Source organism: Alteromonas salexigens, assembly GCF_025628895.1.
Classification (GTDB): domain Bacteria; phylum Pseudomonadota; class Gammaproteobacteria; order Enterobacterales; family Alteromonadaceae; genus Alteromonas; species Alteromonas salexigens.
Genome location: NZ_JAOTJC010000013.1, coordinates 186,542 through 233,609 on the forward strand (window position 1 = coordinate 186,542; position 47,068 = coordinate 233,609).

The 47,068-nt window shown below is 51.3% G+C and carries 50 protein-coding genes and 1 other annotated feature (1 of these 51 only partly in view); of the genes, 18 read left to right on the plus strand and 32 right to left on the minus strand.

Annotated elements, in window-relative coordinates:
• A protein-coding gene (locus OCL06_RS15335) for a hypothetical protein (protein WP_262996143.1) crosses the window boundary here: on the plus strand, window positions 1-834 show its 3' portion. The gene continues 597 nt to the left of window position 1, outside the view; 834 of the gene's 1,431 nt are visible here — the last part of the coding sequence; the start codon falls outside the window, past its left edge; the stop codon is at window positions 832-834.
• 56 nt (window positions 835-890) lie between these two features.
• On the opposite strand, the gene OCL06_RS15340 is transcribed toward OCL06_RS15335, so the two are convergent.
• The 5 genes from OCL06_RS15340 to OCL06_RS15360 all read right to left on the minus strand — a co-directional run bounded on the left by OCL06_RS15340 (window position 891) and on the right by OCL06_RS15360 (window position 6,036).
• Window positions 891-1,502 (minus strand): hypothetical protein, encoded by a 612-nt coding sequence (locus OCL06_RS15340; RefSeq protein WP_262996145.1) that lies wholly within the window; start codon window positions 1,500-1,502, stop codon window positions 891-893.
• Between the two features lie 85 nt (window positions 1,503-1,587).
• Window positions 1,588-1,947, minus strand: a complete 360-nt coding sequence (locus OCL06_RS15345; RefSeq protein ID WP_262996147.1) for a phasin-related domain-containing protein — start codon at window positions 1,945-1,947, stop codon at window positions 1,588-1,590.
• 291 nt (window positions 1,948-2,238) lie between these two features.
• On the minus strand, window positions 2,239-2,949 hold the full coding sequence (gene fadR, locus OCL06_RS15350; protein ID WP_262996149.1) for a fatty acid metabolism transcriptional regulator FadR: 711 nt from the start codon (window positions 2,947-2,949) through the stop codon (window positions 2,239-2,241).
• Between the two features lie 318 nt (window positions 2,950-3,267).
• Window positions 3,268-4,380 carry a serine hydrolase domain-containing protein gene (locus OCL06_RS15355; protein WP_262996152.1) on the minus strand — a complete coding sequence of 371 codons (1,113 nt, stop codon included), beginning with the start codon at window positions 4,378-4,380 and terminating at the stop codon, window positions 3,268-3,270.
• 549 nt (window positions 4,381-4,929) lie between these two features.
• Complete coding sequence (locus tag OCL06_RS15360; protein WP_262996154.1) at window positions 4,930-6,036, minus strand: App1 family protein phosphatidate phosphatase; 1,107 nt, start codon at window positions 6,034-6,036, stop codon at window positions 4,930-4,932.
• A gap of 521 nt (window positions 6,037-6,557) precedes the next feature.
• Between OCL06_RS15360 and OCL06_RS15365 the strand changes: the two genes are divergently transcribed.
• Window positions 6,558-6,995 carry a hypothetical protein gene (locus OCL06_RS15365; protein ID WP_262996156.1) on the plus strand — a complete coding sequence of 146 codons (438 nt, stop codon included), beginning with the start codon at window positions 6,558-6,560 and terminating at the stop codon, window positions 6,993-6,995.
• Between the two features lie 94 nt (window positions 6,996-7,089).
• Here the strand turns inward: OCL06_RS15365 and OCL06_RS15370 are convergent, their stop codons facing one another.
• Window positions 7,090-7,572 carry a LabA-like NYN domain-containing protein gene (locus OCL06_RS15370; RefSeq protein WP_262996241.1) on the minus strand — a complete coding sequence of 161 codons (483 nt, stop codon included), beginning with the start codon at window positions 7,570-7,572 and terminating at the stop codon, window positions 7,090-7,092.
• Between the two features lie 413 nt (window positions 7,573-7,985).
• Between OCL06_RS15370 and nhaB the strand changes: the two genes are divergently transcribed.
• From nhaB to OCL06_RS15385, 3 genes are read left to right on the plus strand one after another with little or no spacing between them, the layout of a single operon-like run.
• Window positions 7,986-9,569 (plus strand): sodium/proton antiporter NhaB, encoded by a 1,584-nt coding sequence (gene nhaB / locus OCL06_RS15375; RefSeq protein WP_262996158.1) that lies wholly within the window; start codon window positions 7,986-7,988, stop codon window positions 9,567-9,569.
• Between the two features lie 9 nt (window positions 9,570-9,578).
• Window positions 9,579-10,103: a disulfide bond formation protein DsbB gene (gene dsbB / locus OCL06_RS15380; protein ID WP_262996160.1), complete on the plus strand. Its 525-nt coding sequence runs from the start codon at window positions 9,579-9,581 to the stop codon at window positions 10,101-10,103.
• Between the two features lie 35 nt (window positions 10,104-10,138).
• The gene (locus OCL06_RS15385) at window positions 10,139-10,651 is read left to right on the plus strand and encodes a GNAT family N-acetyltransferase (RefSeq protein WP_262996162.1); all 513 of its coding nucleotides are present in this window, start codon (window positions 10,139-10,141) and stop codon (window positions 10,649-10,651) included.
• Between the two features lies 1 nt (window position 10,652).
• On the opposite strand, the gene OCL06_RS15390 is transcribed toward OCL06_RS15385, so the two are convergent.
• From OCL06_RS15390 to OCL06_RS15450, 13 genes are all read right to left on the minus strand, one after another.
• The gene (locus tag OCL06_RS15390; protein ID WP_262996164.1) at window positions 10,653-11,147 is read right to left on the minus strand and encodes a YcgN family cysteine cluster protein; all 495 of its coding nucleotides are present in this window, start codon (window positions 11,145-11,147) and stop codon (window positions 10,653-10,655) included.
• Window positions 11,147-11,809, minus strand: a complete 663-nt coding sequence (locus OCL06_RS15395) for a fumarylacetoacetate hydrolase family protein (RefSeq protein ID WP_262996166.1) — start codon at window positions 11,807-11,809, stop codon at window positions 11,147-11,149. The genes OCL06_RS15390 and OCL06_RS15395 overlap by 1 nt, the downstream gene beginning before the upstream one ends.
• A 1-nt stretch (window position 11,810) precedes the next feature.
• Window positions 11,811-12,806, minus strand: a complete 996-nt coding sequence (locus OCL06_RS15400; RefSeq protein WP_373318501.1) for a lytic murein transglycosylase — start codon at window positions 12,804-12,806, stop codon at window positions 11,811-11,813.
• Window positions 12,806-13,099: a YcgL domain-containing protein gene (locus OCL06_RS15405; protein WP_262996168.1), complete on the minus strand. Its 294-nt coding sequence runs from the start codon at window positions 13,097-13,099 to the stop codon at window positions 12,806-12,808. The genes OCL06_RS15400 and OCL06_RS15405 overlap by 1 nt, the downstream gene beginning before the upstream one ends.
• Window positions 13,100-13,116: 17 nt before the next feature.
• Window positions 13,117-14,274, minus strand: coding sequence for a ribonuclease D (rnd, locus tag OCL06_RS15410; protein WP_262996170.1), 1,158 nt, complete (start codon window positions 14,272-14,274; stop codon window positions 13,117-13,119).
• Window positions 14,275-14,334: 60 nt separating this feature from the next.
• Window positions 14,335-15,987: a long-chain-fatty-acid--CoA ligase FadD gene (gene fadD / locus OCL06_RS15415; protein WP_262996172.1), complete on the minus strand. Its 1,653-nt coding sequence runs from the start codon at window positions 15,985-15,987 to the stop codon at window positions 14,335-14,337.
• 129 nt (window positions 15,988-16,116) lie between these two features.
• The gene (locus OCL06_RS15420; RefSeq protein WP_262996174.1) at window positions 16,117-16,956 is read right to left on the minus strand and encodes an alpha/beta fold hydrolase; all 840 of its coding nucleotides are present in this window, start codon (window positions 16,954-16,956) and stop codon (window positions 16,117-16,119) included.
• A 62-nt stretch (window positions 16,957-17,018) separates the two neighbouring features.
• Window positions 17,019-17,696 carry a Slp family lipoprotein gene (locus OCL06_RS15425; protein ID WP_262996176.1) on the minus strand — a complete coding sequence of 226 codons (678 nt, stop codon included), beginning with the start codon at window positions 17,694-17,696 and terminating at the stop codon, window positions 17,019-17,021.
• Between the two features lie 179 nt (window positions 17,697-17,875).
• Window positions 17,876-18,181 (minus strand): hypothetical protein, encoded by a 306-nt coding sequence (locus OCL06_RS15430; protein ID WP_262996178.1) that lies wholly within the window; start codon window positions 18,179-18,181, stop codon window positions 17,876-17,878.
• A gap of 71 nt (window positions 18,182-18,252) precedes the next feature.
• Window positions 18,253-18,942 (minus strand): tRNA (adenosine(37)-N6)-threonylcarbamoyltransferase complex dimerization subunit type 1 TsaB, encoded by a 690-nt coding sequence (tsaB, locus tag OCL06_RS15435; RefSeq protein WP_262996181.1) that lies wholly within the window; start codon window positions 18,940-18,942, stop codon window positions 18,253-18,255.
• Window positions 18,943-18,945: 3 nt separating this feature from the next.
• Window positions 18,946-20,868 carry a DNA repair helicase YoaA gene (gene yoaA, locus OCL06_RS15440; protein ID WP_262996182.1) on the minus strand — a complete coding sequence of 641 codons (1,923 nt, stop codon included), beginning with the start codon at window positions 20,866-20,868 and terminating at the stop codon, window positions 18,946-18,948.
• 85 nt (window positions 20,869-20,953) lie between these two features.
• Window positions 20,954-22,270 (minus strand): alpha-amylase family glycosyl hydrolase, encoded by a 1,317-nt coding sequence (locus OCL06_RS15445; RefSeq protein WP_262996184.1) that lies wholly within the window; start codon window positions 22,268-22,270, stop codon window positions 20,954-20,956.
• A gap of 66 nt (window positions 22,271-22,336) precedes the next feature.
• Window positions 22,337-23,194, minus strand: coding sequence for a sulfite exporter TauE/SafE family protein (locus tag OCL06_RS15450; protein WP_262996187.1), 858 nt, complete (start codon window positions 23,192-23,194; stop codon window positions 22,337-22,339).
• A gap of 162 nt (window positions 23,195-23,356) precedes the next feature.
• On the opposite strand from OCL06_RS15450, the gene OCL06_RS15455 reads away from it, so the two are divergent.
• The 4 genes from OCL06_RS15455 (at window position 23,357) to OCL06_RS15470 (ending at window position 26,352) form a co-directional block, all read left to right on the plus strand.
• Entirely contained in the window at window positions 23,357-23,851 is a 495-nt protein-coding gene (locus OCL06_RS15455; protein WP_262996189.1) for a DUF2244 domain-containing protein, read from the plus strand.
• Window positions 23,844-25,088: a saccharopine dehydrogenase family protein gene (locus tag OCL06_RS15460; protein ID WP_262996190.1), complete on the plus strand. Its 1,245-nt coding sequence runs from the start codon at window positions 23,844-23,846 to the stop codon at window positions 25,086-25,088. Before OCL06_RS15455 ends, OCL06_RS15460 begins: the two co-directional genes overlap by 8 nt.
• Before the next feature lie 65 nt (window positions 25,089-25,153).
• On the plus strand, window positions 25,154-25,399 hold the full coding sequence (locus OCL06_RS15465; RefSeq protein ID WP_262996191.1) for a DUF6482 family protein: 246 nt from the start codon (window positions 25,154-25,156) through the stop codon (window positions 25,397-25,399).
• 101 nt (window positions 25,400-25,500) lie between these two features.
• Window positions 25,501-26,352 (plus strand): TraB/GumN family protein, encoded by an 852-nt coding sequence (locus tag OCL06_RS15470; RefSeq protein ID WP_262996192.1) that lies wholly within the window; start codon window positions 25,501-25,503, stop codon window positions 26,350-26,352.
• A gap of 360 nt (window positions 26,353-26,712) precedes the next feature.
• On the opposite strand, the gene OCL06_RS15475 is transcribed toward OCL06_RS15470, so the two are convergent.
• Window positions 26,713-26,937 carry a hypothetical protein gene (locus OCL06_RS15475; RefSeq protein ID WP_262996194.1) on the minus strand — a complete coding sequence of 75 codons (225 nt, stop codon included), beginning with the start codon at window positions 26,935-26,937 and terminating at the stop codon, window positions 26,713-26,715.
• A gap of 202 nt (window positions 26,938-27,139) precedes the next feature.
• Window positions 27,140-27,448 (minus strand): hypothetical protein, encoded by a 309-nt coding sequence (locus OCL06_RS15480; RefSeq protein ID WP_262996196.1) that lies wholly within the window; start codon window positions 27,446-27,448, stop codon window positions 27,140-27,142.
• A 150-nt stretch (window positions 27,449-27,598) separates the two neighbouring features.
• Window positions 27,599-27,719 (plus strand) — a sequence feature (His leader region).
• A 37-nt stretch (window positions 27,720-27,756) separates the two neighbouring features.
• On the opposite strand from OCL06_RS15480, the gene hisG reads away from it, so the two are divergent.
• The 9 genes from hisG (at window position 27,757) to lepB (ending at window position 35,650) form a co-directional block, all read left to right on the plus strand.
• Window positions 27,757-28,659: an ATP phosphoribosyltransferase gene (hisG, locus tag OCL06_RS15485; protein WP_262996198.1), complete on the plus strand. Its 903-nt coding sequence runs from the start codon at window positions 27,757-27,759 to the stop codon at window positions 28,657-28,659.
• 6 nt (window positions 28,660-28,665) lie between these two features.
• A complete protein-coding gene (gene hisD / locus OCL06_RS15490) occupies window positions 28,666-29,973 on the plus strand; it encodes a histidinol dehydrogenase (RefSeq protein ID WP_262996200.1) in 1,308 nt (435 codons plus the stop codon).
• The gene (gene hisC, locus OCL06_RS15495) at window positions 29,966-31,048 is read left to right on the plus strand and encodes a histidinol-phosphate transaminase (RefSeq protein WP_262996202.1); all 1,083 of its coding nucleotides are present in this window, start codon (window positions 29,966-29,968) and stop codon (window positions 31,046-31,048) included. Before hisD ends, hisC begins: the two co-directional genes overlap by 8 nt.
• A complete protein-coding gene (gene hisB / locus OCL06_RS15500) occupies window positions 31,045-32,115 on the plus strand; it encodes a bifunctional histidinol-phosphatase/imidazoleglycerol-phosphate dehydratase HisB (protein ID WP_262996204.1) in 1,071 nt (356 codons plus the stop codon). The genes hisC and hisB overlap by 4 nt, the downstream gene beginning before the upstream one ends.
• A complete protein-coding gene (gene hisH / locus OCL06_RS15505; protein ID WP_262996205.1) occupies window positions 32,115-32,717 on the plus strand; it encodes an imidazole glycerol phosphate synthase subunit HisH in 603 nt (200 codons plus the stop codon). Before hisB ends, hisH begins: the two co-directional genes overlap by 1 nt.
• A complete protein-coding gene (gene hisA / locus OCL06_RS15510) occupies window positions 32,717-33,454 on the plus strand; it encodes a 1-(5-phosphoribosyl)-5-[(5-phosphoribosylamino)methylideneamino]imidazole-4-carboxamide isomerase (protein ID WP_262996207.1) in 738 nt (245 codons plus the stop codon). Before hisH ends, hisA begins: the two co-directional genes overlap by 1 nt.
• On the plus strand, window positions 33,436-34,236 hold the full coding sequence (gene hisF / locus OCL06_RS15515; protein WP_262996209.1) for an imidazole glycerol phosphate synthase subunit HisF: 801 nt from the start codon (window positions 33,436-33,438) through the stop codon (window positions 34,234-34,236). The genes hisA and hisF overlap by 19 nt, the downstream gene beginning before the upstream one ends.
• On the plus strand, window positions 34,233-34,850 hold the full coding sequence (gene hisIE / locus OCL06_RS15520) for a bifunctional phosphoribosyl-AMP cyclohydrolase/phosphoribosyl-ATP diphosphatase HisIE (RefSeq protein WP_262996211.1): 618 nt from the start codon (window positions 34,233-34,235) through the stop codon (window positions 34,848-34,850). The genes hisF and hisIE overlap by 4 nt, the downstream gene beginning before the upstream one ends.
• A 158-nt stretch (window positions 34,851-35,008) precedes the next feature.
• Complete coding sequence (gene lepB, locus OCL06_RS15525) at window positions 35,009-35,650, plus strand: signal peptidase I (RefSeq protein ID WP_262996213.1); 642 nt, start codon at window positions 35,009-35,011, stop codon at window positions 35,648-35,650.
• Between the two features lie 94 nt (window positions 35,651-35,744).
• Here lepB and OCL06_RS15530 read toward each other — a convergent pair whose 3' ends face one another.
• The 11 genes from OCL06_RS15530 to OCL06_RS15580 form a co-directional block, all read right to left on the minus strand.
• The gene (locus tag OCL06_RS15530) at window positions 35,745-36,872 is read right to left on the minus strand and encodes an alanine racemase (RefSeq protein WP_262996215.1); all 1,128 of its coding nucleotides are present in this window, start codon (window positions 36,870-36,872) and stop codon (window positions 35,745-35,747) included.
• A gap of 3 nt (window positions 36,873-36,875) precedes the next feature.
• Window positions 36,876-37,271 (minus strand): MAPEG family protein, encoded by a 396-nt coding sequence (locus OCL06_RS15535; RefSeq protein ID WP_262996217.1) that lies wholly within the window; start codon window positions 37,269-37,271, stop codon window positions 36,876-36,878.
• Window positions 37,272-37,418: 147 nt separating this feature from the next.
• Window positions 37,419-38,063: an adenylate kinase gene (gene adk, locus OCL06_RS15540; RefSeq protein WP_262996219.1), complete on the minus strand. Its 645-nt coding sequence runs from the start codon at window positions 38,061-38,063 to the stop codon at window positions 37,419-37,421.
• 209 nt (window positions 38,064-38,272) lie between these two features.
• Window positions 38,273-40,195 (minus strand): molecular chaperone HtpG, encoded by a 1,923-nt coding sequence (gene htpG, locus OCL06_RS15545; protein WP_262996221.1) that lies wholly within the window; start codon window positions 40,193-40,195, stop codon window positions 38,273-38,275.
• A gap of 98 nt (window positions 40,196-40,293) precedes the next feature.
• Entirely contained in the window at window positions 40,294-40,893 is a 600-nt protein-coding gene (recR, locus tag OCL06_RS15550) for a recombination mediator RecR (RefSeq protein ID WP_262996223.1), read from the minus strand.
• Window positions 40,894-40,901: 8 nt separating this feature from the next.
• Window positions 40,902-41,228: a YbaB/EbfC family nucleoid-associated protein gene (locus tag OCL06_RS15555; protein WP_262996225.1), complete on the minus strand. Its 327-nt coding sequence runs from the start codon at window positions 41,226-41,228 to the stop codon at window positions 40,902-40,904.
• A 37-nt stretch (window positions 41,229-41,265) separates the two neighbouring features.
• Window positions 41,266-43,701 (minus strand): DNA polymerase III subunit gamma/tau, encoded by a 2,436-nt coding sequence (dnaX, locus tag OCL06_RS15560; protein ID WP_262996227.1) that lies wholly within the window; start codon window positions 43,699-43,701, stop codon window positions 41,266-41,268.
• 10 nt (window positions 43,702-43,711) lie between these two features.
• On the minus strand, window positions 43,712-44,248 hold the full coding sequence (apt, locus tag OCL06_RS15565; protein WP_262996229.1) for an adenine phosphoribosyltransferase: 537 nt from the start codon (window positions 44,246-44,248) through the stop codon (window positions 43,712-43,714).
• 261 nt (window positions 44,249-44,509) lie between these two features.
• Window positions 44,510-45,262, minus strand: coding sequence for an HvfC family RiPP maturation protein (locus tag OCL06_RS15570; protein ID WP_262996231.1), 753 nt, complete (start codon window positions 45,260-45,262; stop codon window positions 44,510-44,512).
• Entirely contained in the window at window positions 45,262-46,104 is an 843-nt protein-coding gene (locus tag OCL06_RS15575; RefSeq protein WP_262996233.1) for an HvfB family MNIO-type RiPP peptide maturase, read from the minus strand. Before OCL06_RS15575 ends, OCL06_RS15570 begins: the two co-directional genes overlap by 1 nt.
• A 110-nt stretch (window positions 46,105-46,214) precedes the next feature.
• Entirely contained in the window at window positions 46,215-46,721 is a 507-nt protein-coding gene (locus OCL06_RS15580; protein WP_262996235.1) for an HvfA family oxazolone/thioamide-modified RiPP metallophore, read from the minus strand.
• Window positions 46,722-47,068: the final 347 nt, after the last annotated feature.

A 47,068-nucleotide genomic window follows, 5' to 3' on the forward strand; every position in this document is an offset into this window, starting at 1 on the left:
TGGTGTGCGTTACTGCAGGATATTGGCCTGCAGTCTTATGAGGCGCGGGCTATCTTGCACGGGCCGGACAACAATCTCGATGAATTTCGGGTACTGGAAAACGATCAGCGCAAACAGCTGCTTAAAATTAACTTTTCCAGCACACTGAATTATTTAAAAAATGGGTTGGGGCTGCCTGCCTACGTGGGTAACGATAAAGCCGAGCGCGATGCGTTTATTGCCAGCCACACTGCCACCATGGAATTCATGCAGGCATTAATGAAAGACGCCTTTATCAGTAAGTCAGGACTTGGGGAGATACTTAAAATACCGCAAATTTACGTTTCGGTAGTATTGTCCACCAAACCGGATTACAGCCGCAAAAGCCTGCCCAAGGGCTATTTACTCATCGAGCAGCTGGCCAAAAAAGGGGCACTGCACAATAAGCTGGCTGAAGCTTTTATTGGCATTGTGGGTTATTTCCCGCTCGGCTTTGGAATTACCTATATCCCGCAGACTGAACGTGGTTTTGACCGTGAAGGCTATGAGTGTGCGATTGTAACCCGGTTGAACCCGGAGCACCCTGCCGAGCCGATTTGCCGACCGGTGACCCGCAACCTCACGTATATTCGCTCAGGCAGTGATGAAACTGTAGGTCGTAATGTAAACCTGTTCTTTCCTGCCAACCGCAAGAAACTGATGAAGATGGGTGAAGACCGGCTGAAAGAGATCATGAGTCAGCTGTCCGGCAACTTCACGCCTGATGCGATTGATGATCTTATCCCGAGTTTTTGGGAGCCGGCTGATTATTTCGCTTATAAGAACAACCAGAACTTGTGGAACCGGGGGCGCTAACCCCCTGCCACCTTCCTGCTGGAAGAGTGCTTAGCGCGTAGTGCCGGCAACCGGGTTCAGCTGTTTTTACTCTCAGATTTTGTGCTACTGGCTGACTTTGCTTTTGTCGATGTTTCCGCTGAAGAACTGGCCGACGTTTTCTTCGTAGCGGCTTTCTTAGTGCCAGAGGTGCTGGAAGCAGACGATTTCTTCGCAGTTGAGGCTGATCCTCGTCCGGAACCCGAGTCAGTTGTGCTCTTTTTGGTAGTCTGTTTGGCTGCTGCTGTGGCAGGTTTTTTAGCTGCGGGTTTCTCTGCCGCTTTTTTCTCCGCGGCTTCTTTTGCTGCCAGCAACGCCACTTGCTCAATTAACAGATCGACCTTGGTCGATAACGCCTGCAGTTGTTGTTCACGCTTTTCAGCTTTACTGCCCTGACCAAACATCGAGAAAATCGGGTTTGCCATAATCAGCTCCTGAAACGAGGTAAATACCTGCGAGGGTGCAAGTTGCGCCTTAATTTGTTTGTCCATAACCGCGCCGCGTGCCTGTAGCTCTTCAAACAGTGCGTGTGTCTCATCCAGACGTTTATTCACGGTTTCGGTTACGTCTGACAGCTGTGCTGCCATTAAATCACTGCCGGCTTCCAGCCAGCCAAACAGTGGTGATGCTGAACTTTTACTTGTTGCCACTTCAAACCTCCCGGTCGGGCTGTTGTAACACCTGCACAGTGTTAATAAATAAGCAAAGGGCCGGCATTAGCCGACCCTTATGGATTTACTTGTTTGCCGCCAGCTTGGCTACGGCTTCAGTCAGTGCGTCGACTTTGGCCGACAACTCTTCAATCTTCTGGTCTGAATGATCCACATCCAGGCCCAGCTTCTTGCGCACGTCAGCAACACGGTTCTCAACGTCATTGGTAGTTGACTGGAACTTACTGCGCGCGTCGTCTTCAAGAGTTTCCCCTTTCGTCACCAGCTCATCAAACATCTTGCTGGCTTCGGCGCTCAGTTTGTCATAACGACCCTGTGCTTCTTCTACACTTTTACCGTAGGCACCCAGACCGGCTAACCAGACTTTACGGGCAAAATCTTCAGCTTCGTTAATTTTAGACTTCACAGTATCTTTGTTACTCATAGCAATTTCCTCTCGGGATTTGATTCGATGCGCAAACAATAGCGCCGTCAATTAGAAACCGCATACTAAAACTGCATTTATTTTATCGAGGGTGAATAAAAAGCTCGCCTTCCTTGTTCCAGACCGAAAATTAGGTGATATAGATGCGTATTACCAGAGCAGGTAAACAAACAATGCTGATACGAACAGTAAGTAGCTTGTAAAGGGTATAGCACATTATTGAGTGAATGCTTCGGGAGGGATCAAAAAAGCCTCCGCTAAGGAGGCTTTTGTAGGTCTGACTGGTGGTTGTTAGTCCACCAAATCTTTCGGCATGTTTTCACGCACCTGCTGCCAGACCTTGCCACTTTCAATACCGTACTTACGTACAACTTGTGGTACTGCATCGTAATTACCTTGCTCGGCAATTTTGTGCAGCTCCTCATAAAAGTCTCTGGCTACCTGGCGGGCACTTTCATGGGAGAAGAAATACCCTCCAATCCGTGAATATAAGCCACGGAAACCGTTCATCATCAGCACGAATACGTTGTTATTCGACGCCAGTGCCAGATCATGGTTCATTTGATAATCGAACTGCGCAAATGCCAGCCCATCGGCTTCCACGTCTTTATACCGTGCAATGATGTCAGCCGACTCCTGGGGATTATTACGAATCGCACCACGAATAAATACTGCACTCAGATTGGTTCTGGCTGCCAGCAGGTTGTCTACCAGTTCAGGAATACCTTCCTGATCCAGCCGTGCCAGTGTTTCCAGAATATTCAGACCGCAGGTTTCCCAGAAGTTGTTCACTTTAGTGGGTTTGCCATGCTGAATAGTCAGCCAGCCATCACGGGCGAGGCGTTGCAGCACTTCCCGCAATGTGGTGCGGGTGACACCAATTAATTCAGATAACTCGCGCTCAGCGGGCAATATCGTGCCTGGAGGAAAACGACCACTCCAAATGGATTCAACGATGTATTCTTCTGCGAATCCTGCCGGACTCTGCGCCTTGTAAATCATAACCTGCTCGCCTGAACGTTCTTGTTATTTTGTTAACTGATTGTACCAGATGCCATTTCGATAGCACAATGAATAAATCAGTTTCGGGATTTGGCTACTGCCACTTAAACTGGGATTTCGAGGCAAGATGAGAATGGTTTCGTGCGAGACTCTGTTTGTCTAGGGTTCAGGGGAAGCATTGCCTGCGATTGTCATTTCAGGGCGAGGTAGATTCTAAAGGACTGCGTTGAGAGATGAATGAGCTGTTGATTAACTCATTCGGCAAAGTCAGCTTCAGACAATGAGCGGACATATATTCGTGCTTCCTCACCAGATTATCTACCAGCGCATAACAATGCGTGAAAACAAATCAGGCATCACCAAATATTGTACAGAATCAACCAAATTACGAGACCACACACCATCTTTATTGCCATTCGTTAGGTACACTATTACATAGTGGTCATCTAAATTTTCTTGAAATAATATTCTCACTCTCACGAGGCCCCCGCCATCGTGCCCTAGCTCTTGCCAGTTCCCAGCCTTGTTATAATCCCAACCAGATGCAAAGTATCCCTCATCACCATTGGATAACCGGTATGGTTGCCAGTAACCCATCAACGATTGCTTAGATATTAAATGTCCTTGGGCTATCGCTGACAAAAACTTACTCAGATCACCTAATGTTGAATACGCATCTGCATGTGAAATCGAATAATCTGGAAAGGTGGCTTCATTTTCTTGAAGCGTGCTACCACTATTGGAATGATAAGCGGTAACGAGCCTTTGCTTAGGGACACTTTCTAACCCAAGCCACGTATTTTGAAGGTTTAGAGGCTTGAAAATTCGGCTATACACTAACTTACGATATGAAGTTTCAGTAACGCTCTCTATAACAGACTTAAGTAAGAGATAGTTAGTCTGGTTATACTGCATTTGCGCATCAGGCTCAAACAACATGGGAGCATTTCTTATGCGACTAATAGCAGTTTCAAACGAAACAGGAAATTTACACTCCTTGTTTTTACAGTTGTAGTACTCTGGTAAACCGGAGGTATGGTTTAACAATTGTTGGACTCGTATCTTCTGCCAATTAATAGGTAGATTATCAACATATTTGGATACGTAATCGGATAATTCTAATCTTCCTTCTTCGTGGAGTTGCATAACTATCGTGCTAGCAAAAAGCTTAGTTATTGAGTAGATGGGAAAAACTGCTTCGTTGCTAATGGGCTTTGCGCTATTTACATCGTTGATACCGAGGTTGTTACGAAACATAACTGCTTGATTGTGCATTATCATTAACGCTTGCGCAGGAATTCCATGCTTTTCTGAGTTTACTTTGAGCTGTTCGTTTATTGTTTCACTTAACTCGGTTGTACTCGTGCTGCATCCAGCTAAAAAGATACTAATTAGAATAATAACAACTGTTCTTGCTCCAGTAGATTGCATTGGTCAATTCCTTTGTACTAGTAGTAGTTTATTTTTCAGTCAGAGTAGTTTAACGAAAATTACATCAACCATACACGCTACTAGGAACGCCACCTATTCAGAGTCCGTTGTTCGCACTTTGTTGCCGGAAAATTGTCAATGTGCAAAGGTCCGGTATACGTACAAAGCTTCCTGTGCACTCAAGCTATGGCTATGGTGTCTCTAGCACAACAATGAAAATTCACTGTCCCCTAGTAAAAAACTTTCTCGATTTAAGTGACAACATCTATTAGTAATCTCAATTTGAGAGGCACAGCGTATTTTTTTGTATTTCATAGAGTATTGGATTTAATAGCGGCGGCTTGCCTGAGACTCTCAGTTTGAGTGGCAACAGCCAAGTATGGGCTTTCACACTGCGTTTAAATAGCGTGCCTGCCTTTTAAAACGAGGCAACGCTCAATAATAGGGTTTGCGTACGCATAGTCTATTTTCAGTCATGACAGTGGCAGAAGCGCTACTGTATCACCCGGTAAAGCCGGCTTTCGCCCGGAAACGCAACATAGTTACCCATTACGTCTTTTTGGCCACATTACTTTTTACTGTTTGAACCGCCTCCTCTGTCACCAGGTCCAGTGTTCGTGCGTGACCAGCGGCTTCTGCAGCGTCTTTAATAAATTTAAACGGCACGTTACAGGTCGCATATTCGTCCGCCGCACGGGTAATTTTTGCAGAGCGGGAGGTGGGATTGAGGTCGCGAATATACACAGCCGCAATTCTTTTGGGGTGCGCTTTGGCTATTTTTAAATAGGCATAAACATCATGTTGCCCAGAATCGCCTATTAATATTAACTTCAGGTGAGGATAAGTTTTTAAGATAGTTTCTATACGCTCGGTTTTATAGTTCTCATGGCCACTCTTAAACCAGCGATCCTCTCTTAATCCAAAGTCCTTTAGTAATACGGGCCCTTTGGGTAAGCCATTAATTTCAATAAACTCGGCTATGAGGTCATAAATATTCCAGGGGCTGCTTGATACATAGAAAAAAGGGTTACCGGCATCTCCTGAGGCCCCTTGGTGTAAGGCGTTGTAAAATTCACAGGTTCCCGGGAACAGTTCACGGCTGTGGGCGTTATTCAGTAATACGGTTTTCGTGTGTCGGAAAAAATTGGTGGCCCCTGTACGCATGATAGTGTCATCAACATCACTGACAACGGCAAACTCCGCACTTTCGGGTGGCACGGATACCTCTGCAACACTGTGTGACTCGGCTTTTGGGAGCGCCGGATCAGCGGCGTGTAGTGTGAGGTTAGTCCAGGGCTGCTGCACACAATCGTCCGCAGGGTTTTGCCAGTGATAGTGAAAATACCCGTCCGCATCCGTCGTCACAGTTCGCTCGTCAGTGCCCAATGAGATGCTAATGTCCGTAAAGGGGATTTCATCGCTTCGATAACGGCGCATCATATGCACCAGGTTTTTCCAGCGACTGTCGTCAATGCTCCCCGCTACGCCTTTAGCTTCTAACAACCTGCCGGCAACCCATAATTCATCCGTCGTGCCATACGTGATATACGGTTGTACAATGACCGGTGAGTAGCCATACCATCGTTTAAAGCGATGTCTTAATTTATCCAGACGCCTTTCAAGGCGGTGCACCCAGTAGCGCGCGTGTTTTTGCATACAAATCTCTATCAGCAGGAGAGGTTCAGGTGAAAATAGTGAACTGATGTTTCAAACTCTGACCGAAGCTCGACCACCGTCTGTGCTCAGGGCTTGAAACAAGATGTGATCAAACCGTCCCTCCTGCCATCTCAGTGACGATGAAAAGTCAGTTCATTTTCGTAAGTCTGCAGGAACGCTCCTAACAGGAGCTCGCATTCAACTTCCCACTACCTGATTGTTGTACTACGGAATGAACGAAAGGGGTCAGAGTTTGTATTAATAAATATGATTGAATGCTTAAGTTCTACATCACAGCACTAGTGGAGTCCGAATTCGTCTCTCCGTTTCGTTGGCTATTGCGATATCTGTGAGTACCAAAAACGAGAATTCGGTCAACAAATAAAGTACGTTGTGGTTATTTTTCACGATGTTCAGATTGTTGGGGGTTTGCCTGTAGCGCTATACTTAGCGCGCAATGCAGTTAACACCCTCGTCGATTTGCCGCAACAATGACCCGAGGCTGGTTATGCGAGAGAATTATGAAGCTATTTGATAACCCTTCTGCCACTGTTAAAAGCCGATATGGTCAATACCGCATCGCGGTAACAGGTAACATCGTTGCGGTTTGCGCCGGTGGGATGGCGGGAGAGAGCGCCATCGCCTCATACAGCCGCGATATGGAGGCTACAACGGCACTCCTTGACGGTCAACGATGGGCGTTTTTAGGGTTACTCCATGGGTCTGCTGTGCTGACTGGCGATGGCGAAGTTGCGTTGCAGAAATCGGTCGAGTGGCGCGCGGCGAGAGGCATGGCGGTTGGTGCTTTGGTAGTGGGTGACACCACTGTTGCGGCGCTGGTAACATCGCAGTTTGCTCGTATTTACGAAAATGCGGGTGTACCGTTAGGCGTATTCAGCGACGAAGATAGCGCGCTCGACTGGTTAGCGAGCCAGGGTTTTCACACTGCCCTCTCATAATTAACGCCTGAAAGTTTTTATCTTCATCGCCTGTACCTGCACCGCATTCGGTACCAGAACATCTGACTATATACCAACTGGCAACGGCGTTTTGTCAGCGCGTCTCCAATAGCAGCGGTGTATCTATAGCGAAAAACTGGCTGGCAGCCTGGATTAACGACTGTGCGGTGAGTGCCTCTACCCCATACACTTCCACCCGCTTACCGTGATCTTCACGCAGTGTTTTGGCCAGTAAATCAAAGTCCCCGTCCCCTGAGACCAGCACAATTACATCGGCGTCACGGGCGGCGGCGAGTGCATCTATAGTAATGCCCACATCCCAGTCTCCTTTGGCAGATCCATCCTGCCGCTGAATATACGGTTTCAGCCTGATTGAAAAGCCAATGCCACGCAGCACATTCTGAAACTGGCGTTGTTTGGGGTCATTGCGGTCGATGGCGTATGCATTGGCCAGCGTAACTTCCCGGTCGGCAGTAGCATGTCGCCAAAAGGTGTTGTAATCAAAATGCCGTTTATAACGTTCACGGGTGGTGTAATACACGTTTTGTACATCTACCAGTAAGGCAACTTTTTCCAAGGTCTGCTCCATCATTAATTCGGGGGAAGTGGCTTCGCCCGTAAACGCAGCCAATGCGCCTGACGCTGTCGGCTCATTAAGAATATTCGCTGTAGTGAAGCACACTCTGTTGGCCGACGACCAGCATTGTTTGACCATAAATCGTTGTTTTGGTGACTCAAGGGAAGTCACGAACGCGAGTCTCTGTCTGCCGCCAGGTCATCTTACGAGCGATTTGCGGCTAAATGCCCGCCATACTGGTGATGCTGCTTTCTCACTATTGAAAATTCATGTAGTCTTGATGGCGAGGTACCGCCAGGCAAAGAAAACCGCTATAAAACGATAACTTGGCGCTTTCACTTGCTATTGTAAGTGACTATAACTACAACAATACGCAACACTTGCCTACTTTTTAGTAGAAGGAACACAAACCTATGCAGACCACTTTCTCCGCGGCTGTTTACCAGAACTTTCTCGGTCATGCGCCCGACTGGTATAAAAAAACCATCATTGCCTTTTTACTTGTTAACCCACTGATCTTCATGGCCGACCCCTATGTGGCGGGTTGGGCTCTGGTGATCCAGTTCATCTTCACCCTGGCAATGGCGCTAAAGTGCTACCCTTTGCAACCTGGTGGTCTGTTGCTCATTGAGGCCATGTTCATTGGCATGACCTCCCCCGGTCACATGATGCATGAAATTGAAGTGAACCTGGAAGTTATCCTGTTGCTGGTCTTTATGGTGGCCGGTATCTACTTCATGAAAGACCTGCTGCTGTACCTGTTCACCAAACTGGTGATTAAAGTCAAAAATAAGCTCGTGCTGTCACTGGCATTTATTTTTGCGTCAGCGTTTTTGTCTGCATTTCTGGATGCACTGACTGTCGTAGCGGTTATCATCGCGGTGGGCCTGGGCTTTTACTCTATTTATCATAAGGTGGCGTCTGGCAAAGAGTTTCACCATGACCATGATCACACCAGCGACGATGCCGTTCAGGATCTTGGCCGTCACGATTTAGAGAATTTCCGCGCCTTTCTGCGCAACCTGATGATGCACTCAGCGGTGGGAACTGCACTGGGCGGCGTTATGACGATGGTGGGAGAACCCCAGAACCTGATCATTGCCGACAAGGCAGGCTGGGATTTTGTGGAGTTTTTCATTCGCATGTCCCCTGTCACCCTACCGGTATTCATTGCCGGCTTAGCCACCACCTTATTCCTCGAAAAAACCAAAGTATTCAGTTATGGCGCCCAGTTGCCTAAAAATGTGCGCGCCATTTTGGTGGACTACAGCGAGCATACTGACCGTAGCCGCACGCACAGGGATAAGGCCAAACTGGTGGTTCAGGCCATTATCGGCCTGTGGCTGGTGGTTGGCCTGGCTACCCACATGGCTTCAGTGGGCTTAATCGGCTTATCAGTTATTGTATTAGCAACCTCTATGAGTGGCGTGATTGAAGAGCATGCGCTGGGTAAAGCCTTTGAAGAGGCGCTGCCCTTCACCGCTTTGCTATGCGTATTCTTCGGCGTGGTTGCGGTAATCATTGATCAGGGTCTGTTCCAGCCGGTTATCCAGTGGGTACTGAGCTACGAAGGTGAAACACAGATGATCATGTTCTACCTGGCCAATGGGGTGCTCTCGATGGTCAGTGACAACGTATTTGTCGGCTCCGTTTATATCACCGAAGTCACCGCAGCACTTGAAAACGGACAGATCACCCGTGACCAGTACGACATGCTGGCAGTGGCGATTAACACCGGCACCAACCTGCCAAGCGTAGCCACGCCGAATGGTCAGGCTGCATTCCTGTTCCTGCTGACGTCTGCAATCGCCCCTCTGCTACGCTTATCGTATGGCCGCATGGTGTATATGGCTCTGCCTTATACCATTGTGCTGACTATTGTGGGCCTGCTGGCCACCTACATCGGTCTGACCGACGCTACCCAGTGGCTGTACGACATGCACTTTATCGAGCATCACAGCGCCACAGCGGTGAGCGCTGGCGACGATGGGCATTAGGAGAGCAGCATGAGCGTGGTTCACTCTATTAGCCGCTGGGCAGAGCATAAGTCGTCGTGGCTGTTGTTATTTGCCTCAGCGCTGGCTTTACAGATCACTGCCTTGTACTTTCAGTACGGCATGGATCTGAAGCCCTGTATTATGTGCATCTATCAGCGCACTGCCGTGTATGGCATTTTGCTGGCAGGCTTGCTGGTACTGATAGTCAATCACGGCCTCACCCGCTTGCTCGGCTTCGCGGGGTGGATTGTCTCTGCCGTCTGGGGTTACCTGTTGGCCACCGAGCATCTGGAAATCATTAACGCCAGCAATCCGTTTTTCGCCAGTTGCGGCATAGAGCCAAACTTCCCCTCATGGGCCCCCTTGCACGAGTGGCTGCCAGCGATATTTGCGGCAGAAGGATTATGTGACGAAAACAGCTGGCAGTTTATGTCCATGGGCATGGCAGGCTGGATGCAGATTATCTTCGGCATTTACATTGCGGCCTTTGTCGTGGTGTTTGGGTGTCGGTTGTTAGATAAGAAGCCCTTTTGATCGACCTCAGTATTTTACCTTCGCGGCTGCCGCCTTTGAAAACAGACGACAGCCCGGTCGCCATTGAGCGAATTGGAATGAAGCACGCTGAGGTGTTGTGCCGCGCTGGGCAGGCGTCGGCCCATCATGTAAAACCCTGGCTGGGCACCAGTCTGTGCCCTGTTACGCCCGCCGCGACTAAGCACTGCATTGAGTCTCTTGATGCCAGTCGTCATCAGAATTACGGCATCACCTACTTACTGGTACAAGAAGACACCTGCCTGGGTATGGGGATCATCAATTATATTCATCCACTTCACCTTACCGGCAATCTGGGTTACTGGATCCGACCTGACGCCTGCGGCCAGGGCCTCGCTGTTGCCTTATGCAAAGCGCTGCTTAAACTGGCATTTACGCAAATGGGGCTGAACCGGTTGGAATGTTTTATTGAGCCCGCCAATAAAGCAAGCCTGCGGGTAGCGGAGAAACTCGGCGCGGAGCGAGAAGGTCTGTGCCGTAAGCGTATTTTCGGGCGCGACGCCTTGCTTTACAGCTTAACGTCAGCCTGAACTAGCTTACATCTTCCAGCGGCCAAATCGCGATATAATCTTCAAAGTGCTCTAAATCCACATCGGTTTCAGACACGGTTTTATTGCGCACCGACATGCCTTTCTGATGCATCACATGCTTTTTGCCTTTATTCAGCAACGGATGCCAGGACGGTAAGCCTCGTCCCTCGTGGAGGCGCCGATACGCACAGCTCGGGGGCATGAAAAAGATGTCTTTTAAATTGTCTTTAGTCAGTTTAACGCAGTCCGGCACCAGCTCGGTGCGGCGTTCGTACTGAGAACATGCACAACTTTTGGTGTTTAGTAACGAACACACAATGTTGGTGTAATGTACCTGCTCTTCAGGGAATATTTCATCGGTGGATGCCGCTTCGTCTGCGTCATCGTCTTCGATAAATTTGTGCAGACAGCATTTAGCACAGCCATCACACAGTGACTCCCACTCTGCTTGCGACATTTCTGACAGTGACTTGGTTTCCCAGAATGGTGCGGACATTAGCCAATTACCTTGGTTGAAACGTGAAAATGGTCGGCCAACTCTGCCCGGACAACATCATTATTGTTAAGGGCGGCGACGCCCTTCGGCGTGCCGGTGAGAATAACATCACCAGCGTCCAGCGTGAACACGCCCGACATATGCGCAATAAGTTCGGGGATGGCATGCAGCATCATGGCAGTGTTTCCGCTCTGACGTTGCTGGTCATTTACTGTCAGCGAAAAGTGAATATCATCCAGGCGGGTGAATTGAGAAACCGGCACAAAGCCGGACAACGGGCAGCTAAAGTCGAATGCCTTACTGCGTTCCCACGGCAGTCCTTTCTGCTTGAGCGTCTGTTGCACATCACGCAGCGTCAGATCCAGTCCCAGCCCGATGCCCCAAATTGCGGCGAGCACCTCCCCCACTGAGGCATTGCACAGCGGTTGCTTTAATAATACCGCCACTTCCAATTCATTATGGCACTCGCCCTTTCCTTCCGGGATGCGCAGCGGGTTTTGCATGTGACAGAACGCGGCTTTCGGTTTCATAAACAGCAGAGGTTCTGCAGGGACTTCAGAGCGCATTTCATCAATGTGGTCATGGTAATTACGCCCCACACAGATAGCCTTCCCCACCGGTAAAGCGATGGGATTACCCAGATTGTCCTGGTGCATGTACATGTCAGTAGCCTCGTTTTATCCGATCAGAAAGATAACCCACCGATACACCGAAGTATGAAGAGCGGTTCCACTTCATCAGGGTATGGAAGTTATTATAAACCAGATAAATGCGTCCGTCGGGACCATCAGGCATTATTAACGAGGCACGTATGTCCACGTCAGGCAGCGCGCTGCCATCGTAGCGACGCACACCCAGCTGTTGCCATGCTGCCAGTGGCTGGTAATGCTGCTTATCCAGCCCCCGTTTACTCAGCGCCTCATCGCTTGTCAGCGTGACCTGACGTCCCCACGTATAATCACCCTGCCAGCCTTCGGAAGACAAGAAGTTGGCAATCGACGCGAACACATCGGCCGGCGTACCCCAGATATCTTTTTTACCGTCCTTATTGTAGTCCACCGCGTAGGTCAGAAAAGAAGTCGGCATAAACTGGCTCTGGCCCATCGCTCCTGCCCACGATCCCTTGAAGTCGGCCAGTTCAATGTGGCCTTCATTCAAAATAGTCAGTGCGGCGAAAAACTGTTTTCTGAACAGGGTTTCCCGGCGTCCTTCATAGGCCAGCGAAGACAACGCGGACAATACATCAAACTTGCCCTGAATTCGTCCGAAGTTAGACTCATTTCCCCACAATGCCACGATAAATCTGGGCTGCACCTGATAGACATCGGCAATTTCTTCCAGCACTCCGCGGTGTGCAGACAGCTTTTCGACCGCCTGATTCACTTTCCAGTCGGGGACCCGGGTAGCCAGGTAATCATCCAGGGTAATTTTGCGTTCGGGCTGATTTTTGTCCGATTTGACCACCGTTGGCCGAAACTCGATGGTGGCGAAAGCCTTATCTAACAACGCCGGATCAATGCCACGCGTCACGGCTTCCTGTTGTAACTCAGAGAGGTACGCCTGAAAACCCGCCGCTGTTTTGTCTTTTGCTGTCACCGGCATAACTGCCAGACTGCTGGCCACCAGCGCCAGCTTTAATATCGAACTTGCTACTTTCATCATTTAGTTTCTGGTCTTTTCGGCAACCCCTGCTCAACACGGTGCGCTTCCAGCAGGTTGTCTTCCTTAGGGGGCAGTTGCAGATAAAAGCCTTTTTCTTCCATTGCTTCGCGGACGTTGTTCACCGCCACACCGGCCAGGGTTTTACGTTTGTCCAGCGCCACCACCATAACCAGTTCGGGCTTTCCAAACTGCTCCATGAGCGCTTCAGGAATATCGTCAAACTGCTCTTGTTTAGGCACATACAGAAACATGCCCGGCTTTTTTTTACTTCGGTATACTGCACACAACATAATCAAAACTCTTAAAATTAGTCGTTTTCTGACTCACCCAGAATGCGGATAACAGCAGGCGCGAACAATGGCGCTCGCCACCCCACCAGTAAGTCTGGTTTCAGCCCCTGGGCCCGGGTTTCACACATATCAAACCATCGCCACTTTAACAGTTGGTTCAGTTGCTTCTTTGAAGCCAGGACTTCGGGTGACACGCCCTGTTCTATCGCTATTTGGTTAGTGGCATGCTTGAGCTCGGCCAGCGTTTTTTTGTATGCCGGCACGTCGATCAGGCGTTTGATAACGGCCGGTTTAGCTGCATCATCAAGCGCAGCGTACTCTGCTCTGGCAGTACGCACTATCTCGGTTATAACCTCGCTGTAGCGACGAAAAGCCGGTGGGCTAATGCCCTCCACTTTCGACAGCGCGCTGCGCGACTCGGGCAGCTTCTGAGCTACCTCAAACAAATGTATTTCTTTAAACACAAAGTTGAGCGCCAGATCCTTTTCCCGCGCCTTTGCCAGTCGCCAGCCAGCCAGTGCTTTCAGTACGTACAGTTGTTCACTGTTCAGCCGCCAGTTATTTTTAATGCCGATATAGGCATATTCCACCGGCATGCTAGCCTGCTTTTTAACCCCCAGCTGCGCCACTTCATCGACCACCCACTGGCGCTTTCCGCGGTCAATAATCATATTGTTCAGCTGCTCATAAGCAGGCAACAGGTACAGTACGTCGTTGGCGGCATAGACCAGCTGACTTTCACGCAGCGGGCGTGCCAGCCAGTCGGTACGGGACTCCCCTTTATCAAGAGATTCACCACATAGCTCTTCAACCAGTTTGGCATAACCAAGGGTGGCCCCCAGTCCCAGGATACTGGCTGCAAACTGCGTATCGAAGACCGGCGCAGGCAACACGCCAAAAAAACTGAGAAAGGTTTCCAGGTCTTCCGAGCAGGAATGCAGAACCTTGGTCACTTCCGGGTTTTCCAGGAGATGCACAAATGGTCTGAAATCGGAAATAGTAAGCGGGTCGATGAGCACCAGCTGGTGTCCGTCATAGAGCTGGATGAGGCCCAATTTTGGGGTCAGTGTGCGGGTGCGCACAAACTCAGTGTCCAGCGCCACAGCCTGGTATCGCTGTGCGCGAGCACACACTTCTGCCAGGTCGTTATTAGTGGTGATTAATACATAGTCCATAGTACGAAAACAGCCGGCAATAAGCCGGCTGATATCTTTCTCCCGGGTTAGCGCCAGCCCTTAATCACGGAGCTCGCGACGTAAAATTTTTCCAACATTGGTTTTCGGCAGATCATCTTTAAAGACCACCTGTTTAGGTACTTTGTACCCGGTAAGATGGGCTCGGCAATGGGTAATCACTGCTTCTTCAGTGAGTGCCTCGTTTTTCCGAACAATGAACAGTTTAACTACTTCACCACTACTTGCGTGGGGAACACCTACTGCGGCCGCTTCAATGACATCGTCATGCATGGCTGCCACTTCTTCAATTTCATTCGGAAACACATTGAAACCAGATACCAGGATCATATCTTTTTTACGGTCAACAATATAGAAATAACCTTCATCGTCCACTGTGGCAATGTCACCGGTCGCCAGCCAGCCGTCTTTGAGTATTTCATCAGTAGACTCTGTGCGGTTCAGATACCCTTTCATCACCTGTGGGCCTTTAACCCACATCTCACCTGGCTCACCTTTGCCAACTTCTTTGCCATCTTCATCTAACAGCATAATGTCTGTAGATGGAACCGGCATGCCGATTGCGCCTTTGTAAGCTTCAATTTGTGGTGGGTTCACCGTCACCACCGGTGAGCATTCGGTCAGTCCATAGCCTTCCAGTAACACGGTACCGGTGACTTTCTGCCATTTTTCGGCCACTGGTCGCTGCACGGCCATGCCGCCACCCAAACCGAATTTGAAGTTAGAAAAGTCCAGCTCACTGAATCCTGGGGTGTTCAGCAATCCGTTAAACAGGGTATTCACACCAGGCAGAATGGTAAACGGGTACTTACTGAGTTCATCTACGAAGGCCGGCATGTCACGGGGATTCGTAATAAGCAGGTTGCGACAACCATATTTTACGAATAACAGGCAGTTCGCCAGCAGCGCGAAGATATGGTAAAGCGGCAGTGCCGTGACTACGAAGTCTTTGCCGGGCTCAATGACGGTTTCCAGAATACCGGAGACCTGCTCCAGGTTGGCTATCATATTACGGTGAGTTAGCATCGCCCCTTTCGATACGCCCGTGGTCCCCCCGGTGTACTGCAGAAATGCCAGCTCATCGTTTTGAATATCCGGTCGGGTGTATTGGAGATCCTTGCCGCTCTTGATTGCCGCCATCAAAGGTGTCGCGTCGGATAAGGAATAAGCCGGCACCATCTTCTTCACGCGTTTTACTACGAAATTGACAATCCAGCGTTTCGGCGCTGGCAGCATATCGCCCAGCGAAGTAAGCAGTACGTGCTCCAGGTTCGTATCACCCAGCACTTTTTCCAGCGTACAGGCGAAATTTTCGACAATAACAATTGCCTTGGCATTGGAATCTACCAACTGATGTTTTAATTCCCGGGCGGTATACAGCGGATTTACATTTACTACCACCATACCGGCGCGCAAAATTCCAAACATGGCCACCGGGTACTGCAGTAAATTCGGCATCATGATGGCCACGGCATCACCGCGCTTGAGACCCGAGTTTTGAAGATAGGCGGCGAATTGCGCAGACTGCTCGTCCAGCTCACCAAATGTCATCGACTGACCCATATTAATATAGGCCACCTTATCACGATAGGTTTTCACCGATTGCTCAAAAATATCCACAATTGAGCTGTACCGATCGGGGTCTATCTCAGCGGAAACGCGAGGGTCATAATGCTTGAGCCAGGTTTTATCCACCAAAGCCTCCTTCCGTTATTATTATAATGCCCGAAGACGCGCTCCGGCCTTTTACAGGCACATCTTCGCAAACTGGTCTGATATCTTGCGAATAGTATAGGATGCAGCAATAAAAATAAACGGCGCAGTTTACAACTGCTCAACAAAATCGCGGATGACAGGGCCGATCAAGTCAGGTTTTTCCATATGCACATGATGGCCACCCTCAAAATATTCACACCGGCTGTTGGCAAACCAGTCACGGCGTCCGGCGTAAACCTCTGACACTTTTTTGAAGCTCTGACTGGCGCTGGTAAATAGTACCGGACAGGTAATGTGTTGCATGATATCTCTGGCCTGGGGCTCCGTCAGCCGAACAGTGGAACGGGTACGCAGCCGCGGATCGCTGGCCCAAAAGCCATGCCCGCCCGCATCCTGAGTGAGATTACGGCTGAGAATCGCCCGCGCGTGCTCTTCAGGAATATCAGAAACTCTGCACCGTGCTTTTACTGCGCTGTCCAAGTCCACCGTGCGTAACCGGTTACGACTCTTTTCATAGCGACTTAGCACGGACTCCCGCATTTGCTGCGCGGTGGTATCTTCTGACTGGGTAAGCGGTCCACAGGCATCCAGACTGATCACCCCTTTCACCTTCTCCGGAAAGAGGCCGGCATACAGCGTAGCCAGAATACCGCCCATTGAATGCCCCAACAGCACCACCTGCTGCCAGCTTTGTTGCTCAATGAGGGCAAAGAGGTCCTGGATGTAGTCTATTTGATTGTAATGGGCGCCCTGGGGACGATGAGAGGCGTGGCCGTGACCTGCCAGATCCAGCGCGATAAAATGTTGCTCTTGTAGGTAGGGGGCCAGCGGGCGCAGGCTCTCGGCATTATCTAAATACCCATGCAGTCCCAACACCACCGTGCCTGTTCCCTGGTTATCCAGCCCGGTAAGAATGACGGGCCCGGCATGAAATTCGGTTTCCAGCATACCTGTTACTTCCTTTTGCTAAAGCGGCAATGCATTGCCGCCTGCCGGGCATGCGATTGCCGTTAAAATTCCAAATCTTTCCGGTTATTCCGTCTCGAAGACGAAGAAGGATCACTATAATCTTTTGGGGGAAGCGACTTTCTACCAGAGCTTCTTATCGTCGACTTCGGCGGCGCATTCCCCCGTTCAATCACCCGCACCCTTGAGCGATGATACCGCCAGCTGGGATGGAAATAAGGGGAGATATAGGGCGAGTACCAACCGGTGTGATAGTTAAAGTAGATACCAGAGACATCATACTCCACTTCTTTGCGCCACAGATGATAGTCCCGCGCTTTCAGAGTTGGGTACATGTAGGGTTGTTCACCCACCATACCCGCTGTCGGGCTGCCCACACTACCCACGAAAGTTACCGTTCTGCCTTCTTCGAAGGAAATAGGATCGACAAACCCTTCAATAAGCACTTTAAACCGGCCCACAGTTTCAGCTGAGGTATTGGGTTTACCGTAATGATTGAGGGGGAAGTGAACCACTTCAATGAAAGTTTTTTGCGGCTTGTTTTCAACGCCGACGACTACCCCACCCCAGCGAGCAGGCTCGCCCAGCTGTGCGTTACCACTGGTCACCGCCCTGGTGTAGCTAACCAATGAAGTATCATCTTTCACATCTATGGCAGCTGGCACGATGGCACATCCGGCCATTGTCAGTACCGCCAGAAGAGTCATAATTCTGATTAACATGCAGTTATCCTAACTTAATTACACGACTATACACTGAGTATTACACGTCAGCCTGAACACTAGCTGAATTCCGTTGCAGCAAGGCTTTGGCAGGCTAGCCCGGGACGGCTTTGGGGCTAATGACTTCCCTGCCCTGTGCAGCTGAGATCAGGCCTTAGCCAGACTAGCAGCCCTGCGTGTCAGGCGTAAAGATCTACGCCAAACATTTCGCGAATGTTTTCGCGCTGTCTGGCTTTTTCCAGGGCGGTATATGACGCAATCGCTGTGCGGCTCTGGGCATTGTTATCTTCGCGTATAAACTGTTGGTACTGGCGGGCCTGCTCAAAATCCTGAGCACTCTGGGGGGCTTTTAGGACGAACTGCCCCGGGTTAACCGGCTGGGGTTTATCGGTGGCGGACTCAACCGCAGGGGCAGCCCCACCACGAGGGTTACGACTTTGCGGTTGATCTGCAGGTGATACCGAAAACGAAGTATTTATAATCATGCGCGGTAAACGGGGCTAATTAATTCTTTACTGACAAATATTCAAACGAGCAATTTTCGTGCCCTTTAACATTACTCTCTGCCCGGCAGCTTTTTCCAGGTGACTTTATCGCGCAGATAAACCGGCTCCACGTTACCGGCCGTGACGGCCCCACCTTGCTGATAGAGACGTTCAGCCAGCGGGAGCATGGCCTCTGCGTTCGGATACAACACCACTACTTCAGCGGCATGCTGCTCTTTGTACTCATTCAGGACCGCGTAAGCGTCCCAGCCGGTTCCGGCCAGCACAGCGTTTGGCTGTTCAAGCTGGGTTGCCGCCGCTTCCGGAGCACAAACCTGTTCGTCTGTCAGGCTTTCAGCCAATCCATCGTTAAGTGTGAAGGCGGCAAAGTATACCTCTCCCATTCTTGCATCAATAGCCACGTACGCAGTCGTTTTACCTGACTCCTGCATTGCCTGCTGTGCCATAGCCGCCAGCGTGCTCACGCCGGCCACCGGCCGTTCACTGCCAAACGCGAGACCTTGTATCATGCCGGTGGCAATGCGAACCCCGGTAAAACTACCCGGGCCACGGCCATAGGCCAGGCAATCAATATCAGTCAGCGTTAGCCCGGCTTCAGAAAGCACCGCGTCTACCATTGGCAGTAACTTCTGGCTGTGCTGTTGCGGGCAGACTTCAAACTGGCTGTATACTTTGTTGCCATCCTTTACGGCAACAGAGCAGGCTTCAGTGGCGGTATCTATAGCAAGAATTCGGCTCATGGGTTATTGCTCGTCATTAATATTGGAAAGAAAACTGTCAACTTCATCTAAGCTTCGGGTGCGATGCATATCCGGCAAACTGGCCAGAAACGTTTTAGCGTAGTGCCGGGTTACCAGACGATTATCGCAAATGACCAGTACGCCTTTGTCGTTAGGATCACGAATGAGTCGGCCAGCTCCCTGCTTGAGCGTAATTACCGCCTGGGGGATCTGAATAGCCGCAAACGGGTTGCCGCCACGCTTTTTCACGTCTTCAATGCGTGCTTGCAGTAAAGGATCATCCGGTGAGGCAAACGGCAGCTTATCTATCATGACACACACCAGATCGTTGCCGCGTACGTCGACCCCTTCCCAAAAGGCGCCGGTGCCCAGCAGTACTGCATTTTTCTTGGTCAGATACTCATCCAGCAGGGCTTGCTTGGTGGTGGTCCCCTGCACCAGTAGCGGGTTGTCTACTTCGTCTTCCAGACGCCCGGCAATTTCCCGCAGCATGGCATGACTGGTAAACAGCAGGAAGCACCGCCCGTTACTGGCTTTAATCAGACGCTTCGCGGTCTCCAGCAAGGTCTCGCGCATGGCGAAGCTATTTGGTTCCGGGAGGTGTCTGGGCACGCACAGCACCGCCTGTTCCTGATAGTTAAACGGACTGTCTAAGCCCAGGGTTCTGGCGTCCTCTAATCCCATTCGTCGCTGGAAATGCTCAAACCCGCCATTCACCATTAGTGTTGCGGAAGTAAACACCCAGCCCCTCGGCGGGGAAGACACAAACCGTCTGAATTTTGCCGCGATAGACAAGGGGGTTAGATGCATGATCAGGTGACGAGGCGTAGTTTCGTACCACAAGCTCACACCGTCCTGCTTATTATCGCTTAATGCCGCGAGTTTTTCTCTGGCCTGCACTATGCGTTCGTAAAGGTTATCGAGGTCCTTATCACGCCCGATATGCAGCTTGCAGACTTCGTGCAAAACCCCCAGAGCTTCTGCCAGCTTACCCACCTCCGCACGCACTTCATCGCGGTCCAGCGCTTCAGCCCAGTTACCGCGTTGTGGCGTATCGGGGAACAACAGGCGTAAATCAGAGGCCAGCATGCGACATTTGTCGGCCGTTTTGTCCAGCTGCTCCACGTCTTTCAGCACGGTGCGGTAAATGAGTGTGATATCTTTGGCCAGATCGTGTATTTGCCGGGTAGACATGGACTCACCGAAATAATCGGAGGCAATATCCGGGATCTGGTGCGCTTCGTCGAAAATAATGGCATCCGCTTCGGGAATAAGTTCGCCGAACCCGGTGTCTTTTAACGCCATATCGGCAAAGAAAAGATGGTGATTCACCACAATAACATCGGCATCCAGAGCTTTACGGCGCGCTTTTACCAGGTAACACTCTTCATAATCGGGGCAGTCCCGCCCTAGGCAGTTGTCTACGGTGGAGGTAACCAGTGGCAATACCTTGGCATCTTCCGGCAATTGCTTAAGCTCGCCCATATCACCAGTTTTGGTCGTCGTCGCCCACTGACGCACAGTGGAGAGCTGGTCCAATACGTCTTTTTCCACCAGCGTGGAGTTGCCCCCGTGCTGCGCCACCCGGTGCAAACACAGATAATTGGCGCGCCCCTTCAGTAAGGCAGTCTTGCGGCGTGAGGCCAGCGCTTTTTTCACCAGAGGCAGATCGCGGTGATATAGCTGCTCCTGCAGATTTTTGGTGCCGGTGGAGATGATAGCCTTGCCTTCTGAAAGCAGCACCGGTCCCAGATAGGCAAACGTCTTGCCTGTGCCGGTCCCCGCTTCCACCACCAGGCTTTGCTGATCTTCAATAGCTGACTTTACGGCATTCGCCATGTCTGTCTGTGCCTGCCGGGGCACAAAGCCGGAGATGGTTTTAGCTAATTCACCGTTTTCAGAAAACAGGCTCGTGACCGACGCCATAGTTACCTTCACTGCCGAGAAAAACCGGCATTATGCCAAATAACGCCCTTCAGATCCGGCAAAATATGCAGAACCCGGTGAAGGATCAGTCTGAGCGGCTAACAAATACACGATAATCCCAAGCGTTAAGGTGCAACTGACTGGTCTCGGTCAACTGCACTGTCTCGTCGGAAAACAGTTCCGTGAAAGTACCCTGAAACAGCGTCTCTGAGAACTGCACCGATCGCTCACTGTTACACAGATTCAAGACCACAAAAACGGTGTCGCCGGCCTGTTGACGAACAAAACTGAATACTTCTGGCTGGCAGGAGTTGGGCACCTGGATCATCCTCGCCCCGTACGGGCCATTCCACAGCGCGGGCAGCTGTTTTTTCAGGGCAATCAGGCGGGCATACAAAGTGCCTATGGGATGGGGTTGCCAATCAATCGGGTCGCGTTCGAAGAACGCAAGGCGCTTATTTTCGCCCGCCTCCTGACCGTTGTGAATGAGGGGCATCCCCTCGCCTAGCACCGAGAGTATTATGGCAGCCTCCAGGGCATCACCAAATTGTTCGTGTTGGGTGCCGTCCCAGGCATTCTTGTCGTGATTACTCACGAAGGTCATCCGGTAAGCCTGTGCCGGCCAGGCCCGCTCATTCCAGGAGTAATACTTACGCAATTTATCAACCGAGGCCGTGCCGTTGGCGATGTCATGCATAGTTTCGTTCCACGTCCAGGCGTAGGTCATATTGAAGGCGCGCTCATGCAGATCCCGGTTTTCCCATTCTGCCAGCATGAAGACCGGTTTGATTTCATCCAGTGCCGTGCGTGCCTGGGTCCAGAAATCATTGGGGACATAGCCGGCCACGTCACAGCGATAGCCATCAATGTCGAATTCTTCCACCCAATAGCGCAGAGCCTCGATCATGTAGGCGCGCAGCGCGCTGTTATTGTAATCAAACTCAATGATGTCATCCCAGTCCCACCATGGCGAAGGCCGAAAGTCACCTTTGTAATCTCTGGCATACCACTCAGGGTGCTCAGTCACCAACGGGTTATCCCATGCGCTATGGTTGGGTACCCAGTCAAGGATCACTTTCATCCCTCTCGCGTGGATGTCCGCGATAAGCGCACGGAAATTTTCTTCGTCGCCGAACTCGGGGTTTAACGCCAGGTAATCTTTCACCGCATACGGGCTGCCTAATTCACCCTTGCGGTTTTTCTCGCCAATGGGATGCACCGGCATCAGCCATATAATGTCTGCCCCAAGAGCCTGTATGTGCGACAGGCCCGCACGCACACCGTCAAAATTGCCTTGTTCACTGAACTGGCGGGTGTTCACCTGGTAGATCACCGCATTCTTAGACCATGCCGGTTGTTCCAGTTTATACGGGGATTGCGGAAGGTATTCCTGTGCTGACATATAAACGCTCCATGATGAATAGGCAGGTTGTCATAGCGGGCTATACGGCACAACAGTGCAGAAGGCTTAAAATACCGGGAGGCCACTGGCGCCAAGTACCAGTACCCAGGCGCCGAAAAAGAGCTTAAGCCGGGTAGGTGAAAATGCCAGCACCACACGCTTGGCAAGGATGCCTCCGATAACAGCGCCGGCGCCGGCAAACATTACCACTTCCCAGACTATCGCCTGCGATATTGTCATGTGATAGGCAATAGCGCCCCACACTGAGGCTGCCGAAAGAATGACAGCAAGAGCAATGGACATCGTCACGCTAAAGCCACGCATGATCAGATATACCGCCACCAGCTCGCCTACACCTACCGACAGCCATGCCGTAACAGTGCCGCCGATGAAAGCTACAAAGGGCAATACCAGCACGTCGGCCTGGGTAAACCGGGATACAAACGCAGTCTTTCTCAGGAGCGGGATGGAGGCAAAAATGGCCAGCGCTAAAATAATAGAAAAGACGCCAAACCCCAGGTGCAATGCATTCAGGTTACCTTTCAGAAAAGCCAGCGAGGGTGCCAGATGCCCGCCATATTGTGCAGCCCAGATACCGCATAAGGAGGCCGGTATCGTCAGCATCAGACCGCCGGGCAAAGCGCGCCATGCTGTGGCACGCTCAGTATGATGGCGATAGTAGCGATGCCAGGTGACAGCTCCGGCAGTCATCCCGCAGCACTGGATAGCGAAGCTGGTGGCCACTACCGACTCAGGAGAAAAGTTCAGCTGATTAAAAAACGGCACAAAGACCACGCCGCCGCCGGCTCCGGTGGCATTGGCGAATACCGCGCCAACCACTCCGAGCAGCAGAAACCCGGCATAGGACGCTATCAGATTGATCAGATTGGGCTGCAAGGCGATTAGTACCAACCACCCTGACATGAGCCCCGTACGGTACGGGTGCCGGGCAACCAAGAACTTCAGGTAATGCACTGGTGAATTTCCCCTGTAATTTGCGGCAACTTTGCCAGAACCGCGGGAAAAATAAAATCTCAATGTGCTACGTTTTAATAATAGGTTAACGTTCTGGTCAAAAAACACGCCATGATTATTACCCGAACCAGCGCTGAGCAAACCGATATCCGGCTATACCCTAATCGCAGCGCCACATGGGGTCAGACCAAGTGGCTGATACTGGCCATGAGTGCCGTCCTGGCCACTGTCGCAACGGGCTGGTTAATTGCCGGAGTATGGGTCATCCTGCCCTTCGCCGGCATAGAAATCGGGTTACTGGCCTATCTGTTCTACCGGGTATCCCACTTTACCTACCAGTATCAGGCTATTTGTATTTCGGCTGACCGTGTTCTGGTCTCGCTCAGTAAACGCAGCCCCGATCTCATCTTTGTGACATCCCAGTGTCACGTTGAATTCCTCGATGGCGACACTCCCTGGCATCAACCTGTCATTATTTTAGTGGGGGCAACACAGCGTATTGAAATTGGTCAGTTTTTAAATCATGCTGACCGACAGCAACTTAAGCAAAGTCTGGCGACAGCGGGATTAATAATCTGTCGAAAAAACTGGTGGAAAAATGACTAGCGACAAACGGAAATTCGATATTGTGCTATACGGCGCCTCAAGTTTTGTGGGCCAGATCATCACCGGCTACCTGGCCACCAGACTGGAGGCTGGCAGCTGGGCAGTAGCAGGCCGCAACCCTGACAAGCTTCGCCGGGTCCTCGCCCAGCATAAATGCGAAAATACGCCGGTACTGACTGCCGACGCCAACGACAGTGATGCACTCACTAAAATGTGCGAGCAGACCTCGGTGGTGATCAGCACCGTAGGGCCCTATGCACTGTACGGTGAAGGCGTGGTAAAAGCCTGCGCCCACACAGGCACAGGCTATGTGGATCTGACGGGAGAGCCGCACTGGATTAAACAGATGCAAAGCCGCTACCAGGATATCGCCCAGGCCAATGGGGCTCAATTGGTACATTGTTGCGGTTTCGACTCTGTTCCTTCCGACATGGGCGTGTATTTCCTGCAACAACACACTATCGCCAATACTGGTAAGCCCTGTGATGATATCGCCATGCGCGTCCATCGCATCAAAGGCGGTGCATCGGGCGGTACAGTAGCCAGCATCCTCAACCTTGTGGAAGAAGCGCAGCGCGATAAAAACATCAGAAAGCAATTGGCCGATCCTTACTTGCTTTGCAACTCGCCCGCCACGCGGATACGCCAGCCAAATGTGAAAAAAGCCTGCTACGACCCTGTTACCCACCGCTGGATAGCGCCTTTCATTATGGCGGCAATTAATACCCGCGTCGTACACTGGTCCAATTCACTGCGCAACTATCCGTACACGGAACAATTTACTTACGAAGAAGCCATCGTGACGGGCAGAGGTCGCAAAGGTGCCGTGCGGGGCTGGACAATGACCCTCGGCCTTGGCGGTTTTATGCTGGCAGCCTCCAGTAAACTGCTGCGTAAGTTACTCCAGAAACACTGGCTGCCTAAGCCTGGTGAAGGTCCCTCTCACAAAGCCCAGCAACAAGGTTATTACGATATTCGTTTTTACGGAGCCACGTCCGCACAGCGTCAATTCGTTGCCCGGGTAACAGGGGATCGGGATCCGGGATACGGGTCTACCGCCAAAATGATTTCGGAGTGTGCGATTCTGCTTAGTCAGCAACGTCAGAAAAACAGCGAACTTGCGGGAGGAGTCATGTCGCCATCAGTATGTTTTGGCGCCTCTATTATTGAGCCACTGACCACCTACGCCGGGCTACGGTTTGAGATTTTACCCTCCCATTCTGCTGCCGATATGTGACTAAAGTTTAATGATCATTTCCGCCCGCCAGGGATTACCTATAGGCAGGTAACCGAGGAAATCTCATGAACTTGTATATTGAATCAATTGAGGGTGGTAGTTATCTGGTGGCAACCGGTGATGTCCAGAATCAGCAACTATTAATGGCGGAAGAAGGCAAGCCACGCACGTTCCACTGTCTGACCGAAATTCGGTCGCATTTTAATGGCCGACAATTTGATAAAGTGTGGCTTCGTCAAGCCACCCCCTATGAAGAAATGGTCAGTCAGCGCAGTACAGAAACCAGCCTTGATATGCAAATGGACTGGTAGAAGTGAGTTGATGCGAACCTAAAGTTGATGCGGCCGGCACATCGCAGTAAAGTCGTTACTTGCAATTATCTGCATGGATTCACCCACACACGGAGCTTTGTATGGTTCGCATTACTGCCCTGATACTCACCCTTTTCAGTCTGTCTGTCCATGCTGCTTCAGTATGGAAAGTGTCTGATGGCACGCACACCATGTATTTTGGTGGCACGCTGCACATACTTAGCCCTGACGATTACCCCCTGCCCGGCGCCTATGCCCGAGCCTATGACCGCGCAGACGCCTTGGTATTTGAAACTGATATCGCCGCACTAAGCTCACCGGATTTTGCCGCAAAATCCCTGCAGAGGCTCACTTATACAGACGCCACGTCCCTGCGCGACCATATCAGCGATGACACGCTTGACGAACTGCGGGCATACCTGCAAACCCATGGCATTCCGCTTGAGCAGGTACTGAAACTCAAGCCAGCCCTGGTGGGCATTACTCTGAGTATGGTTGAGTTCCAGCGTATCGGGCTGACCAGCCAGGGAGTGGATAAGTTCTATCACGCTGCCGCCAGCGACGATGGTAAACCCATGCATTTTTTGGAGACCCCGGAAGAGCAACTCGACTTTATAGCGGCGATGGGCAGTGGTGATGAAGACGCCTATATCCGCTATGCCATAAAAGATGTGCAGCAAATCCCGGGCATGCTGGACACCCTGAAAGCCAACTGGCGGGAGGGCGATATGTCACGCTTTCACGCGTTATCAATGGCAGAGTTCGAACAGGCCTACCCTGAGATTTACGACCTTTTACTTACCCAGCGCAATAACAACTGGATGCCCGCACTGAAAAGCCTCATGGCCACACCTGCTACCGAGTTTGTGCTGGTAGGCGCCATGCATATGCCTGGCGACACCGGTTTGCTGGCACAATTGCGGGCGGCAGGCTATACGGTGGAACAACTTTAAACGGTTTACCGGGTGTGTATTTCGTCTGCCCGCGCTTCCATACGCTCCCGGCCACGCTGTTAGAACAGTAACCTAGCCCCCTGTAATCGCGTGTCACACCAGCACACGTACCCGGTCAGGTACCAGCGATTAGAATTTTGAGGGGCCGCTCTGCATGGGCCCCACGGTAAGCAGTGGCCAAGGAGATTAGCGATAATCCTTCAGCGCTTGCATTACCTCACCCCGCGATGGCGGATGGCAGCCTGTTTGCGCCACGTTCAGGCTTGCAGCCATGGCACCGAACTCCAGTGCTTCAGAAAAAAGCTGACCGGAGGTGGTGTGGCTGAGCGCCGGCTAAGAGTAAGTAATGCTGCAACAGCACTAGTGGCGGCGACGACTATCTTCCAGCTCTGTATGCTGTATTTCTTCACGCAAATGGATTGGCAGCGTTTGTTGTACGAATTCGTGATGGGTTTGATTATTACTGAAAACCAGCGGGTCGTTATCGCAGTTAAGATTATAAGTTAACAGTGAAACACAGGTTTTGTTTGCTAACTCTGCATGGGATGCAGGGTAATGACTCACGCCACATCCAGATAGCATCATAATGCCCCCTGTCAGAGATAAAACTACCCGTCCGTTGCTACATTGCTTCCAATTGAGCATAGTGTGCCATTTCCACATTGGTTATTCTTTAAACGTTAGTATCCAGAGATTTTCTGTTCTCTGCAAGCCCGCACAGGCCTACGCTCAACGACAGGCATTAACCCTGACCGCCGCCTTCATCAGGCGTTAGACCAGCCTTGCCTTACACGTAACGATCAATGTGCTTTTTACGCTGGCCTGTTGGCGTGGGCTCGCCAGAGTTTTCTGCGTCGGGTTGCGCTTCTGTTCCGGTACTCGGAGCGCTTTTCTGGGGTTGCTTTTTTTGCTGCTCGCGATGATGCTCCTGCTGATACTTCTCCGTTACACGACGCTCTTCATCATGTAAGGCTTTTTCTTCGTCGGTGAGCGATTCTGAGCTGGTTGCTTTTTCCACAGGCTTTACCTCGCCGCGCTCTTTCACCGGCACCTGCGTTGCTCTTGGCAAAATTGAAAATAATAAATCGTTGCTCATAGCGAATTATTTTAACTTATATTAATAATTATTAGACCGTCCGCCCGGTAAGGGTTCAATACCTGTTGCAAATAGGGTGGTATTTAGCTACTGTTTCCATCGTTAATTAGCTGGAAAGAAATTTAAATCCATGACAATCACTGCGCAAAACCATCATCACCACCATATAGCATAGCCTTTCAGGTTTGTGCTGGAAGGGTATTGTCTCCTTCCAGTGGCGCAGATACTAAATTCTCGACCCCCGGAAGGAACCTTCCGGGGGTTTTTCGTTTTAAGCGCCCATTAAATTTATGTAAGGAATGTCAAAAATGAGTGACAACAAGAGACTTCGCATCGCAGTTCAAAAATCAGGTCGTCTGAGCGACGACAGCATTGCGTTGCTAAAGGCGATAGGTATTAAGCTGAATATTCGTGACCGGTTGCTCATCGCACATTCCACCAACCAGCCTATTGATCTGTTGCGGGTACGTGATGACGACATTCCTGGCCTGGTCATGGACGGTGTCGTAGATATGGGCTTCATTGGTGAAAACGAGCTGGAAGAAAAAATGCTGGAGCGTAAAGCCGCAGGTAAACAGGCTGACTACGAAGTGCTGCGTCGCCTTGACTACGGTGGCTGCCGGCTGTCTATTGCCGTACCGAATGAAATGGATTACGCCGGTGCCAAAACCCTGCAAGGCAAGAAAGTAGCCACCACCTACCCGTTCCTGCTCGAGCGTTATTTTCAGGAACAAAATATTGATGCCAAGGCAGTCATGCTCACTGGCTCTGTTGAAGTGGCCCCCCGTGCCGGCGTCGCCGATGCGATTTGTGATTTGGTGTCTACCGGTGCCACGCTGGAAGCCAATGGCCTGGAAGAAAAAGAAGTTATCTTCCGCTCAAAAGCCGTACTTATTAAACGTGCAGACAGCGAAATGAGCGATGAAAAAGCCGAGCTTATCGCTCGCCTTATCCCCCGTATTGATGGTGTGATGCAGGCCAAAGAAAGTAAATACATTATGCTGCACGCGCCCAAAGCCTATCTTGAGCAGGTAAAAGATCTGCTGCCTGGCGCAGAAGATCCTACAGTGCTGCCACTCGCCGGTGCCGACGATACCGTCGCCATCCACGTAGTCAGTCCTGAAAACCTGTTCTGGGAAACCATGGAAAAGCTCAAAGCGTTAGGCTGCCGCTCTATCCTGGTTATGCCAATTGAAAAAATGATGGGATAAAGCGCGATGATAATCTGGTCTGAACTTAATTCAGCTGACCAACAGGCCGCATTGGGCCGCCCTGCGGTCACAAACAGCGCAACATTGCGTGAGACCGTGGGCAACATCATCGCTCAGGTCAGACAACAGGGTGATGAGGCAGTTTTGTCACTCACCCAGAAGTTCGATTGCGCAGATCTTTCCAGCCTGATACTCGATCAGCAAACACTGACGCGGCTGGCGGACGCGGTCACCGATGAGGTGAAAGCGGCAATCGACACCGCGTACGACAACATTGTCGCGTTTCACGAGGCCCAGCGTCCTGACGACATTACCCTGACTACGTCGCCGGGTGTGGTGTGTGAACAACGCTTCACCGCGCTGGATGCAGTGGGGCTATACATTCCAGGCGGCAGTGCACCATTGCCATCCACGGCCCTTATGCTGGGAGTGCCCGCTAAAGTAGCCGGTTGTGCCCGTAAAGTGCTATGTACTCCGCCTAATGCGCAAGGCGAAATCGCCCCCGAAATTGCTTATGCCGCGCGGAAAAGTGGCATTACCGAAGTGTATCTGTGTGGCGGTGCGCAGGCGATCGCCGCCATGGCGTTTGGCACTGAGTCTATTGTTAAAGTTGATAAGATCTTTGGCCCGGGTAACAGCTTTGTCACGGAAGCGAAACAACAAGTTAGTCTGAGTCCGGAAGGTGCAGCCATAGATATGCCGGCTGGCCCCTCGGAAGTGCTGGTGCTTGCCGATGGCACTGCAGATCCGGCATTTGTCGCGTCTGACTTATTGTCCCAGGCTGAACACGGTCCGGACTCCCAGGCAATCCTGGTGTCACCAAGTGAAGCGCTGATCACCAAGACCAAATCTGAGGTTGAACAGCAACTGGCAAAGTTATCGCGCACGGCTATTGCCCGTGAAGCTATGAAAAATGCCCGTTATATTCTCACGGAAAGTCGCCAGCAAGCTATTGAAGTGAGCAACCAGTATGCGCCTGAACATTTGATTGTCCAGCTGGACGCCCCCCGCGAGGCCATGGCGCACATTAAATATGCCGGCTCAGTGTTCCTCGGCCCCTGGACGCCGGAATCTGCCGGCGACTACGCATCTGGCACTAATCACGTTCTGCCCACCTACGGCTATGCACGTAATTATTCCAGTCTGGGCTTGCTTGATTTTATGCGACGTTACACTGTGCAGGAAGTCAGTGGTGAAGGTATGCGTAATCTTGGTCCAACAATTATCACGCTGGCCAACGCCGAAGGCCTGGATGCCCACAGTGAAGCAGTAGCCCTGCGCCTGGCCGCGCTAAAGGACAATGACAATGAATAAGCTGGTAAAGTCGTTAATGAACGACAATTTGATCCCATTAAAGCCGTACGAATCAGCCCGCCGATTATTTTCAGGCGGCCAGGACTGGCTTAACGCCAATGAGTCACCGTATGCCAGTGACTACCAGATAGACAGCGAGAACTTCAACCGCTACCCCTCCTGTCAACCGACCGCGGTGGTGGAAAGCTATGCCCGGTATGCCGGCGTCCATACTGACCAGGTGTTAGTCACGCGGGGTGCCGATGAAGGTATCGAATTGCTCATCCGGACCTTTTGCACGCCAGGAAAAAGTAATGTGCTGATTTGTCCGCCCACTTACGGGATGTACGCTATCAGTGCGGAAACCTGTGATGTTGGCGTTCGCCAGGTGCCGCTTAATGATGACTTTTCATTAGATGTGGACGGGATCTGTGCGCAACAGGATGTGAACCTGTTGTTTATTTGTTCGCCCAACAACCCCACAGGCACCCGGGTTGCGGCAGCCGACATTGAGCGTGTGCTGTCTCACTTCGCCGACTCGGCGTTGGTGGTAGTGGATGAGGCATACATAGAATTCGACGACGGCGACGCCTGGGCTGCGCGGCTTGATGAATTTGATAACCTGGTGATCCTGCGCACCTTGTCGAAAGCATTTGGGCTGGCGGGATTACGGTGTGGCTTTACGCTGGCCTCAGGCGACATTATTCGCTCACTGATGAAGGTCATTGCGCCCTACCCTATCCCGGAACCTGTGGCGCAGATAGCAGCGCAGGCGCTCAGTGATGAGGGGGTTACCCGGGTCAACGTACAGGTTAAGAAATTGAATCTGCTGCGAAATACACTGCAAGAAGAACTTGCCCAGCGCGCGGGAATTACCCTGGTCGGTGACATCACCGCCAATTTTGTGCTGTTTCACTTTGCCGACTGCGAGGCACTGATGGCCTTCCTGGTAGAAAACGGCATGCTTATTCGCAACCAGTCCAAGCAGCATAATCTGCAAAACTGTCTGCGGGCGACGGTGGGTAATGAAGACCAGAATGCCCGACTGTTATCCCTTATAGACCAATTTATTGAACAAAAAGGAGTGTCGGCATGAGCCAGCAAGCCATTCTATTTATAGACCGCGACGGCACACTGGTTGAAGAGCCGCCGGTAGACAAGCAGTTAGACAGCCTGGAGAAGCTGGTATTTGAACCTGACGTAATCCCCGTGCTGTTGAAATTACAGGCCTCCGGTTTTTCACTGGTTATGGTGAGCAACCAGGACGGACTGGGCACCGACAGCTTCCCGCAAACCGACTTTGATCTCCCCCACAATGCCATGATGCAAGTGTTTACCAGCCAGGGGGTAAAGTTTGACGATGTGTTGATTTGTCCGCACTTTGACAGTGATAACTGTAGCTGTCGCAAACCGAAGTTGGGACTGGTCAAAGACTATCTGCAACAGGGCAAGGTGGACTTCACCCGCTCATATGTCATTGGCGACCGTGACACTGACATGCAACTGGCAGAGAACATGGGGATCCGCGGTTTACGCTACGATCCTACAGACATGAACTGGCGTGCCATTGAAAAAGCACTGCTGGCGTCATCACGCATTGCGGAAGTCACCCGCACCACTAGCGAGACCGATATCAATGTGAAGGTAGATTTGGATTCTACGGAAAAATCCACCATTGCCACCGGCATCGGTTTTTTCGACCACATGCTGGATCAGATTGCGACCCATGCCGGGTTTGAAATGCAGGTCACAGTAACCGGCGACTTACACATTGATGACCACCACACGGTAGAAGACACCGCGCTGGCATTCGGTGAAGCGATGAAAAAAGCACTCGGCGACAAACGAGGTATTGGCCGCTTCGGGTTTGCGTTACCGATGGATGAGTGCCGCGCCGAATGTATTATGGATATCTCGAATCGCCCTCACCTCAAGTTTGAAGCTGAATTCAGCCGCGACCAGGTTGGCGAGATGGCCACCGAAATGGTGCCCCACTTCTTCTATTCGTTAGCGCAAAGCATGGGGCTGTCTTTGCACTTATCCACGTCCGAAGGCAATGCACACCACCAGGTAGAGAGCCTGTATAAGGTGTTTGGTCGGGCGCTGCGTCAGGCCATTACCCGTCAGGGCGACGCGCTGCCAAGCAGTAAGGGAGCGCTGTAATGGGCCAGCAAGTTGTTATTGTAAACACCGGCTGCGCCAATATTTCATCCGTAAAGTTTGCGCTGGAGCGGCTCGGTGTGCAGGTTACCGTCTCTGCTGAAGACGCGGTCATTAAAGGGGCCGACAAAGTGTTTTTACCCGGCGTAGGCACCGCTTATGCAGCCATGCGCTCAATTGAGCAAAAACAGCTGACGCAAACCCTGCAGCAACTGGAACAGCCCGTATTGGGCGTGTGTCTGGGAATGCAGCTTATGGTAACCACGTCGGCGGAAAGCCGACGCGGCGATGTGACCTGTTTAGGATTGATGCCTGGCCACGTGGCACGTATGCAGGCCGGCGACCTGCGTCTGCCGCACATGGGCTGGAATACGGTGACACCTAAACCCGGCAGTGCACTGTTTGCCGGGATCCCCAATGAGACCTTCTTTTACTTTGTACACAGTTATGCCGTGCCGGTGTATGAGAACACGCTGGCCGAATGTAGTTACGGACAGCCTTTTTCAGCGGCACTCCAGTACAACAATTACATGGGCGTACAGTTTCACCCGGAGCGATCCGGCGAAGCCGGTGCACAACTGCTAACCAATTTTGTGAACCTGTAATGATTATACCAGCAATTGATTTAATAGACGGTAGCGTGGTCCGTCTGTACCAGGGCGATTACAATCAGAAAACCGAATACAGCCTGGACCCGGTTGACGTTGTGCACCGCTATGCCGACGAAGGGGCTGAATGGCTGCACATCGTGGACCTGACCGGCGCTAAAGATACCAGCAAACGCCAGCTGTCACTGATAAAGCAAATGGTAGATACCAAGCGCATGGCTTTTCAGGCTGGCGGCGGAATTCGCAGCGAACGTGAAGTGGAACAACTGCTTGAGTCTGGTGTAAGCCGGGTAGTAGTCGGTTCACTGGCCGTGAAAGACCCGGCCACCGTCAAACAATGGGTGAGTCGTTATGGTGCCGAGCATATTGTACTGGCACTGGATATCAACATTGATGAGGCCGGAAACAAATTCATTGCTACGCATGGCTGGCAGGAAAACTCCGGGGTGTCTCTGGAAGCCATTCTGGACGACTTTAGCGAGGTTGGTGCTCAGCATGTGTTATGCACCGATATCAGCCGGGACGGCACCCTGCAAGGCGCTAACGTGGCCCTTTATGAAGAAGTCAGCAAACGCTTCAGTCAGGTTGCCTGGCAGGCATCCGGCGGTATTGGCGGCTTGCCGGACATTGCCGCCCTCAAGCCCAGTGGCGTCAGTGGTGTGATTTTAGGCAGAGCACTGCTGGAAGGTAAGTTCACGGTGAAGGAGGCTATCGCATGTTGGCAAAACGCATAATCCCGTGTCTGGACGTCAGAGACGGTAAAGTCGTTAAAGGCGTACAGTTTCGGAATCACGAAATTATTGGTGATATTGTGCCATTGGCCGAGCAGTACGCAAAAGCCGGGGCCGACGAGCTGGTGTTCTATGACATTACTGCCAGCTCAGACCAGCGCGTCGTAGACAAAAGCTGGGTTAGCCGGATAGCGCAGGTTATCGATATCCCCTTCTGTGTGGCCGGTGGCATTAAATCTGTTGAAGATGCCGGTCGCATTCTGGAAATGGGCGCCGATAAAATCTCTGTCAATTCACCCGCACTGACCAACCCTGATCTTATTAATGAATTGCACGATGTGTATGGTCAGCAGTGTGTGGTTATCGGTATCGACAGTTTCTTTAATGCCCAGTCGGGCAAATACGAAGTGTACAAATTTACCGGTGATGAAAGCCGGACGCAGCAAACTCAGTGGAACACTGCTGACTGGGTAAAAGAAGTACAGCAGCGCGGTGCCGGCGAAATTGTCCTCAATTGTATGAATCAGGACGGCGTGCGCAAAGGCTACGATGTTGAGCAGTTGCAGGCCATACGCGCGGTTTGCAATATTCCGTTGATAGCATCCGGTGGTGCCGGTGAAATCAGTCATTTCGCCGACGTGTTTGCCCAGGCCGACGTCGATGGCGCATTGGCCGCCTCGGTATTTCACAAGGGGCTGATAAACATCATGGAACTGAAAGAAGCGCTAACCGAAGTGGGTATTCCCATGCGCCGTCATCATGGATTAACAGGAACGCAGTTATGATTACAGAACACAACATGAACCAGCTCGCCTGGGACAAGATGGACAACTTGCTGCCGGCGATCGTTCAGGATAACCGTTCCGGTAAAGTACTCATGCAAGGCTACATGTCGCCCGAGGCCCTACAAACTACTTTATCATCAGGAAAAGTCACCTTCTTCAGCCGCTCCAAAGAGCGACTATGGCAAAAAGGCGAAACCTCCGGGAATACCCTGGAGCTGGTATCAGTCAGTGCCGACTGCGACAACGACGCATTGCTGGTATTAGCCCGCCCTAACGGACCCACCTGTCACACCGGTGCAGAATCCTGTTGGTTTAATGGTGACGTGACCGACTTTACTTTTCTGGCAGATCTGGAATCTGTGCTTTCTTCACGAAAAGGTGCCGATGCCGAGTCCAGCTATACCGCTCGTTTATACAGTAAGGGCATTAAACGTATCGCTCAGAAAGTAGGCGAAGAAGGAGTTGAAGCGGCTCTGGCCGCCACGGTGCAGGATAAGGAAGAGCTGTTGAATGAGTCAGCCGATCTACTCTATCACCTGACCGTTCTGCTTCAGGCCAGCGATCTGTCCCTGCAACAGGTGATTGACGTATTGCGTGAGCGCCACAAAGGCTAAACGCTCATCATTCCCACGCCCCGCTTCTCCGGGGCGTTTATTTGCCCTGCCTCACTGTCTGTGAAAGCCCGTCGCTTGTAGTAATTTGTAACATCTGCTTCTGAACCATCTCTTCCCTGGCCCACTCTTACTACCACGAATATATTCAGGGACCGACGATGAAAAAAGCAAAATTAACCGCATTCTGGCAGGCCAATAAACAATTCATTTTATTTGTGGTGCTGCTATTTTGTTTCAGAAGCAGCTTTGCAGACTGGTACGACGTACCCACCGGCTCAATGAAGCCGACGATAGTGGAAGGTGATCGGGTTTTCGTAAATAAAATGGCATTCCGGCTGGACTTACCGTTTACGGATATCGCGGTATTTAAAACCGGCAGCCCGATGGCCGGGGATGTCATTGTGTTTCAAAGTGAAGCGGCTGATACCCGGTTAATCAAACGGGTGGTAGGTGTGCCCGGCGATGTGGTGAGCATGCTTAACAATCAGCTCACCGTAAATGGCAAGCAAGTCGCCTACTCACACGCGGACGATACCCTTGAAGAACACCTCACCGGCTACGGCCATCGTATTCAGCTTACGCCGCCGCTGTCGCCGCGCCATTCGTTCGCACCGGTTACCGTGCCACAGGGCCATTATCTGGTCCTCGGAGATAACCGCAATCACAGCGCCGACTCTCGCTATTATGGATTTGTACCCGAACGGGAATTATTGGGTAAAGCTACCCGGGTAGTGTTTTCGCTGGATCCTGAGAATTATTATCTGCCCCGTACAGAGCGTACGCTTATAAGTATGCGTTAGTCAGTGAGTTTCCCGTAACCTACAGGCGCGCAATGCGCCTGTGGCCGTGTATGAGTCATCCTAGCAGTAAGGCTCGTCCGGACTGTCGTCCGGCTTACCAGCCGTTAACCCGTGACCAAACCGCCTGCGTCTGCATGTGCGCATCGACTACGGTGTACTGAGAAAACTGACTGGCAGTAGCACATGCATGTACCGGCAGGATCCTTAGCATCTGCCCGAACCGGAACATATCGGTAGCCACCTTGCCCCCGTCTCGATGGCAAATAATGCCATGTTCCTGATTGGTGTGTGCCACATACCAGCCGTCCAGTAGCTTCCCCTCTAAATCGCACACCAGACCGTACCCACAGTCAAAGGAGGTAGTTGCCGTGCCGGTGTCTCTCGATAACGCCATCCATCCGGCATCAATGAGTACCTGCCCTTTGTGGGGCTGGGTGCCAATGACCGAGGTGAGCACCGACAGCGCAATATCATCTACCTTACACACATCAAGGCCAGCCATAACACAGTCGAATGTGGCATAGACCCCCGCACGAATTTCTGTGATACCGGTCCGGTCCACATCTTCCAGTGCGGTAGGTGTTGAGCCTATCGACACCATCTGACAGGTGAAGCCATGTTCAGTGAGGTGTCGCACCGCATGCTGCATACGGGCAACTTCCTGTTCAGCCATATCGTGCCGGGCGGCGGGCGTGAAGCTGCCATAGGAGGCGCCTGCATGAGCGACCAACCCATGGAACTGCAGTTTTTCAGCCTTGCAAAGCAATGTGGCAATGTCGGGCAGCGCCTCAGCGTCAGGCTGAATACCTGCGCGATGTCCGTCCACATCGACTTCAATAGCAACTTGCAGAGTATGCGGCGACTGCCACGCCTCAGACAGTGCGCTGGCGCCTGCCACGGAGTCCACCATAACCGTTAGCTGGGCACCGTCGGCTACCAGACTGGCGACCTCTGAAAGTTTATTCGGCGTGACCACCACCGCATAGAGAATGTCGCGGTAGCCGGCAGCCAGGAAGTAACTGGCCTCGGCCAGAGTGGATACGGTGATGGGCGTACCTGGCGGGGCATAATAGCGAGCAGCAGCCACGCTTTTCAATGTTTTTACATGGGGGCGCAGCTGGCAGCCTTGTGCCGCCACATGATTAGCGACACGCTCCACGTTACGTTTGAATTTGGCCTCGTCAATTAGGCAGGCCGGGGTCATCATGGTGTTTTCAGGCATGGGCTACATATTGAAGTGAATGACAACCAGGTTAGCGCAGGCTGCCAGGAAAATGGCCAGAAAAGTGAAGATCATTCCCACAAAACGCTGCCAGCTGGCTCCCTCATGCTGGCGTAGTCCGTACGCGTGCAGCAACCGGCCAAACAGCAGCAGGCAGCAAATCCCGTGTATAATCCAGTTGTATTCACTGTTGCCTTCCAGGCAGGCAATCATAATAAGCGTAATAGGCACATACTCACTGAAGTTCCCGTGCGCCCGGGATAAACGCCGCAGATCTTCATTACCGCCATCCCCGAGACTGACGAAATTCCGGCGTCTTGCACCTATCACCAGTAACGACAGATACAGGTAACACAAACCCAGTAGGCTCGCGTAGAACGCGGTAATCGGTAGAATCATTGCTCCTCACTTAAGCACAAACGGCTGTAATGTTTCCATGGATAATAGTTTCATTGTGGCAAGCTTCTGTTTCGCTGGCAAAATTTTCTTTATTTTATTAGCGCGCACAAAAAAGGCCGCAAATGCGGCCTGTTGAGGTGCCTGGCGTTAGCCCAGCAGCTCAGAGAGCTGACGACTTACCTGTTCAACAGGTTGCGTGCCGTCGAGCTTGTGATACTCGCAGTTGCCTTTGCTGGCTTCTTCACTGTAATAGTTTACCAGTGGCTTGGTCTGCTCATGGTAAACGCCTAAACGTTTACGCACAGTCTCTTCTTTATCATCATCGCGGATAATGAGTTCGTCGCCGGTCACATCATCTTTGCCTTCAACTTCCGGAGGATTATACACCACGTGATAAACCCGTCCTGATGCAGGATGCACACGACGGCCACCCATACGCTCAACAATCACATCGTCAGGCACGTCAAATTCAATGACATGATCAATCACAATGCCGGCGTCTTTCATGGCGTCGGCCTGAGGAATGGTGCGCGGAAAGCCGTCAAGCAGGAAACCATCTTTACAGTCATCCTGGGCTATACGCTCTTTAACCAATCCGATAATGATATCGTCAGATACCAGTTTGCCTTCATCCATAACGCGTTTGGCAGCCATACCTAACTCGGTACCGGCTTTAATGGCAGATCTCAACATATCACCGGTTGAGATCTGTGGGATCCCGTATTTCCCCATCAGGAACTGAGCCTGAGTTCCCTTACCGGCACCCGGGGCGCCAAGTAGAATAATTCGCATGTGCGCGCTCTCCGCTTAATTTAATTTACTGACGGCACTTTACACATTCAGTCTGAGGGTGACAAGTACAAGGAGGGTTTCTCTAGCAGGTTCTGCCTAATCCGGTGTCAATCCGGCTAAAAGCGCCTCAAATCACCTCTTATAGCCGCATATAAGGAACATAAAAAAACGGGCCTGATGTGGCCCGTTTTCGTCATACGTATCTAACGTTATTTCGCCAGATTCATCAGCAGCGTATTCAGATTACGCACAAAGCTGGATGGATCTTTCAGGCTTCCCTGTTCAGACAGCGCAGCCTGATCGAAGAGTACTTCTACCCACTGATTGAACACTTCTTCGTCCTGCATACCCGACAGCATCTTCACTAACTGATGCTCCGGGTTCAGTTCAAAGTGGTACTTCACGTCCGGCACCGGCTGACCGGCGGCCTGCATGAGTTTCATCATCTGCGTTGTCATACCGTTTTCGTCGGCCACGATGCAGGCTGGTGAGTCGGTCAGGCGGTGAGTAAACTTAACGTCTTCAACCTTTTCGCCCAGTGCCTTTTTCGCACGCTCAAGAATGCCTTCTACTTCTTTCTCGGCTTCTTCCTGAGCTTTTTTCGACTCTTCGTCTTCCAAGTCGCCAAGGTCCAAATCGCCTTTCGCGATAGACTGGAACTGCTTCTCGTTAAATTCAGTCAGGTGCGACATCAGCCACTCATCAATGCGCTCACCCATCAGCAGCACTTCGATACCTTTCTTGCGGAAGATTTCCAGGTGCGGGCTGTTCTTCGCTGCGGCATAGCTGTCAGCAGTCACATAATAAATCTTATCCTGACCTTCTTTCATGCGCTCAATGTAATCGGCCAGTGAAACCGTTTGCGCATCAGAGTCATTGTGCGTTGACGAGAAGCGCAGCAGACCCGCAATTTTCTCGCGGTTTGAGTAGTCTTCAGCAGGCCCCTCTTTTAGCACGGTGCCAAACTCGTTCCAGAACGACTGGTATTTATCCGCATCGTTCTTGGCCATTTTCTCAAGCATTTGCAGGGCACGCTTGGTGCAACCCTGGCGCAGTGCCTGAGTAACCTTATTGTCCTGCAGAATTTCACGAGACACGTTCAGCGGCAGATCGTTTGAGTCTACCAGGCCTTTAACAAATCGCAGGTAAGTCGGCATGAACTGTTCGGCATCGTCCATAATGAAGACGCGCTGCACATACAGTTTCAAGCCATGTTTTTGATCCCGGTTCCACATATCAAAGGGTGCTTTGGCAGGAATATACAGCAGGCTGGTATATTCGTTTTTCCCTTCCACTTTGTTATGCATCCACGCCAGCGGATCGCTGAAATCGTGTGAAATATGCTTGTAGAACTCTTTATATTCTTCGTCAGAAATCTCTGACTTTTCGCGGGTCCACAAGGCCGTTGCTTTGTTAACCGTTTCCCATTCACCTGGCTGGCCGGGGATTTTTTCACCGTCTTCACCTTCCCGCTCAGGCACTTCATCTTTCCACATCAATACCGGAATGCTGATGTGATCGGAATATTTGTTCACGATAGAACGTAAGCGCCAGTTGTCGGCAAACTCTTTTTCATCGTCACGCAGGTGCAGCACGATGTCAGTACCACGGGTTGGCTTGCTGATCTCGGCGATAGTAAATTCACCTTCACCGTCAGAAACCCACTCTACTCCAGCATCCTGATCGGCGCCGGCGGCACGGGTGCGTACGGTGACTTTATCGGCAACGATGAACGCGGAGTAGAAACCTACCCCGAACTGACCAATAAGCTGAGAATCTTTGGCTGAATCGCCAGACAACTTATTAAAGAAGTCTTTGGTTCCTGATTTGGCGATTGTCCCCAGGTTAGCGATAACCTCGTCGCGGGTCATACCGATACCGTTATCAGAAACGGTGACGGTGCCTGCCTCTTTGTCGACAATCAGTTTCACGCTCAGATCGCTGTCATTTTCGTACAACGCTTCGTTTTCAAGCGCGCGGAACCGCAGTTTGTCTGACGCGTCGGCGGCGTTGGAAACCAGTTCGCGTAAGAAGATTTCTTTGTTGGAATACAAAGAATGAATCATCAGACTTAATAGTTGTTTTACTTCGGTCTGGAAACCATGGGTTTCTTTATGGGCCGTTTCAGCCATAATCCGGAATCTCCTCGTTGATTGGATCATATAACACTTCACGAGGTAGGGGTGGCAGCGGCGCTTTTCAAGCACCGCAAGCACATTTTTTTATCAGTTCAGACTTTGCGTCGACCTGAAAATGCGTGGGTAAGGGTGTTGCCGTCGATGTATTCCAGTTCGCCGCCCACTGGTACCCCATGGGCGATACGGCTGGCATCTACTGAGGCATTAGCACACAGTTGGGCAATGTAGTGGGCAGTGGCCTCCCCTTCTACGGTAGGATTGGTAGCCAGTATCACTTCACTGATCCGACCTTCCTGCAACCGGGATTCCAGTTTATCCAGGCCAATTTCGTCGGGCCCAATACCATCGATGGGAGACAGGTGCCCCATCAGCACAAAGTACTGGCCTTTGTATGACAGGGTTTGTTCAATAGCCAGCACATCCTGCGGGCTTTCTACAATACACAGCAAGCCGCTGGCTTCCCGCTCGGGGTGACGGCATATTTCACAGACCTCATCTTCGGTAAAGGTCCGGCAACGCTGGCAGTGAGTAATATGCTCCATGGCATTGTGCAGCACATTACTCAGGCTAAGCGCCCCTTCACGGTTGCGCTCCAGCAGATGAAAAGCCATACGTTGTGCGCTCTTGTTGCCCACACCGGGCAGACAGGTCAGCGCATTGATCAATTCCGCCAGTAGCGGGCTAAACTTCATCGTTTAAATTAAAACGGCATTTTGAAGCCAGGCGGTAGTGGCATACCACCAGTCACGTCGCCCATTTTTTCCTTGCTGGTTTCCTGTACACGACGCACACCGTCGTTGAAAGCTGCTGCAATCAGGTCTTCCAGCATGTCTTTATCGTCTTCCATCAGGGAAGGATCAATTTCCACACGGCGAACGTTGTGATTACAGGTTAAGGTAATTTTCACCATGCCGGCGCCGGCTTGCCCTGTGACTTCCAGTTTACCCAGCTCTTCCTGAGCTTCTTGCATGCGCTCTTGCATCTGCTGCGCCTGCTTCATGATATTTCCCATTCCACCTTTAAACATAATCTTTCTCACTCTAAGTCGGTTACTGGTAACGGTGTTACCGTGCTTTCACTGACTCCGCTACAATCGAAGCCTGAAACGTATTAAGTAGTTGCTGAATGGTAGTGTCTGAGTTGACTACCTGTTCTGCATGTTGCTGGCGCATAGCCTGAATACTTTGCTGTATCTGAAAAGGTGTACGCTGCGGGTTGCCGAGTTGGATCTGCAACGTAACCTTGCGTCCCAACGCTTCACACATTGCCTCGGTCAACTGCTCTACTGTTCCGTTATTTAATAGATGCGCCTGATTCTCATCTAATTCAAGGGTAACCTGCTCATCGTTTTCTGAATAAGCAGAATGTAGTGCAACCTGCTTCAACAGCCCGGCGACGGGCATCGCCTCAACCAGCTGACTCCAACGATCAATCTGACTGGCGTGAGTTAACTTGGTATTATCGTCCAGATAAGCCGATAATTGCGCTCCCTGGTAAGCTGCCGGTGCCTCACTGGCTGCGCCAGCAGCGTGTTCAGGCGCGTGTCCGGAGGTCTGAGCCGACTCACGTATCTGCGTTTCTGGCTCTGATTCTTGCTTAACAGGCTCATCTGCCAGCGTATCCGGTTGCGGCGTTGGCTGACGGGTTTCCCATGGCGGCGCGTCGGCTTGCGCATCTGTGACTTGTTCTGGCGCTGCAGATGGAGCTGGCTGACCGATGCTGTCCGACGGTGCCGGTCTTCGCATTCGCGCCCCTAAATCGGTTAACGAACGCTCTGCCGGTTCTTCAGACTTTTTTACGCCGGACTGGCGGGACTCCTCACGGGCTTTCTTCAGGCGCTGACGTAGTGCCAGCATATCCTGAGTGGTCGTGAGATCCGTATCCGGCGCCTGTGTTTCTGCCGGTGCTGGGTAATCCATGTCATCATAGCCCTGCTCCGGTGGCATATCTTCATAAGCCGACAGCGGTGGCTGCTCATCGCTGGCAGGTCCGGTATCAACAGCGGCTTCTGCTGAGGGAGCGGGCGCTGACTCAGGGGCAGGTCGCAAACTGTGCGCCTGCGCCTCAATGCCCTGCATTTCTGCGGTAAGCTCGCGGTTATCCTCTTCAGATTCCGCTTCTGGCTGGGAATGAGCATCTGCGTGCGACTGGCCTGAACCAGTCACCGTCGCGGTGTCAGAGTTCATCTCAGAATCCGCAGGTGCGTTATGCGATGCAGCGTCTGCGACATCAGCATTACCAGGCGCAGAAACGGCTGCGTTCGCAGATAAGTCAGCACTCTCTGTCGCAGGCTCGACGCGCAGTTGTTCGACTGACGGTGCATAGTTGGATGCAGGAACTGGTGCGGTATTAACGGGCGTCGACTGGGGCGCTTCGGGCCCTGAACTTAACAGCTCATCAACACCTTCAATGTCTGGGGTAGGAGAAAACGACATCATACGTAATACCGTCATTTCCAGACCGCTGCGCCCATCCGGTGCGTAAGGTAACTCTTTCTGCCCCTGCAGCGCGATCTGATACAGCAACTGCACCTGTTCTGCCGGCAGCGACCGGGCCAGCTGATAAATCGCTTTGGCCGCGGTGGTTTCCAGCTTGCACGCATCGGGAACCCACTGGGTTAGCGCAATCTGATGCAGGATACTGCTAAGTTCGGCCAATACCTGACTGTAATCGGGCGCCTGCTCAGCCATACTGTCAACCACGGCTAACGCCTCATCCGGAGCCTTTTTGACTACTGCATGAATAAGGCGCAATAGCTGATGTTTGTCCATCAGCCCCAGCATATCGGTAACTATCGCCGCCAGGACGTGGTTATCCCCTTGTGCTATCGCCTGATCAGTCAGACTGAGGGCGTCACGCATACTGCCCTGTGCAGCCCGCGCCAGCAAATTCAGAGCCGGCGCTTCAAACGCCACACTTTCAGCCTGAAGGATATGTTCCAGCTGACCGGTTATCTGCTCACGCGATAAGGCCTTCAGGTTAAACTGAAGACAGCGGGATAAAATAGTAATGGGCAGCTTCTGCGGATCGGTCGTTGCCAGTAAAAACTTGACGTGCGGAGGGGGCTCTTCGAGCGTTTTCAGTAGTGCGTTAAAACTGTGCTTGGACAGCATGTGCACTTCGTCAATCAGGTATACCTTGTAGCGGCCCCGGGTGGGTTTATATTGCACGTTATCAAGCAACTCCCGGGTGTCCTCCACCTTGGTGCGTGATGCGGCGTCAATTTCGAGCAGATCAACATAATTACCCTGCTCAATTTCGCGACAGGTATGGCACTGACCACAGGGGTTAGCGCCCTGCCCTTCTTCACAGTTAAGGCTCTTCGAGAAAATCCGCGCAATGGTTGTTTTCCCCACTCCTCGGGTGCCGGTAAACAAATATGCATGATGGAGTCTGTCGTTATCCAGCGCATTAGAGATAGCGGACACAACGTGTTCCTGCCCTACCAGTTCGCTGAACTTACCCGGACGCCATTTTCTCGCCAGAACCTGATAGCTCATGAGTATTCCGTTAGTCGCCGTCGAATTCGCATAATGTAAAGGAGTCGATGCCCAGTTCGGTCAGTTTCTCCCGGCCACCTAAATCAGGTAAGCCAATAACGAAACCGGCATGGTTCACTTCACCGCCCAGATGGCGGATAAGTTTTGCAGAGGCGCCAATGGTGCCACCTGTTGCAAGCAGATCGTCAATCAACAGGACCTTGTCGCCCGGCTGAATAGCATCTTTATGAATTTCCAGTGTATCTGTGCCGTATTCCAGGTCGTAGCTTTCACTTACCACTTCGCGGGGCAACTTATTGGGCTTTCTTACTGGCACAAAACCAATTCCCAGCTCGATAGCCAGCGGTGCACCGAATAAGAAGCCGCGGGCTTCAGTCCCGGCAACCTTATCGAAGTTCATTGGGCGGTACTTCTCTAACAGTAGAGAGATACAACAGCTAAATGCTTTGTGGTCTTCCAGGACACTGGTTACATCACGAAACACTATACCTGGCTTGGGATAGTCAGGAACCGATTTAACAACGGATTTTATATATTCTGCAGTCACAATTTACCTTATTGATTACTAAAGCCAGAAGGTAAACCAGCCGCAAATAACATGCAGCAATGGGAATGCCAGAAGCGTTACAATAGACGCTAGGAAGTACCACTTATTGTAGACTTCTTTGAATTCTGAATTGTCAGCCATATGCGCTACCTAAAAACAATTTTCATACAAAAAAATGGGGGTAAATGGTAATCGAATCGCTGACGGAATGACAGTCAAATTACGCAGGTAACAGCTTATTCGTTGGTGTAATAAGCAAATCTAAGGGTACGCAGAAATAAGCGCGCCTTTATTTAGCAGATCCTGGACAGTAGCAGCCGCGCCCTGATGCAGTTGCGTATACGTAAACGCGGGAAGCTCATCTGCCAGGGTTGATACCACATCATCCAGACTGAGTGCGGCAGTAGACAGCTCAAGTAAATGAACCAGCCGCGCGGTCAGTGGATTGATCACCGCAAACTCTACATTGTGATCCCGGCCGCGGAAAACCATATAATAGTGGCGCTGGTCCGACGCTTCGGGGGACTGAAAATCCGGGCCGATAAGGTGCACAGGGTATTCATAAGACACCAGCGAAGCCAATGGCGATACAGTAATACTATCAGGCAGTAAACCGTTCTCTGCAAAGCACACCGGCTCATTGGTTTTACGTATGCTGATATCCAGCTCTAACCACTCGTAGTGCGCAAGCTCAGGTAGCCATAAGGGCATGTTGGCAATAATATCGGGAGCAGTAGACAGGTACTCGACGAACTCTTTGCCGATATCCGCGAAATAGGGCGACCTGCACGGATGTTCTGCAAAAAAAGCGGAGACTAATAATTTCCACAGGTCGGCAGGTAATGTTTGATGAATAACCGGAAAGCCGTTTTCGAGAAAGTTCTCAATGTTATTGCGAAATAAACTCTGATACACCGCCAGCCTGCGCTTTTCGTCCGAATTCGCAGGTTCATACTTCTCCGGTGTACGAATGGCATTAGCCAGCTGCTGTTGAAGCTGCGTTAACTCAGTCATCACACCGCGACCGTAGCAGGATTATCAGAATAACAGCGCTGGATAGTTTTGATTTTGCGGACTTCTTTTAGCAGCTCGTCCATTGCGGGAATATTGAAGTCCCGTTCCAGTAAGGTGGGAAAAACCCCGTGACGATTATAGGCTTCCTCCAGTAACGCCCATACAGGGTCAATCACCGGCGCGCCGTGAGTGTCAACTTTCAGATCTTCAGCTTCATCGAAGTGGCCTGCAATATGGCCATATACAATGCGCTCTGAGGGCAATGAATGCAGAAAAGAGACCGGGTCGTAGTTATGATTAATACTGTTGACGTACAGGTTATTCACGTCCAGAAGCATATTACAGCCTGATTGCTCCAGCACAGCCAGCACAAAATCCAGCTCGGACATTTGTTGACCGGGGGCAAGATAATACGAGACATTTTCTAATACCAGCTTCCGCTCAAGCACATCCTGAACTACTTTTATGCGCTCGCTTACGTGCGCCACCGCTTCTTCAGTGAAAGGGATTGGCATAAGATCATACATATGGCCCTGAGAGGAACAGAAACTCAGATGTTCACTGTACAGGCTAATATTGTGAGTATCTAAAAAGCGTTTAACTTGCTGAAGGTGTGTATAGTCGAGGGGATCGCTACTGCCAATAGAAAGTGACAGCCCATGGGTCGTGAACGGTGCCTGCGCTACGCATTGTTCAAACTGACGCTGAAATTTGCCCCCTAGCGGGATCCAGTTTTCCGGGGCGACTTCCCAGAAATCGACCTCCCCTGGCAACCCCTCAGTAAGTTCAGGCAGCATCTCTCTGCGCAACCCAAGACCTGCGCCACGTATTTCATTGGGCATAGGTACTCTCCACTCTATACAGACAAAAGGCTGGGCGAGTTGCAACTTGCCTCGCCCAGAGCAAAACATACATTATGGCACCGTTCGGAGGTAATAACGCCAATGGGAAGTTATAGTGCGCCGCACTTACCTTCTTTAGCTGCTTTGTCGCCGCCACATTTGCCTTCGCCGCACTTGCCTTCTTTAGCAGCTTTATCACCGCCACATTTACCTTCGCCGCACTTGCCTTCTTTGGCCGCTTTGTCACCGCCACATTTGCCTTCGCCGCACTTTCCTTCTTTGGCTGCTTTGTCGCCGCCACATTTACCTTCGCCGCACTTACCTTCTTTGGCTGCTTTGTCGCCGCCACACTTGCCTTCTTTAACCGCTTTATCGCCGCCGCATTTGCCTTCGCCACACTTACCTTCTTTAGCAGCTTTATCACCGCCACACTTGCCTTCATGTTCGGCTTTGTTACCACCACAACTAGCTTCAGGTGCAAACTGACTATAACCAGACTCCAGCGACTGCACCGCAAATGGGTTAGTTGTTTCGGCCATCACGCCCGCGGATGCAAGAGAACCTATTACCACAGCACCTAATGCCGTTGCTACGCTGGGCTTTTTAATTTGTTTCATGAGAGTACCCTCTTTTAGTTTTATTTACATGCGTTTGAACACGCACGTAATAACAGACCCCGAATACTGCAAGAACCTTTCAGACCTGTTTAATTATTTTAAATTTAATTCAAGGAATGACATACCTGATTGCGACGACTGGCACAGATTTTTGATGTGAACGGTAGCTTGAGTTTGGAAACCGCTGGCTGAGTGTAACACTTTCGCCGCACCAGGGACGGATTGTTTATCGTTCGTATTACGCAAGTTTTGTCAGTTTAATGGCTACAGAAACGAAAAAAGCCCGCTCAACTGAGCGGGCTTCTTATCGAATAGGAGCTTGGCGATGTGCTACTCTCACATGGGGA

Coding starts and splice junctions, on each gene's coding strand:
- yoaA (WP_262996182.1), bottom strand. CDS start 20,868: ATGGCGTCGGTCACGAGCCTGTTTTCTGAAAACGGTGAATTAGCTAAA.
- OCL06_RS15445 (WP_262996184.1), bottom strand. CDS start 22,270: ATGTCAGCACAGGAATACCTTCCGCAATCCCCGTATAAACTGGAACAA.
- OCL06_RS15390 (WP_262996164.1), bottom strand. CDS start 11,147: ATGTCCGCACCATTCTGGGAAACCAAGTCACTGTCAGAAATGTCGCAA.
- hisA (WP_262996207.1), top strand. CDS start 32,717: ATGATTATACCAGCAATTGATTTAATAGACGGTAGCGTGGTCCGTCTG.
- fadR (WP_262996149.1), bottom strand. CDS start 2,949: ATGATTTACAAGGCGCAGAGTCCGGCAGGATTCGCAGAAGAATACATC.
- adk (WP_262996219.1), bottom strand. CDS start 38,063: ATGCGAATTATTCTACTTGGCGCCCCGGGTGCCGGTAAGGGAACTCAG.
- OCL06_RS15475 (WP_262996194.1), bottom strand. CDS start 26,937: ATGATGCTATCTGGATGTGGCGTGAGTCATTACCCTGCATCCCATGCA.
- OCL06_RS15395 (WP_262996166.1), bottom strand. CDS start 11,809: ATGTACATGCACCAGGACAATCTGGGTAATCCCATCGCTTTACCGGTG.
- OCL06_RS15530 (WP_262996215.1), bottom strand. CDS start 36,872: ATGCCTGAAAACACCATGATGACCCCGGCCTGCCTAATTGACGAGGCC.
- dnaX (WP_262996227.1), bottom strand. CDS start 43,701: ATGAGCTATCAGGTTCTGGCGAGAAAATGGCGTCCGGGTAAGTTCAGC.
- nhaB (WP_262996158.1), top strand. CDS start 7,986: ATGCAGACCACTTTCTCCGCGGCTGTTTACCAGAACTTTCTCGGTCAT.
- OCL06_RS15355 (WP_262996152.1), bottom strand. CDS start 4,380: ATGCAATCTACTGGAGCAAGAACAGTTGTTATTATTCTAATTAGTATC.
- OCL06_RS15580 (WP_262996235.1), bottom strand. CDS start 46,721: ATGAAACAAATTAAAAAGCCCAGCGTAGCAACGGCATTAGGTGCTGTG.
- lepB (WP_262996213.1), top strand. CDS start 35,009: ATGAAAAAAGCAAAATTAACCGCATTCTGGCAGGCCAATAAACAATTC.
- OCL06_RS15555 (WP_262996225.1), bottom strand. CDS start 41,228: ATGTTTAAAGGTGGAATGGGAAATATCATGAAGCAGGCGCAGCAGATG.
- OCL06_RS15450 (WP_262996187.1), bottom strand. CDS start 23,194: ATGTCAGGGTGGTTGGTACTAATCGCCTTGCAGCCCAATCTGATCAAT.
- OCL06_RS15535 (WP_262996217.1), bottom strand. CDS start 37,271: ATGATTCTACCGATTACCGCGTTCTACGCGAGCCTACTGGGTTTGTGT.
- hisD (WP_262996200.1), top strand. CDS start 28,666: ATGATAATCTGGTCTGAACTTAATTCAGCTGACCAACAGGCCGCATTG.
- OCL06_RS15465 (WP_262996191.1), top strand. CDS start 25,154: ATGAACTTGTATATTGAATCAATTGAGGGTGGTAGTTATCTGGTGGCA.
- hisIE (WP_262996211.1), top strand. CDS start 34,233: ATGATTACAGAACACAACATGAACCAGCTCGCCTGGGACAAGATGGAC.
- dsbB (WP_262996160.1), top strand. CDS start 9,579: ATGAGCGTGGTTCACTCTATTAGCCGCTGGGCAGAGCATAAGTCGTCG.
- OCL06_RS15420 (WP_262996174.1), bottom strand. CDS start 16,956: ATGCTGGAAACCGAATTTCATGCCGGGCCCGTCATTCTTACCGGGCTG.
- OCL06_RS15360 (WP_262996154.1), bottom strand. CDS start 6,036: ATGCAAAAACACGCGCGCTACTGGGTGCACCGCCTTGAAAGGCGTCTG.
- OCL06_RS15430 (WP_262996178.1), bottom strand. CDS start 18,181: ATGATTATAAATACTTCGTTTTCGGTATCACCTGCAGATCAACCGCAA.
- tsaB (WP_262996181.1), bottom strand. CDS start 18,942: ATGAGCCGAATTCTTGCTATAGATACCGCCACTGAAGCCTGCTCTGTT.
- OCL06_RS15470 (WP_262996192.1), top strand. CDS start 25,501: ATGGTTCGCATTACTGCCCTGATACTCACCCTTTTCAGTCTGTCTGTC.
- hisG (WP_262996198.1), top strand. CDS start 27,757: ATGAGTGACAACAAGAGACTTCGCATCGCAGTTCAAAAATCAGGTCGT.
- OCL06_RS15570 (WP_262996231.1), bottom strand. CDS start 45,262: ATGACTGAGTTAACGCAGCTTCAACAGCAGCTGGCTAATGCCATTCGT.
- OCL06_RS15405 (WP_262996168.1), bottom strand. CDS start 13,099: ATGTTGTGTGCAGTATACCGAAGTAAAAAAAAGCCGGGCATGTTTCTG.
- hisF (WP_262996209.1), top strand. CDS start 33,436: ATGTTGGCAAAACGCATAATCCCGTGTCTGGACGTCAGAGACGGTAAA.
- recR (WP_262996223.1), bottom strand. CDS start 40,893: ATGAAGTTTAGCCCGCTACTGGCGGAATTGATCAATGCGCTGACCTGT.
- hisC (WP_262996202.1), top strand. CDS start 29,966: ATGAATAAGCTGGTAAAGTCGTTAATGAACGACAATTTGATCCCATTA.
- OCL06_RS15345 (WP_262996147.1), bottom strand. CDS start 1,947: ATGAGTAACAAAGATACTGTGAAGTCTAAAATTAACGAAGCTGAAGAT.
- hisH (WP_262996205.1), top strand. CDS start 32,115: ATGGGCCAGCAAGTTGTTATTGTAAACACCGGCTGCGCCAATATTTCA.
- rnd (WP_262996170.1), bottom strand. CDS start 14,274: ATGGACTATGTATTAATCACCACTAATAACGACCTGGCAGAAGTGTGT.
- hisB (WP_262996204.1), top strand. CDS start 31,045: ATGAGCCAGCAAGCCATTCTATTTATAGACCGCGACGGCACACTGGTT.
- OCL06_RS15575 (WP_262996233.1), bottom strand. CDS start 46,104: ATGCCCAATGAAATACGTGGCGCAGGTCTTGGGTTGCGCAGAGAGATG.
- OCL06_RS15425 (WP_262996176.1), bottom strand. CDS start 17,696: ATGTTAATCAGAATTATGACTCTTCTGGCGGTACTGACAATGGCCGGA.
- OCL06_RS15480 (WP_262996196.1), bottom strand. CDS start 27,448: ATGAGCAACGATTTATTATTTTCAATTTTGCCAAGAGCAACGCAGGTG.
- OCL06_RS15455 (WP_262996189.1), top strand. CDS start 23,357: ATGATTATTACCCGAACCAGCGCTGAGCAAACCGATATCCGGCTATAC.
- OCL06_RS15365 (WP_262996156.1), top strand. CDS start 6,558: ATGAAGCTATTTGATAACCCTTCTGCCACTGTTAAAAGCCGATATGGT.
- OCL06_RS15400 (WP_373318501.1), bottom strand. CDS start 12,806: ATGAAAGTAGCAAGTTCGATATTAAAGCTGGCGCTGGTGGCCAGCAGT.
- OCL06_RS15460 (WP_262996190.1), top strand. CDS start 23,844: ATGACTAGCGACAAACGGAAATTCGATATTGTGCTATACGGCGCCTCA.
- htpG (WP_262996221.1), bottom strand. CDS start 40,195: ATGGCTGAAACGGCCCATAAAGAAACCCATGGTTTCCAGACCGAAGTA.